Raw genomic sequence first — 57,671 nt, 5'->3', positions numbered from 1 at the left:
TCTGGATGTCTTACATGTTCGGCATGTGGGCGTTTAGCTTCATCCTGCGCTTCTTCGACCTGCAGCGCATTCTGACCGTGCTGGCAGGTCTGGCGACCGTGCTGATGTATCTGTTCATCAACGGTTCTCCGGAGCATATGCCGTGGTTCATTCTGACCCTGGGCTTCTTCTCCAGCGCGATCTACACCTCGATCATCACCCTGGGTTCTCTGCAGACCAAAGTGGCCTCGCCGAAGCTGGTTAACTTCGTCCTGACCTGCGGCACCATCGGCACCATGCTGACCTTCGTGGTCACGGGCCCAATCGTCGCCCACAGCGGTCCGCTGGCGGCGCTGCACACCGCGAACGGTCTGTATGCCGTGGTGTTTATCATGTGCCTCGTTCTGGGCTTCGTGACTCGCCACCGCCAGCACAACGCGGCAGCGGCGTCTCACTAAACCCTACGCCCCTTTGCGCTCGGCAGAGGGGCTGTTTCTGGCAAAGCTCACCTCTTCTCCTCCGATATCCATCTGGATCCAGGTCTGCGCCAGCTGCGTGGTGGCAATCACGCGCCCCTGTCGAATGGACCAGCGCACCGGCACCTGGCAGCGCACCGCTTCAAACCCGCTCTCCGCAGGCAGAATAATCAGATTCGCCGGGTTTCCCGTTTCAATGCCGTAATCGCTCAGGCCGAAGGTCCGGGCGCTGTTATGGGTTATCAGATTCAGGCCGCTGTCGATTTGCGGATACCCCATCATCTGGCAGACGTGCAGCCCCATATGCAGCACCTGCAGCATGTTGCCGGTACCGAGCGGGTACCACGGATCAAACACATCGTCATGCCCGAAGCAGACGTTAATGCCCGCTTCCTGCAGCTCTTTCACCCGGGTGATGCCGCGACGCTTCGGATAGTCGTCAAAGCGCCCCTGCAGGTGGATGTTGACCAGCGGGTTAGCGACGAAGTTTATCCCCGACATCTTCAGCAGGCGGAAAAGCCTCGAGGTGTACGCGCCGTTGTAGGAGTGCATGGCGGTAGTATGGCTGGCCGTCACGCGCGGACCGATGCCTGCTTCATATGCTAGCGTCGCCACCGTCTCGACAAACCGCGACTGTTCGTCGTCAATTTCATCGCAGTGGATATCCAGCGGACGGTCATATTTCTTCGCCAGGTCAAAAGCGATATGCAGCGACTGCACGCCGTACTCGCGGGTGAACTCGAAGTGTGGGATCGCCCCCACCACGTCAGCCCCCAGTTTTAACGCTTCTTCCAGCAGCGCCGCGCCGTTCGGGTAAGAGAGAATGCCCTCCTGCGGGAACGCGACGATTTGCAGCGTCACCCACGGCGCAACCTCCTGCTTCACCTCCAGCATCGCCTTCAGGGCGGTGAGCGTCGGGTCGGAGACATCCACGTGGGTGCGGACAAACTGAATGCCGTTGGCGATCTGCCACTTTAGCGTTTTCCAGGCGCGCGCTTTCACATCGTCATGGCTGAGCAGCGCCTTGCGCTCGGCCCAGCGCTCAATGCCCTCAAACAGCGTTCCGGACTGGTTCCAGTTCGGCTCGCCCGCCGTCTGGGTGGTATCAAGATGGATATGCGGCTCGATGAACGGGGGAATAGCCAGCCCACCGCGCGCATTCAGTACTTCATAACTTTCGGCATGGGTATCGTCCATTGGGGTGATGTCACCAAATCGCCCGTTCTCAATGGCAAGCTGCCACAGCCCTTCCCGACCCGGTAAACGAACATTCTGAACAAGCCATAACGGTGTTGTAGACATACCTTTCCCCTAAAAAACGCAGCTGATATTCAGGCGTATCGATTTTTGCAAAACCGCCCCTGATTTGTACACAAATTCAACGAACACGAAAAGCCTGCGATTTCCGCCACTTATAAAAATCCTGACAAATCAGGTGCATACCACCTAAGGGGTAGGCGAAGACGTATTTGATTTGCATCAATAAGCGCCCCTGCTGAATCGTTAAGGTAGGCAGTAATAGAAAAGAAATCGAGGCAATAATGAGCAAAGTCAGACTCGCTATCATCGGTAACGGCATGGTCGGCCACCGCTTTATTGAGGATCTTCTCGATAAAGCCGATGCTGAGCAGTTCGATATTACCGTGTTCTGTGAAGAACCCCGCAAGGCGTACGACCGTGTGCACTTGTCTTCCTACTTCTCCCATCATACCGCCGAAGAGCTCTCTCTGGTGCGCGAAGGTTTCTACGAGAAGCATGGCGTAAAAGTGCTGGTGGGCGAACGCGCTATCACCATCAACCGTCAGGAAAAAGTGATCCACTCCAGCGCCGGCCGTACGGTTTTTTACGACAAGCTGATTATGGCGACGGGCTCCTATCCGTGGATCCCACCGATTAAAGGCTCAGAAACTCAGGATTGCTTCGTTTATCGTACCATTGAAGATCTCAACGCCATTGAGTCCTGCGCCCGTCGAAGCCGTCGCGGTGCGGTGGTCGGCGGCGGCCTGCTGGGCCTCGAAGCCGCGGGCGCGCTGAAAAACCTCGGCGTTGAAACCCACGTCATCGAATTTGCCCCAATGCTGATGGCCGAACAGCTGGACCACATGGGTGGTGACCAGCTACGCCGTAAAATCGAAAGCATGGGCGTGAAGGTTCACACCAGCAAAAACACCAAAGAGATCGTCCAGGAAGGCACCGAGGCGCGTAAAACCATGCGCTTTGCCGACGGCAGCGAGCTGGAAGTCGACTTCATCGTCTTCTCCACCGGTATTCGCCCGCGCGACAAGCTGGCGACCCAGTGCGGTCTGGCCGTCGCCCAGCGCGGCGGGATCATGATTAACGATACCTGCCAGACCTCAGACCCGGATATCTACGCGATTGGCGAATGCGCCAGCTGGAACAACCGCGTGTATGGTCTGGTAGCGCCAGGTTACAAAATGGCGCAGGTTGCCGTGGACCATATCCTCGGCACCGAAAACGCCTTCGAAGGCGCAGACCTGAGCGCCAAGCTGAAGCTGCTGGGCGTCGACGTCGGCGGTATTGGCGATGCGCATGGCCGCACGCCTGGCGCTCGTAGCTACGTTTATCTCGATGAAAGCAAAGAGGTCTACAAACGCCTGATCGTCAGCAAGGACAACAAAACCCTGCTCGGCGCGGTGCTGGTGGGCGACACCAGCGATTACGGTAACCTGCTGCAGCTGGTGCTGAACGCCATCGAACTGCCGGAGAACCCGGATGCGCTGATCCTGCCGGCGCACGCCTCCAGCGGTAAGCCCTCTATCGGCGTGGATAAACTGCCGGACAGCGCGCAGATCTGCTCCTGCTTCGACGTCACCAAAGGCATGCTGATTTCAGCCATCAACAAAGGCTGCCACACCGTGGCGGCGCTGAAAGCGGAAACCAAAGCCGGTACCGGCTGCGGCGGCTGTATTCCTCTGGTCACTCAGGTGCTGAACGCCGAGTTGACGAAACAGGGTATCGAAGTGAACAACAACCTGTGCGAGCACTTTGCTTACTCTCGCCAGGAGCTGTACCACCTGATCCGCGTGGAAGGCATTAAGTCCTTCGACGAACTGCTGGCGAAACACGGCCAGGGCTACGGCTGCGAAGTGTGTAAACCGACCGTCGGGTCACTGCTGGCCTCCTGCTGGAATGAGTACGTGCTCAAACCGGAACACACGCCGTTACAGGATACCAACGACAACTTCCTGGCAAACATTCAGAAAGACGGCACCTACTCCGTTATTCCACGCTCTGCCGGTGGCGAAATTACGCCGGAAGGGCTGGTCGCGGTGGGCCGCATTGCACGTGAATTTAACCTGTACACCAAAATTACCGGTTCCCAGCGCATCGGCCTGTTTGGCGCGCAGAAAGACGACCTGCCGGAAATCTGGCGTCAGCTGATTGAAGCCGGCTTCGAAACCGGCCACGCGTATGCCAAAGCGCTGCGTATGGCGAAAACCTGCGTGGGCAGCACCTGGTGCCGCTACGGCGTCGGCGACAGCGTGGGCTTCGGCGTGGAGCTGGAAAACCGCTACAAAGGCATCCGTACGCCACACAAAATGAAGTTCGGCGTCTCCGGATGTACCCGTGAATGTGCGGAAGCGCAGGGTAAAGACGTGGGGATCATCGCCACCGAGAAAGGCTGGAACCTTTACGTCTGCGGCAACGGCGGGATGAAGCCACGCCATGCGGACCTGCTGGCCGCGGATCTCGACCACGACACGCTGATTCAGTATCTCGACCGCTTCATGATGTTCTACATTCGTACCGCCGATAAGCTGACACGTACGGCCTCCTGGCTCGATAACCTGGAAGGCGGTATCGACTACCTGAAGTCGGTCATCATCGACGATAAGCTGGGCCTGAACGAACATCTGGAAGCCGAGATGGCTCGCCTGCGCGCGGCGGTTATCTGCGAGTGGACTGAAACCGTCAATAGCCCGGCGGCACAGACCCGCTTCAAACACTTTATCAACAGCACCCAGCGCGACCCGAACGTACAGGTTGTGCCAGAGCGTGAACAACATCGTCCCGCAACGCCGTATGAACGTATTCCGGTCACGCTGGTGGAGGAAAACGCATGAGCCAGTGGATAAACATTTGCGATATTAACGACATTATCCCCGCAACCGGCGTGTGCGCGCTGCTGGGCAGCGAGCAGGTTGCGATTTTCCGCCCTCGCCACGATGAACAGGTCTTTGCCATCAGCAATATCGACCCGTTCTTCGAGGCCAGCGTGCTCTCCCGTGGACTGATTGCGGAACATCAGGGTGAGCTCTGGGTCGCCAGTCCGTTGAAAAAGCAGCGTTTCCGCCTGACCGACGGGCACTGCATGGAAGATGAAAGCTTCTCAGTGAAGCACTACGACGCCCGCGTGAAGGACGGCAAGGTGCAGCTGAAAGGCTAATTCCCTCGCCTTTTCAATATGAAAAGCTTATGACCCCTTATGGGTAACGGCAGGAAAAACCGTATGTTCTGTACGATTCCTGCTGTTATCCTGACGTCAATTCTTACCCCCTCCATGAATGCTGCGAGGTAATGTCGTGGATCACCTGCCGATTTTTTGTCAATTACGCCACCGCGACTGCCTGCTTGTGGGCGGCGGCGACGTGGCCGAGCGCAAAGCACGCCTGCTGTTAGAGGCTGGCGCCCGACTGACCGTCAACGCCATTGCCTTCTCCCCCCAGTTTGACGTCTGGGCGCAGGAAGGGATGCTTACGCTGGAGCAGGGGGAGTTTAATGAATCCCTGCTGGATACCTGCTGGCTGACCATCGCCGCGACGGATGACGATGCAGTGAACCAGCGCGTCAGCGACGCCTGCGAAGCGCGCCGTATCTTCTGCAACGTGGTGGATGCGCCGAAAGAGGCCAGCTTCATCATGCCGTCGATTATCGACCGTTCGCCGCTGATGATCGCGGTGTCGTCCGGTGGTCGCTCACCCGTTCTGGCGCGCCTGCTGCGGGAAAAGCTGGAAGCCGTATTGCCACAGCACCTCGGTCAGATTGCCCACTACGCGGGGCAACTGCGTTCCCGCGTGAAGCAAACCTTCGCGACCGTTGGCGAGCGTCGACGCTTCTGGGAAAAATTCTTCGTGAACGACAGGCTGGCGCAGTCGCTGGCGAATCAGGACAGCAAAGCGGTTGAAGAGACAACGGCGCAGCTATTCTCTGAACCGCTGGACCATCGCGGCGAAGTGGTGCTGGTGGGCGCAGGTCCTGGCGATGCGGGCTTGCTAACGCTGAAAGGGCTACAGCAGATCCAGCAGGCGGATATTGTGGTTTACGATCGTCTGGTCTCTGATGACATCATGAACCTGGTGCGTCGCGACGCCGACCGCGTCTTCGTCGGCAAACGCGCGGGCTACCACTGCGTTCCGCAGGAAGAGATTAACCAGATCCTGCTGCGCGAGGCGCAAAAGGGCAAACGCGTGGTGCGTCTGAAAGGGGGCGATCCGTTTATCTTTGGTCGCGGGGGTGAAGAGCTGGAAACTCTGTGTAACGCGGGTATTCCCTTCTCCGTGGTGCCAGGCATTACTGCGGCATCCGGCTGCTCAGCTTACTCTGGCATTCCGCTGACCCACCGGGATTACGCCCAGAGCGTGCGCCTGGTGACGGGCCACCTGAAGACCGGCAGCGAGCTGGACTGGCATAACCTAGCAGCCGAAAAGCAGACGCTGGTGTTCTACATGGGGCTGAACCAGGCCGCCACGATCCAGGCAAAGCTGCTGGAGCACGGCATGGAGGCAGATATGCCCGTCGCGCTGATAGAAAACGGTACCGCCATTACGCAGCGCGTGGTGGATGGGGTGCTAACGCAGCTAGGCGAACTGGCGCAGCAGGTCGAAAGCCCGGCGCTGATTGTGGTTGGGCGCGTGGTCGAACTGCGCGATAAACTCAACTGGTTCTCGAATCACTAACGCATACTCTTCCTTTCCGGAGTAGTCCTTAAGCGGACTACTCCCCTCTTACCGCTGTCGATAACATACCGCCCCGAAGTGGAAATTTTCCCTTTATTCCCTTGAGTTACATCCAATTTTCGTTTTTAAGACAAGGAATGCGTATGTTCAAACTGGCAAAAGCCGCCGTTCTGGTCGGTCTGTTATCCACTCTGACGGCCTGCACCGGTCACGTTCAAAACACCAAAAATAACTGCAGCTACGATTACCTGCTGCACCCGGCGATCTCTATTTCGAAGATCATCGGTGGCTGCGGCCCGGCGGCGCAGCAGTAAGCGATTTTCAGGCGTAAAAAAACCGGGGATTTCCCGGTTTTTTAGTTTTGGAGAAGTGCGGCCTGATGCCCTCACCCTGGCCCTCTCCCACAGGGAGAGGGTACAAACCCTAAAAACGGTAACGTGGTTACCGTTTTGCTTTTACCTATGGTTTCGCGACAAACCCAATCGCTTCGTACACCGCTTTCAGGGTTTCGGACGCGCGCGCGCTGGCTTTTTCCGCGCCCTCTTTCATCACTTTCTGCAGGAAAGCTTCGTCGTTGCGATAGCGGTTATAGCGCTCCTGAAGCTCGGTCAGCATGCCGGAAACGGCGTCTGCCACTTCACCTTTCAGGTGACCGTACATTTTGCCTTCGAAGTGCTGCTCCAGCTCAGGAATGCTCTGGCCGGTGACACCGGAGAGGATATCCAGCAGGTTGGAGACGCCCGCTTTATTCTGCACGTCGTAGCGCACCACAGGCGGCTCGTCGGAGTCGGTCACCGCGCGCTTGAGCTTTTTGACCACCGATTTCGGGTCTTCCAGCAGGCCGATAACGTTGTTGCGGTTATCGTCAGACTTGGACATCTTCTTGGTTGGCTCCAGCAGCGACATCACGCGCGCGCCGGATTTCGGAATAAACGGCTCTGGCACTTTAAACACATCACCGTAGATCGCGTTGAAGCGCTGGGCAATATCGCGGCTCAGCTCGAGATGCTGCTTCTGGTCTTCGCCAACCGGCACCTGGTTAGTCTGGTACAGCAGGATGTCTGCCGCCATCAGCACCGGATAGTCAAACAGACCGGCGTTGATGTTTTCAGAGTAGCGCGCGGATTTATCCTTGAACTGGGTCATGCGGCTCAGCTCACCGAAATAGGTGTAGCAGTTCAGCGCCCAGCCCAGCTGTGCATGCTCTGGCACATGGGACTGAACAAAAATGGTGCTCTTCTCAGGATCAATCCCACAGGCCAGATACAGTGCGAGGGTGTCCAGCGTGGCTTTACGCAGCTTCTCAGGATCCTGACGGGCGGTAATCGCATGAAGGTCCACGATGCAGTAAATGCAATGGTAGTCGTCCTGCATGCTGACCCACTGACGTAACGCACCCATGTAGTTACCAATGGTCAATTCACCTGAAGGCTGTGCGCCACTAAAAACGATGGGCTTAGTCATTATTCAATTCCTGATGTTCACTGTGCGAAAGCCCGAGTGCGGGCAACAAATCTTTGAAGTGGTCGAACACAACATCCGGCTCACTTAGCGTGATGGCCTCACCGTAGTTATAGCCATAGGTTAATCCGACGGAAGGACACCCAGCCGCTCGGGCAGCCAGAATATCATTGCGCGAATCACCGACAAAGAGCAGCTCAGCAGGTGTTAAGGATAATTTTCCTGCCACCAGCAGCAGCGGTTCCGGATGCGGCTTTTTGTTTTGCACATCGTCGCCGCCCACAATCACGGAGAAGTACTTCGCGATATCCAGCGCTTCAAGCAGCGGTGCCACAAACGGCGTTGGTTTGTTGGTCACCAGCCCCAGCGGAATACCCTTCGCGTGCAGCGCGCTCAGCGTTTCCGTAACGTCCGGGAAGAGGAAACTGCCCTCCTCGACGGTCTCTTCATAGAAACGATCGAACAGTTTGCGCAGAATGCGCAGCTGCTCTTCCTGCGGGATATCGGCACCATCAACGCTCGGTTTACCCTGCGCGGAACGCTGCGACGCGCGCTCCTGCCGCGCCCACGTCAACGCGCGCTCCATCAGCACATCGGCGCCGTTGCCAATCCACGTGACGACACGCTCTTCGCCCGCAACGGGCAGCTCAAGGGCATACAGCGCCTGGTCGACGGCACTCGTTAAGCCCGGCGCGCTGTCAACCAGCGTGCCGTCGAGGTCGAATGCCACACCCCGAATTGCCTGCAACTTATCCATGACTTACCTTCGCCAGCTCGCGGCGCATTTCATCAATGACTTTTTTGTAATCCGGTTGGTCGAAAATCGCTGAACCTGCAACGAACATATCCGCGCCCGCTGCCGCAATTTCACCAATGTTATTCACTTTCACACCGCCGTCTACTTCCAGGCGAATATCGTAACCTGACTCATCAATGCGACGGCGTACTTCACGCAGCTTGTCCAGCGTGTGGGGAATGAACGACTGACCGCCAAAGCCAGGGTTAACGGACATCAGCAAAATGACGTCCAGCTTATCCATCACATAGTCGAGATAGCTCAGCGGCGTGGCCGGGTTAAACACCAGACCCGCCTTGCAGCCGTTCTCTTTGATCAGCTGCAGGGTGCGATCCACATGTTCAGAAGCTTCCGGATGGAAGGTGATGATGCTGGCGCCCGCCGCGGCGAAATCCGGCACGATACGGTCGACAGGTTTCACCATCAGATGGACGTCAATCGGGGCGGTAATGCCGTAGTTGCGCAGCGCCTTAAGCACCATTGGACCAATGGTCAGATTGGGGACGTAGTGGTTATCCATAACGTCGAAATGGACGACATCTGCGCCAGCCGCGAGAGCTTTAGCGGTATCTTCACCCAGGCGGGCAAAATCGGCCGACAGAATTGAGGGAGCAATCAAAAACTGTTTCATCCGCATCTCCTTGAAATGTGTTTACCGGCGGGCAAAACGGCTCAGGGGCGATAAAGAGCCAGGAGTTCGTCCACCTTTTTACGTGTGCCGCCGTTGCTGCTAATGCTACGCCGCACTTTAACCTGAAAATGCTTCGCGGCTTTGTACCATTCGCGCGTATCAGGGGTATCGTGATTTGAAATTAACACCGGAATTCTTTTGCTGACCAGCTTTTCCGCCATCTCCGCCAGACGGGCCTGTTCGGCCGGGCTGAAGCTGTTGGTGTGATAGGCGGTGAAGTTCGCCGTCGCCGACAGCGGCGCGTAAGGGGGATCGCAGTAAACCACCGAGTTTACGCCTGCCAGCTCCATACACTCTTCATACGAGAGGCAGTGAAACTCGGCATGCTGTGCTTTTTCGGCAAAGTGATACAGCTCGTCCTGCGGAAAATAGGGACGCTTATAGCGGCCAAACGGCACGTTAAATTCCCCTCGAAGATTATAACGGCACAGGCCGTTGTAACCATGACGGTTGAGGTAGAGGAACAGCAGCGCCCTGCGGAACGGATCCTGACTCTGGTTAAACTCCGCACGGAACTGGTAGTAAACGTCCGGGTTATTGTTCTCAGGCGTAAACAGTGCACGCGCCTCTGCGACATACTCATCGGTACGATGCTTAACGATGTTATAGAGGCTGATAAGGTCGCTGTTGATATCCGCCAGGATATAACGAGAAAAATCGGTGTTCAGGAACACCGATCCCGCACCCACGAAAGGCTCGATAAGACACTCGCCTTTCGGCAGGTGCTTTTTAATATCATCGAGCAGGGGGTATTTCCCCCCTGCCCATTTCAGAAAAGCGCGATTTTTTTTCATGCTGACTAACTGATTACACCTTCTCCGGCTGTGGAGAAAGCTCCGACAGCATCCTGCGCTTTAAACATTACTTCAGATCGGCCTGAACCTGATGAATCGGCTTCGCCCACGGGTTTTTCGCCTGAACATCAGCAGGCAGCGTCGCCACGGCACGTTTTGCTTCGTCTTTTGAAGCATACACACCGCTGACCAGCACATACCACGGCTGACCGTTACGGGTCGTCTGATAAACAACATAGTTTTTCAGATTGGATTTCTTCGCCCAACCGTTGAGATTGTCATAGTTAGACGAACTGCTCAGCTGCAGCGTGTAGTTGCTGGATGGCGCAGACTTCAGCGAACCGACGTTACCTGCAGTTTTACCTGCCGCGCTGCTGGATGCTGTTGCCGTTGCGGCAGGCGCAGCTGTGGCAGCCGGTGCTGTGGTGGTTGCCGTTGCTTTCGGTGCAGTCTGCGTGACTGGTGCTTTAGCAGGCTCGCTCACCGCAGCCGTTTCAGTGTGTTTCGGCTGGGCCGGTACGGCTTTCACTTCAGGCGCTTTTACCACTGCCTGAGGTTTGGCTTCACGCTTAGGCTCAATCACAGCCTGCTTACGTTCAGGACGTGTTGCAGTCTGCGTCTGGCGCGGTTTGGTTTCCGTCGCGGCCGTTTGCGGCTGAGCGTTACCACCGCGAATCGGGGCAACGGTTGCAGGTTCAGTTGGCAGCGTAGAGTTAACCACGACGTTATCAACCTGCTGCTGATTCTGCGGCTGCGTCAGCGCATTGTTCAGGTCTCCCTGAACTTCTACGCGCTGCTGGCCTTCAGGCGTAGCAGGTGCCTGGCCCTGAGCAGGGGTAGAGGAAACGGGCGGCAGAGAAACATCCTGCGGCGTTGTTGTGTTACCAGCGGTCCGCTCTGCGGAAGTGGCACCCGGTGCAGGCTGCGCACCATTCGCCTGATTGGACGCATCGTTACCGGAAAGGTTAATGCTCTTCTCGGCGGAAGCGGTTTGCTCGGTTGAGTTCGTTGACGGTGCTTTTAGCGCGGAGCCAATGCCGACAATCAGCAGCACAAGCACCAAAACGCCAAGGCCCATCATGATGTACTGGCGGGAAGCCGGTTTTGGCGCAGCGGCTTTTTTACGTTTACGCGGGCGACGCTCTACAGGCTGTTCGTCCATTGAATCTTCTTCGGACTCATAATCCTCTTCTTCTCGCTCCTCGTGCGCGTTGCGGCTGCGCGAAGGGCGACGATCGTCTGCATCCAGATCAACATCGTCAAAGTTGATCTGCGGCTCGTTATCACGTTCTGAAGATTGACGAGAACGACCAGTACGACGATCGCTGGGATCGGGTTTCAGCTCGTCTTCTGGTTTGAATTCATCCATTTAACACCCCACTCAAAGGCTTATGCCAACGACTTTGCATTTCACCTGAAGCTAAACGACCACCTGCAACAGTGGCCTGACCTTTCTAGTTGTTACGCCTGCTGACAATCAGCGATAGCGCCAAGAACGACATCGTGCGGCACTCCGCCGCGCACTTCACTCTTCCCTATTGCAAGCGGGAGTACAAGACGCATCTCACCTGCCAATACTTTTTTATCGCGCATCATGTGGGGTAAATACGCTTGCGCCGACATCTCCTGCGGCCCGGTTACCGGCAAACCTGCACGCTCAAGCAGCGCAATGATGCGTGCCGTCTCTTCCGCCTTGAACTGTCCAAGACGTTCAGAGGTGCGGGCAGCCATTACCATTCCGGCCGCAACGGCTTCACCGTGCAGCCAGTTACCGTAACCCATTTCGGCTTCAATCGCGTGACCAAACGTATGCCCAAGATTCAGTAAAGCACGTAAGCCCGTTTCACGCTCGTCTGCCGCGACAACTTCTGCTTTCAGTTCACAACAACGACGAATGCAGTATGCCAGTTTAGCCTCATCCAGGCGCAACAACGCATCCATATTCTCTTCAAGCCAGTTAAAGAACTCGCCATCCAGAATAATGCCGTATTTGATCACTTCCGCCAGGCCAGAAGCCAGCTCGCGCTTCGGCAGGGTTTTCAGACAGTCGAGATCCACCACCACCGATGCGGGCTGGTAGAACGCGCCAATCATGTTTTTACCGAGCGGATGGTTGACTGCCGTTTTGCCACCCACAGAGGAGTCGACCTGAGACAGTAACGTGGTCGGGATTTGAATAAAGCGGACACCACGTTGATAGCTTGCGGCCGCAAAGCCGGTCAGATCGCCCACAACACCGCCGCCCAAGGCAAGCAGTGTTGTATCGCGACCGTGCGGTTTTTGCAGCAATGCGGTAAAGACGGTATCCAGTACCGTCAGGCTTTTATACTGCTCGCCATCGGGGAGAATCACACTGTCGACTTTAACGCCCGCCTGCTCAAGCAGGTGGCGTACACGGTCGAGATAAAGCGGAGCCAGCGTCTCATTGGTGACCAGCATCGCCTGATCACCCGCTTTCAGTGGTAAAAAGGAAGCTGGATCGTTAAACAAACCAGCCGCGATGGTGATAGGGTAACTACGTTCCCCGAGAGTAACTGTAATCCTCTCCATGACGCGACATCCACCTTTAATGCTTTACCCGCAGGCGAGTGTATATAAAGCCAGAATCAGTTGCTTTCCAGCATATGAATAATCTGGTTTGCAACCACTTTAGCGCTCTGATCGTCAGTACGAATGGTCACATCGGCAATCTCTTCATACAGCGGATTGCGTTCATCGGCCAACGCTTCCAGAACTTCGCGTGGTGGCGTTTCAACCTGCAGCAACGGGCGCTTTTTATCGCGCTGCGTACGTGCCAGCTGTTTCTCAATGGTCGTCTCAAGATAGACCACTACGCCACGGGCGGAGAGACGGTTGCGGGTTTCGCGAGATTTCACAGAGCCGCCGCCTGTTGCCAGAACGATGCCCTGTTTTTCCGTGAGTTCGTTGATCACTTTTTCTTCTCGGTCACGGAAACCTTCTTCGCCTTCTACGTCGAAAACCCAGCCCACATCAGCTCCGGTTCGTTTCTCAATCTCTTGATCAGAATCGTAAAATTCCATATTGAGTTGTTGAGCTAACTGACGCCCAATAGTGCTTTTGCCGGCACCCATAGGCCCAACCAGAAAGATATTGCGTTTCTCTGCCATTTTATCGGTACTACTAAGACTATTCGTTAATGGTAATCCCCGCTTCGCAGACACCCAGCGTAGCAGGACATGAACTGAAACCTCATATGCAATAGAGCGAGAGTCAGACTAAAAATTATCTCAATACTCCGGCTTGTTTGGCAACTGATTAAATCACCGCGCCGGGCGCATAAGGTAATAAGACGTAAGTCCAACTCAAATCGGTACTCCTTGTATGCTAATTCATGCCCCACGTCAAACTTCTGCAACAAACTGAATGCAAAATCATTGCGGAGATCGTCACCCGTCAGTGAATAGCGACCAGACGTGGTGTAATAAACACCACTAACTCACGTCGTTCGTTATCTTTCCCGTCATGGCGAAAAAGCGCCCCAATCCAGGGAATGCTACCCAGCCCCGGTACGCTGTCATTGCCGGTTTTGTTCTTCTGGGAAAAAATTCCCCCCAGCGCCAGCGTTTCTCCACTTTTTACCTCAACCTGCGTTTCTATCTCCTGTTTGTCGATAGCCAGCGTTTCACCGTCAGCCTGCTGTAGCACCTGTCCTGGCATATTTTCGCTGATGTGTAATTTCAGGCGCACGCGTCCCCCCGGCAATACCACCGGTGTCACCTCCATCCCCAATACCGCCTCTTTGAACTCAACGGAGGTCGCGCCGCTTTCACCGCTTGAGACCTGATACGGGATTTCACTGCCCTGCTTGATACTGGCCGGTTGCATATGCGAGGCCAGCAGCCGCGGGTTGGCGATGATATCGACCTGCTGTTTTTGCTCCAGCGCAGACAGCTCCAGATCCAGCAGCCGACCGTTGATTCGCCCGATATTAAAACCCACGTGGCTGGTGGCGCCAGCCACGGAAAGATCGCCGCCAAGCGTCGTGAGCTGTCCGACCTTGCCCGCGTCGGTGGCGTCGGCGAGATTCCACTTCACTCCCAGCTCGCGCAGGCTTTTTTCAGTAATGGTCACAATGTGCGCAGCCAGCTCTACCTGCTCGACGGGAATATCCATCTGAGCGGCCCAGCGCTGGAGCGTATCCACCACCGTCTGGTTATCCCGAATCAGCAGGCGGTTGGTACGTTTGTCGACGGATAAGCTCCCCTTTGGGCTCAGGAGTTTTTCTGCGGCTTTTTGCAGATCTGCAGCATCGGCATAGGAAAAAGAGATGTTCTGTGAGACCAGCGGTGCATCAAGCTGTCGACGCGTCCGCTCCTGCTCAGAACGTTCCTGCTGTTCACGCTGCCACGCCGCGGTATGAACATAAAAAATACCCCCTTCCTCTCGCAAAACGAGCCCGGCGCTAGAGACAACCGTCTGTAGCGCTTGCCGCCAGGGGACGCGCGTCAGGTTGAGCGAAAGCGTGCCGCTGACATCAGGCGATACCACCAGATTGCGGCTCTCCTGTGCGACCAGCGCCTGCAGCACCTGGACCACAGGGACGTCATCCACCACCAGCGTGACCGGCTTTGGCGCGGCGGCCCACAGCGGATGGCTGAACGCCAGCAGCAACAGCATTATCCGTAAGTTCATTCTTATCCGTTCCTTCTCGTTGCCACGTCCATTGGACGGGTTCACAGGTATCACCCACATCAACAACCAGCTCATATTCATTGATGGCTGTTATCTGCCAGCCCGCCGGGAAGCGTTCATGCGTTTTCAGCCGGTACCAGCGCTTTTGTCCATCCTGTAAGATGCCGATAGCCTGACGTCCTCCCACCATGCCGCGATAGTGCCATTGCGCCAGTTCACCAATGGCGCAAGGATCGTCCGGCGGGCGAAACGGATCGCGCATGCCTGTTAAGAGCAACACTGAGCAAACCAGCAAATATCGCGCGCTATTTCGCATGATTCAGCTCCAGCCGCAGGCGTAACACCTTACCTTCTGACGAAACAGCGAAAGCCGCGACCTGCACATCCCGCTGCGCCAGCCGGGAAAAAAGCCCCGGGATCGCCGGCCACTCAACCTCCAGCGCCAGTTCTCCTCCGGTCTGCAGCGGCTTCCAGTGAACCAGCTTCGTGCCATCGTCCTGAAAATCGAGCGGTGAAAACGGCGTCAACTCCCGTACTTCCGTCGTTTCCGGGTGAGGCGGTATCGTTCTGACCGCAGGCCATAACGCCGCGTTAGCCCTTACGTCCTGGATCAGCTGGCGTTGTCGTTCAGCACACTGTCTGTCTACCGGTCTGAGCAAGGTGCTCCACGCAGCCAGTCCTGCCAGGAGACTCCCCAGACACCAGCAGAGCACCCGAATCCAGGAACGACTCTCGCACCAGCGTTCCAACAGGGTATTCACGCGTTATCCCTCGCTTTTAAGATGAAAAGTAAACATCCAGCGCCCCTGATTATCTTGCCGAAGCTCACCCTCCGTCCCGGGGGTAAAACCGGCAATGTGTCCAAGCGCATCACGCAGGGCAGACAGGGCTGGCAGAGTTGTGGCATATCCGGTCAACATCAGCGTAGGTGGCTGATAGCGCAGTTCCGTCAGCCAGACCTGTGCAGGTATGGCGCGGGAAAGTGACTCCATCACTGGTTGCCACTGGCGTTGCTGACGCGCAGGCATCTGCGTTTGTGCAGCAAGCCTCTGGCGAGAGGCCAGCACGTGCTGCACGGATTGTGTTCCCGCCAGATCCGTTTGCAGGGCATGCAGCCGCATGAGATGGGTCATCCGCAGACAAAAAATGACCATGAGCATCACCAGCGCTGTGCCGAAAAACATCGCGCCCCAGAAACGCAGGCATCGCGCGCGCCGCTGCTGTCGCCACGGCAGAAAGTTCGTGATGCTCATTCGGGCACCTGACTCATGGCCAGCGCCAGCGCAACGGTATAATCAGCACCGCATTCCGGTAACGGGGCATGGCAGCCTTTCAGGGTTTCCCACGGGTCACGTCGGCTATCAAACAGCGCGATGTCATCCGGACCAAGGGCCAGCAGCGCCGACAGCTCAGCCACGTTTTCGGCTTCTGCGGCAACGCGGCGGCCCCACTGGTGGCGCATTGCCCAGAGCCACTGCCGCTCGTCCCGCCAGGCGACGCACTGCGCCGGCGCCACGGCAGGAAGAAGATTCTTCAGCGCGCTGGCGTCCGGGGTAATGGTCACCAGCCGCAAACGCAGCGTTTTCGCCAGCGTCAGAAGCGTTTCGACCTCGTTATTTTGTGCCGCAGTGACGTGAAAGGTATTGCTGAAGGTGTCCTGCGCGTAATCGAAACGGAGCGTCTCTGCAGAGACCTCTAACTCGCGCGAGAGTGCCGCGCCAAGCCATGAGAGCTGCTCGCTGTCGCGCAGCGCAATGGCCGGGCGGGGAAGCGACCTTTGCAGGGTGCGCGCGGCCGGGAAAGAGAGAAACACCCTGTGAGAGTGCGGCAACGTTTTCCGCCAGTCGCGCAACGCATCAACCAGCTGTTCTGGCTGACAAATCTTGCCGTCACGAATGATGCCTTCGGCCAGAGGGATTGCCCACCAGCGGCGCAAACACCAGCCCGACTTCTCCCGGACCAACGCGACGATCAGCACCCTATCCTGTTGAATATGAACGCCCGTTTGCCATGTTTTGAAAGCCATGCTTCACGATCTCCTTATCGCCCGTCACCTTGACGGCTATATCAATGCATCAGGCTTGCCTTTATACTACCGCGCGATTGTTTAGAAACTGCCCAAGTGAAACCAAATGGGAAATCTCCGGTGAAGTTCGTAAAGTATTTATTCATCCTTGCAGTCTGTTGCATTCTGCTGGGAGCAGGCTCGATTTACGGTTTATACAAATATATTGAGCCACAGCTGCCTGATGTCGCCACGCTTCGCGATGTGCGTCTCCAGATCCCGATGCAGGTCTATAGCGCCGATGGCGAGTTAATGGCGCAGTACGGCGAGAAGCGTCGTATCCCGCTGACCTTAAACCAAATTCCACCTGTCATGGTGAAGGCCTTTATCGCCACGGAGGATAGCCGTTTTTACGAGCATCACGGTGTCGATCCGGTGGGGATTTTCCGTGCCGCGAGCATTGCGCTGTTTTCTGGTCATGCCTCTCAGGGGGCGAGTACCATTACGCAGCAGCTGGCGCGTAACTTCTTCCTCAGCCCTGAAAAGACGCTGACCCGTAAGATCAAAGAGGTGTTCCTTGCGATCCGTATTGAGCAGCTGCTGAGCAAAGACGAGATCCTTGAGCTGTACCTCAATAAAATCTACCTTGGCTACCGTGCCTATGGCGTGGGGGCTGCGGCGCAGGTGTACTTCGGTAAGCCTGTTGAGCAACTCACCTTAAGTGAAATGGCAACCATTGCCGGTCTGCCAAAAGCACCGTCCACGTTTAACCCGCTCTACTCGCTCGATCGCGCCACCGCGCGTCGCAACGTCGTCCTGTCACGTATGCTGAGCGAAGGCTATATCAGCCAGAGCGAGTACGACCAGGCGCGCAGCGATGTCATTGACGCCAACTACCATGCCCCTGAGATTGCCTTCTCAGCCCCTTATCTAACCGAAATGGTTCGCCAGGAGATGGTGAACCGCTATGGCGATAAGGCCTATGAAGATGGCTACCGCGTTTACACCACCGTCACCCGCAAGGTACAGCAGGCGGCTCAGGAAGCGGTGCGCAATAACGTGATGGACTACGATATGCGTCACGGCTATCGCGGTCCGTCAAACGTGCTCTGGAAAGTGGGCGAAAGCGCGTGGGACAGCAAAAAAATCACCAGTACGCTGAAAGCGCTGCCAACCTATGGTCCGCTTCTTCCTGCCGTGGTGACTCAGGCCGATCCTCAGGAAGCCGTGGCGACGCTCGCGGACGGTACGTCCGTCTCCCTGCGTATGGACGGTATCCGCTGGGCGCGTCCGTACCGTTCGGATACCCTGCAGGGCCCAACCCCGCGTAAAGTGACCGATGCAGTACAAACCGGGCAACAAATCTGGGTGCGCAAGGTCGGTGATGCCTGGTGGCTGGCACAGGTGCCGGACGTCAACTCGGCCCTGGTCTCTATCAATCCACAGAACGGCGCAGTAATGGCCCTGGTCGGTGGCTTCGATTTCAACCAGAGCAAATTTAACCGCGCGACCCAGGCGCTGCGTCAGGTCGGTTCCAATATCAAACCGTTCCTCTACACGGCGGCGATGGATAAGGGCCTGACCCTTGCCAGCATCCTTAACGACGTGCCTATCTCTCGCTGGGATGCCGGTGCGGGTTCCGACTGGCAGCCGAAGAACTCCCCTGCGGAATATGCCGGCCCCATTCGTCTCCGTCAGGGCCTGGGACAGTCGAAAAACGTGGTGATGGTGCGTGCCATGCGCGCGATGGGCGTCGACTATGCCGCAGAGTATCTGCAGCGCTTCGGCTTCCCGGCGCAGAACATCGTTCGTACCGAATCGCTGGCGTTAGGCTCCGCCTCCTTTACGCCGCTTCAGGTCGCGCGTGGATACTCGGTAATGGCCAACGGCGGCTTCCTGATTGACCCGTACTTCATCAGTAAGATTGAGAACGATCAGGGCGGCGTGCTGTTCGAGGCGAAGCCGAAAATTGCCTGTCCTGACTGCGATATCCCGGTCATTTATGGCAACACGCCGAAATCTGACGTGCTTGAGAATAAGGACATGGAAGACCCTGCCGTATCGCAGGAGCAGCCGAACGGCGTTGTACCGCAGCCGCAGCTGGAACAGGCGAACCAGGCGCTGGTCGCGCAGACCGGCGTGCCGGAGTATGCCCCGCACGTGATCAACACGCCGCTGTCGTTCCTGATTAAGAGCGCGCTGAACACCAACATCTTCGGTGAACCGGGCTGGCAGGGCACCGGCTGGCGCGCAGGGCGTGATTTGCAGCGCCATGATATCGGCGGTAAAACGGGGACAACCAACAGCTCGAAAGACGCGTGGTTCTCCGGTTACGGTCCGGGTGTGGTAACGTCAGTGTGGATCGGTTTCGACGATCATCGCCGTGATTTAGGCCGTACAACGGCGTCTGGCGCGATTAAAGATCAGATTTCCGGCTACGAAGGCGGCGCGAAAAGCGCGCAACCGGCCTGGGATGCCTACATGAAATCCGTTCTTGAAGGCGTACCGGAGCAGCCGCTGACGCCGCCGCCAGGCGTGGTGACGGTCAATATCGACCGCAGCACGGGCCAGCTCGCCAACGGCGGCAATAGCCGTGAAGAGTATTTCATCGAGGGCACGCAGCCGACCACACAGGCGGTGCATGAGGTGGGTACAGAGATTATTGATAACGGCGAAACGCACGAGCTGTTTTAAGCATAAAAATGCCCGGTAAAGCCGGGCAAAGAATTGTAGGCCGGGTAAGGCGAAGCCGCCACCCGGCTTTTTTTATGGCCTACAGCCGCCCTTGACCCTTCAGCCACTCCCGGACCAGGAACAGCGCGCTCACGTTGCGCGCTTCATTAAAGTCTGGGTCTTCAAGCAGATCCATCAGATGCGCTAACGGCCAGCGAACCTGCGGCAGCGGCTCCGGCTCGTCCCCTTCCAGCGATTCAGGGTAGAGATCTTCAGCCACCACGATATTCATTTTGCTGGAAAAATAGGACGGTGCCATGCTCAGTTTTTTCAGGAACGAAAGCTCGTTCGCCCCGAAGCCCACCTCTTCTTTCAGCTCGCGGTTTGCCGCTTCAAAGACGGTTTCGCCCGGGTCGATAAGCCCTTTCGAGAACCCAAGCTCGTAAGATTCCGTTCCCACAGCGTATTCGCGGATCAAAATCAGATGATCGTCGACAATCGGAACAATCATCACCGCTTCGCGCGAAGAGGGGCGCATACGTTCATAAACGCGACGCACACCGTTGCTGAACTCCAGGTCCACGCTTTCGACATTAAACAGGCGCGATTTGGCGACAGTTTCAACATTCAGAATGGTGGGTTTTTGTAGTGGTTTGCTCATCGTGATGGGTCTTAGCAGTGAGAACTGGCGTTATTGTGCGATATGCCGCACGGTTTCGGCAATGTCAATCGTTCTTTATTTACATTTATGCAACGTAGCAGGGATCAATCCTCAATTCAAAACAAATGTCAAGAGGTTGAAATGTTTCCAGGAATTTGCTGATATCGCGCCATAACAGGCTTTGCTATCATCACGGGTCACTGGGATGCGCTTCAGAATGCTCAAGTTCGACTCCATACTTGCCGATAGCCAACCACAGATTCTCGTTCAATGGAAAGGTGCTACTGACTACACCTGTAAGAAGATAAGTAAGATGGGGAAAGCATGAGCACCATTTTGATTGTTCTCGCTGCTATGCTGGCCGGCGCGTTGGTTGCAGGGTGGATGTACAGGCGTCGCGTACAGCGCCGTTATCGTCTGCCCTTTTTAAATGCATTTGCGGGAGCGACCACGCGCAAACTCACGCAAGACGAGCGTGATGCGGTTGAAAACTATCTCGAAATTCTGAACCGTTCTCAGTTAACCCCTGGGCCGACGGGAGCCACCGCTGCGCCTGTCGCGCTAAAGCTTAATACGCAAAGCGATACCGTGCTCTGCGTGACGCGCTCCATCACGCGCTACGGCATCACCACCGACGACCCCAACAAATGGCGCTATTACCTCGATTCCGTTGAAGTGCATCTGCCCCCGTCCTGGGAGCAATACATTAATGACGAAAACAGCGTTGAGCTGATTCACACCGATTCGCTGCCCCTCGTGATCTCGCTTAACGGACACACGCTGAATGAGTACCTTCAGGAAGCCCCGCGTTTTGCGCTTGAGCGCGCGAGTTCGACGCAGGCCTCCATTCGTGGCGAAGAGACAGAGCAGATCGAACTGCTGAACATTCGCCAGGAGACGTATGAAGAGTACGCCCTGAGCCGCCCGGACGGCATTCGTGAAGCCGTTCTGATCGTCGCCGCGTTCCTGCTCTTTTTTATCTGCCTGCTGACGCCGGACGTGTTTGTCCCCTGGCTGGCCGGTGGTGCGGTGCTGCTGCTGGCAGGCGGGCTTTGGGGACTCTTTGCCCCGCCGGCCAAGACCTCGCTGCGTGAGATCCACTGCCTGCGCGGGACGCCAAAGCGCTGGGGCCTGTTCGGCGAAAACGATCAGGAGCATCTCAACAATATCTCGCTCGGTATTATCGACCTTATCTACCCGCGCCACTGGCAGCCGTGGATTGCGCAGGACTTAGGCCAGAAAACCGATATTGATATCTATCTTGACCGCCACGTTGTGCGTCAGGGACGATTCTTATCCCTGCATGATGAAGTGAAAAATTTCCCGCTTCAGCACTGGCTCCGCAGTACGGTCATTGCCGGAGGCGCCGCGCTGGTCTTTGTCATGCTGCTGCTTTTCGTACCGCTGGATATGCCCATCAAATTCACGCTGTCGTGGATCAAAGGGGCGCAAACCATCGAAGCGACCAGCGTCAACAAGCTGGATGAAGCCGGTGTGCGCGTGGGGGACACGCTGCGCCTGAAGGGAACCGGCATGTGTAATATTCACGCCCCAGGGGCGTGGAACACGCGCCAGAACTCACCGTTCATGCCGTTCGATTGCTCGCAAATTATCTGGAACGACGCACCGCCGCTGCCGCTGCCGGAATCCGAAGTGGTGAACAAAGCCACGGCTCTTACCCAGACGGTGAACCGCCAGCTGCACCCGAAACCGGACGATGATTCGCGCGTTAGCCCTGCGCTGCGCTCGGCCATTCAGAAATCAGGCATGGTTCTGCTGGATGATTTTGGTGACATCGTTCTGAAAACTGAAGATCTCTGCTCCTCGCAGGATGAGTGCATACGCCTCAAGAATGCGCTGGTCAACCTGGGGAACAGCAAAGACTGGGACTCGTTGGTAAAGCGCGCCGAAGCGGGACGCCTGGATGGCGTTAACGTGCTGCTGCGCCCGGTTAGCGCTGAATCGCTGGATAACCTGGTCGCCACCTCGACATCGCCGTTCATGATGCGCGAAACCACCCGTGCGGCTCAGGCGCTGAACAGCCCGGCACCGGGCGGGTTTGTGATTGTCAGCGATGAAGGCAGCGACCTGGTCGATCAGCCCTATCCGCAGGTAGCGCTTTATGACTACCCGGCGCAGGAACAGTGGAATCAATTCCAGCGTCTGGCGCAGATGCTGATGCAAACGCCGTTCAGCGCCGAAGGGATTGTCACGAGTATTTATACCGACGCCAACGGCACCCGCCATATCGGCCTGCACCGGATGCCGGATAGCGCAGGTTTGTGGCGTTACATCGGCACCTCACTGCTGATGATCGCGATGCTTGTCGCCATTTTCTGGAATGGTTTCATGGCCCTGCGCCGCTACCAGCGCTCCCGCACCCGGCTTGCCGAAATCCAGCAGTATTACGAAAACTGCCTCAATCCGAAGCTGATCCCCTCCTCTGAGAGCCTGATCTGATAACGTCGTTGCGCGACAAGATGTGCTACCCTGTCGCGCACGTTTCTTCTGGCTGGAGTTCCCCTTATGCATCTTGATATCGCCTGGCAGGAGGTTGATACCGTTCTGCTGGATATGGACGGCACGCTGCTCGATCTCGCCTTTGATAACTACTTCTGGCAAAAGCTGGTTCCTGAAACCTATGGCGAACAACAGGGTATCTCCCCGGCAGAAGCACAGGCATTCATTCGTTCGCAATATAGCGCCGTGCAACATACGCTAAACTGGTACTGTCTTGACTACTGGAGCGAACGCCTCGGTCTGGACATTTGCGCCATGACCACCGCCCAGGGCCCACGCGCCGTTTTGCGCGAGGATACGGTTCCGTTCCTGGATGCGCTGAAAGCGAGCGGCAAGCGCCGCATTTTGCTGACCAACGCGCATCCACATAACCTGGCGGTGAAGCTGGAGCATACGGGGCTTGCATCGCACCTTGATTTATTACTTTCCACCCACACATTTGGTTATCCGAAAGAGGATCAGCGTTTGTGGCATGCGGTGAAGGAAGAGACGGGTTTGCAGCCAGAACGCACGCTGTTCATTGATGACAGTGAACCCATTCTGGATTCCGCGGCTAAGTTTGGCATTCGCTACTGTCTGGGCGTTACCAATCCTGACTCGGGCCTGGCTGAAAAAAGCTATCTGCGCCATCCGGGACTGAACGACTATCGCCAGATGATCCCCTCACTAACCGTGAAGGAGACGCCATGAAAGAAAAACCCTCTGACGGGGTAAGACTGGATAAATGGCTGTGGGCAGCGCGTTTTTATAAAACTCGCGCCCTTGCCCGCGAGATGGTTGACGGCGGTAAAGTGCATTACAACGGGCAGCGCAGCAAACCGAGCAAGCTGGTTGAGCTGAATGCCACCTTAACGCTGCGTCAGGGCAACGATGAGCGTACGGTAGTGATCAAAGCCATTACCGAACAACGACGCCCCGCAGCAGAAGCCGTACTGCTGTATGAAGAGACGGCGGAAAGCATTGAAAAGCGCGAGAAAACCGCGCTGGCGCGCAAAATGAACGCGCTGACCATGCCCCACCCGGACCGGCGACCGGATAAAAAAGAGCGCCGCGATCTGATGAAATTTAAACACGGTGAGACCGAGTAAGCCTCACCTGCACGAGAGACTATTATGGCCCAACACGACCAATTACACCGCTATCTGTTTGAACAATTCGCCGTGCGCGGCGAGCTGGTCACCGTATCCGAAACCTGGAAACAGATTCTGGAAAACCACAACTACCCGCTGCCGGTGAAGACCCTGTTGGGCGAACTGCTGGTTGCCACCAGCCTGCTGACGGCGACGCTGAAATTTGCCGGTGATATCACCGTGCAGCTGCAGGGTGACGGGCCGATGACGCTGGCGGTAATCAACGGCAATAACCAGCAGCAGATGCGCGGCGTGGCGCGCGTTCAGGGCGACGTGCCTGAAAATGCAGACCTCAAAACGCTGGTGGGTAATGGCTACCTGGTGATCACTATCTCCCCGGAAGAAGGTGAACGCTATCAGGGCGTGGTGGGTCTGGAAGGCGATACCCTCGCGGCCTGCCTGGAAGATTACTTCATGCGTTCTGAACAGCTGCCAACGCGTCTGTTTATCCGCACCGGTGAAGTGGACGGCCAGCCTGCTGCGGGCGGCATGCTGCTCCAGGTGCTGCCTGCGCAGGATGCACAGACCAATGATTTTGAGCACCTGGCAACGCTGACCGAAACCATCAAAGCGGAAGAGTTGTTCAACCTGTCGGCAACCGACGTCCTGTGGCGTCTGTACCACGAAGAAGAAGTGACAGTCTACGACCCGCAGTCCGTGGAATTTAAGTGCACCTGCTCACGCGAGCGCTGCGCTGGCGCGCTGAAAACCCTGCCGGACGAAGAGATCGACAGCATCATGGCGGAAGATGGCGAAATTGATATGCACTGTGACTACTGCGGTACGCACTACGTATTCAATTCGATGGATATCGCTGAGATCCGCAACAACGCCTCCCCGGCGGATCCGCAGGTTCACTGATCCCCGCTGTCCGTTACCCTTATCCAGTTCCCTCTCCCTCCGGGAGAGGGTTAGGGTGAGGGGTAAAAAACCCCCCAAAAGCTGAATCGTTTTCATAATGTAACTCTTACGTAACTTTCTTACGTGTATGCGATTACATTCACATTCTCTCCGATAAAATCACCAGCCTTTAACCTTTTCGGAACATTTTCCCCAACCAAAAAGCGATTCCTGCGATAATCCGCCTGCACTGTGACTGGAGTCGCAGCGTTTTCCGTTAGTAAGGGTTTTGTCCAGATGCGTAAATCTATGAGCCCCGTCGCGGTTAACAACCTCAGAAAAACCCTACAATTTCAGGCAGTACATATTGGCTAAGGAGCAGTGATATGCGTGTTACTGGTTTAACCCCGCAAGATCTCAAGGCTTATGGTATTCACGACGTCCAGGAAATCGTCTACAACCCCGACTACGATACGCTGTATCAGGAAGAGCTCAATCCAGCACTGGAAGGATACGAGCGCGGTGTGTTGACGAATCTTGGTGCTATCGCCGTCGATACCGGTATTTTTACCGGTCGTTCGCCGAAAGATAAGTATATCGTCCGAGACGAAACCACCCGCGATACGCTGTGGTGGGCTGACAAGGGCAAAGGGAAGAACGACAACAAACCGCTCTCTCCGGAAACCTGGCAGCACCTGAAAGGGCTCGTCACCCATCAACTTTCCGGCAAGCGTCTGTTCATTGTCGACGCTTTCTGCGGCGCTAACGCCGACACCCGTCTTTCCGTACGCTTTATTACCGAAGTGGCCTGGCAGGCGCATTTCGTGAAAAACATGTTCATTCGTCCAACCGACGAAGAACTGCAGGATTTCACCCCTGATTTCATCGTGATGAATGGCGCGAAATGCACGAACCCACAGTGGAAAGAGCAGGGTCTGAACTCCGAAAACTTTGTTGCCTTCAACCTGACCGAGCGTATCCAGCTGATCGGCGGTACCTGGTACGGTGGCGAAATGAAGAAAGGGATGTTCTCCGTCATGAACTACCTGCTGCCGCTGCGGGGCATCGCCTCCATGCACTGCTCGGCGAACGTCGGGGAAAAAGGCGACGTGGCGGTGTTCTTTGGCCTTTCCGGCACCGGGAAAACTACGCTGTCCACCGATCCAAAACGTCGTCTGATTGGCGATGACGAACACGGTTGGGATGACGACGGCGTATTCAACTTTGAAGGCGGCTGCTACGCGAAGACTATTCGTTTGTCCGAAGAGGCCGAGCCGGATATCTTCCATGCCATCCGTCGCGATGCGCTGCTGGAAAACGTCACCGTGCGTGCCGACGGCTCCATCGACTTCGACGATGCGTCGAAAACGGAAAACACCCGCGTCTCTTACCCGATCTACCACATCGACAATATCGTTAAGCCGGTGTCAAAAGCGGGCCATGCCACGAAGGTCATTTTCCTGACGGCAGATGCGTTCGGCGTGCTGCCTCCGGTGTCTCGCCTGACCGCCAGCCAGACGCAGTACCACTTCCTCTCCGGCTTCACCGCGAAGCTGGCCGGTACCGAGCGCGGTGTGACGGAGCCAACTCCGACCTTCTCCGCCTGCTTCGGCGCGGCCTTCCTGTCGCTGCACCCGACGCAGTACGCTGAAGTGCTGGTGAAACGCATGCAGGCATCCGGCGCGCAGGCGTACCTGGTGAACACCGGCTGGAACGGCACCGGCAAACGTATCTCTATCAAAGATACCCGCGCCATTATCGACGCCATTCTGGATGGTTCTCTGGACGACGCCGAAACCTTCACGCTGCCGATGTTTGACCTGGCCATCCCAACGTCGCTGCCGGGCGTGGATACGCATATCCTCGACCCGCGCAATACGTACGGCTCGCCGGAGCAGTGGCGTGAGAAAGCGGAATCGCTGGCGAAGCTGTTTATTGAAAACTTCGAGAAGTACACCGATACCCCGGCAGGTGAAGCGCTGGTGAGTGCGGGACCGAAGCTGTAGGTAAAAGCAAAAAGGCAACGAAAGTTGCCTTTTTTAATGTTTTCACCCTCTCCCCGTGGGAGAGGGCCGGGGTGAGGGCATCAGGCCGCACCCCGATTAACCCTCTTTCACCTGCCCCCGCGTGACCGGCACCGGCAACCAGGCGCGAATGCTCAAACCGCCCCGCTCGCTGGTACCAATCTCCAGCAACCCGTTATGGTTATCCACAATGCGCTGCACAATCGCCAGGCCTAAGCCTGTTCCGCTGGTGCTGCGCGCGCTGTCGCCGCGCACAAACGGCTGGAACAGATGCTTACGCTGCTCGGGCTTAATGCCGGGACCATCGTCTTCCACCTGGAACCAGGCGCGGTTGAGTTCAGACCCGCTGCTGACCTTAATCCAGCCATTACCGTAGCGCGCCGCGTTGACCACCATATTCGCCACCGCGCGCTTAATGGAGAGCGGGTGCATGCGCACCTGAATTTCGCCCGCCTGAAGGTCAGTATCAATTTCACGCTCATAGCCACTTTCCGCAGCCACCACTTCGCCCAGCACCGCGTTCAGATCGGCCATCTCCATTGGCATCTCCTGCCCGGTGCGCAGGTAGTCAATAAACTGCTCGATGATGGCGTTACACTCTTCGATGTCCTTGTTAATGGACTCGGCAAGGTAACCGTCCTCTTCCCCCATCATCTCCGTCGCCAGGCGAATACGCGTGAGCGGCGTGCGCAGGTCATGGCTAACCCCCGCCATCAGCAGCGTACGGTCATCCGCCAGCTGCTTCACACCTGCCGCCATATGGTTAAACGCACGCGTTACCGAACGGACCTCCGAGGCGCCATACTCGCGCAGCGGAGGAGGAATAATCCCTTTACCGACCTGCAGCGCAGCGTGCTCCAGGTCGACCAACGGTCGGTTCTGTATACGAATAAACAGCCAGGCACCGCCTATCGCCAATAGCATAATCGCCAGGGTATAGCGGAACAGCGGCGAGAAATCGCCCTGATGGATCTCGGTCAGCGGGACGCGCACCCAGATGTTGGGTGACAGCCAGGTTTTCAGCCAGACGACGGGCGAGCTTTTGTTTACCTCAACGCGCACTTCCGTTGGGCCGCCCAGCTGCTGCGCCATCTGCTGGCTGAGAAATTCGTAGTGCTGCGCCCAGCGCAGGCCCGCGTCTTCTGCCGCTTCATTGGAGTAGAGCGAAATGCCGAGCTCACGGTAGATTTCACGACGAAACGCCGGGGGTACAACCAGCTGCGTGCCGTCTTCCAGCTGCAGCTTATCGGTCATCAGCATACGGACTTCATATGCCAGGACCTTATTAAACTGCTGGAGGCTCGGCAGAATCGCAAAGTTCAACACGACCAGGTAGGTCGTCACCAGGCTGACGAACAGCAAGGTGACGATCAGTAACAGGGTGCGGGCAAACGAGCTTCGCGGCGAGAAGCGCATTCGCCTCATGCTTTAGAGCCGTCCGGGACGAATACGTAGCCCAGACCCCAAACGGTCTGAATATAACGAGGATGCGCCGGATCTTCTTCCACCATGCGGCGCAGACGGGAGATCTGCACGTCGATGGAGCGTTCCATTGCGGAGTATTCGCGGCCACGCGCGAGGTTCATCAGCTTGTCACGGGAAAGTGGTTCACGCGGGTGGCTAACCAGCGCCTTCAGTACCGCAAACTCGCCGCTGGTGAGCGGCATGGGCTCGTCTTCACGGAACATCTCACGCGTGCCGAGGTTCAGCTTGAACTTACCGAATGCGATAACGGCCTCTTCCTGCGACGGTGCGCCAGGCAGTTCGTTCGCCTGACGACGCAGCACGGCGCGAATACGCGCCAGCAGCTCACGCGGATTAAACGGTTTTGGAATGTAGTCATCCGCGCCGATTTCGAGGCCCACGATACGGTCAACCTCCTCGCCCTTCGCCGTCACCATGATGATCGGCATCGGGTTGCTCTGGCTGCGCAGACGGCGACAGATAGAGAGCCCGTCTTCCCCAGGCAGCATCAGGTCGAGAACCATCAGGTGGAAAGATTCACGGGTCAGCAGACGGTCCATCTGCTCAGCGTTCGCGACGCTACGAACCTGGAAGCCCTGCTCGGTCAGATAACGCTCCAGCAGCGCACGGAGGCGCATGTCGTCATCCACGACCAGAATTTTGTAGTTCTCTTGCATTGTGTGTACTCCCAAAGGTTCGGATAGTCTAATAACAGCGTATTCTAAAAAAGTGCACGTGTTCGACCAGCTAATTCTGGTATAAATTCTAGTCGAAATTGTTACAAAGCATATTTAACAGCAGCTTATCTGCACATTTCATCACATAAATCATTATTAACGCTGTCTGTTACGCTATGTGATACGTAATGTGCGCAAGGTTTGCAATGATGTCGAGTCTGAAGGTCACCTAATGAAAACGCCCCTGATCACCCGCGAAGGGTACGAAAAACTCAAAAAAGAGATGGATTACCTGTGGCGCGAAGAGCGTCCTGAAGTGACCAAAAAGGTTACATGGGCGGCAAGCCTGGGCGATCGCAGCGAAAATGCTGACTACCAGTACAACAAAAAGCGGCTGCGCGAAATTGACCGCCGGGTTCGCTATCTGACGAAGTGCCTCGAGAACCTCAAAATCGTCGATTACTCCCCGCAGCAGGAGGGTAAAGTGTTCTTCGGCGCATGGGTTGAGATAGAAAACGACAACGGCGACACCCTGCGTTTTCGCATTGTCGGCTACGATGAAATTTTTGGCCGTAAGGATTACATCTCTATCGACTCTCCGATGGCCCGCGCGCTGCTGAAAAAGGAAGTGGGCGACCTGGCCGTCGTTCAGACCCCCGCCGGTGAAGCCAGCTGGTACGTCAATGAGATCGTCTACGTAAAATAGTCCGAGAGCGCCCTCCCCGGCTGGCATTTTGCCGTGTCAGCCCGTATAACTATCCCCTGATTTTTCGACTCAACAGATGATAAAGCCATGATGAAAGATTCGCTCTGCCGCATTATTGCGGGTGATATTCAGGCCAGAGCCGAACAGGTAGAAGCTGCCGTTCGCCTGCTTGATGAAGGGAACACCGTGCCGTTTATTGCGCGCTATCGTAAGGAAGTCACCGGCGGTCTGGATGACACGCAGCTGCGTAACCTGGAGACCCGTCTGGGTTATCTGCGCGAACTGGAAGAACGTCGTCAGGCGATCCTCAAATCCATCGGCGAACAGGGCAAGCTGACCGGCGAGCTGGAAAGCGCCATTAACGGCACCCTGAGCAAAACCGAACTCGAAGACCTCTATCTGCCGTACAAGCCAAAGCGCCGCACGCGCGGGCAGATTGCCATTGAAGCAGGTCTTGAGCCGCTGGCCGACCTGCTGTGGAACGCGCCGTCACACGATCCGGAAACCGAAGCGGCGAAATTTATCGACGCCGACAAAGGCGTCGCGGACACCAAGGCCGCGCTCGATGGCGCACGCTACATTCTGATGGAGCGCTTCGCCGAAGACGCTGCCCTGCTCGCCAAAGTGCGTGATTACCTGTGGAAGAACGCACACATCGTCTCTACCGTCGTCGCGGGCAAAGAGGAAGAGGGCGCGAAATTCCGCGACTACTTCGATCACCACGAACCGATTTCTACCACTCCTTCTCACCGCGCGCTGGCGATGTTCCGCGGCCGCAACGAAGGCGTGCTGCAGCTCTCCCTGAACGCCGACCCACAGTTTGACGAGCCGCCGAAAGAGAGCCACTGCGAGCAGATCATCATCGACCATCTTGGCCTGCGCCTGAACAACGCCCCGGCAGACAGCTGGCGCAAAGGCGTGGTGAGCTGGACCTGGCGCATCAAGGTGCTGATGCACCTGGAAACCGAGCTGATGGGCACCGTGCGCGAGCGCGCCGAAGATGAAGCCATCAACGTCTTCGCCCGTAACCTGCACGACCTGCTGATGGCCGCCCCTGCCGGCCTGCGCGCCACCATGGGTCTCGATCCGGGCCTGCGTACCGGCGTGAAGGTTGCCGTGGTTGACGGCACCGGCAAGCTTGTCGCTACCGACACTATTTACCCGCACACCGGTCAGGCAGCGAAAGCGGCCGTCGTGGTGGCCGCGCTGTGCGAGAAGTACAACGTGGAGCTGGTCGCCATCGGCAACGGTACGGCGTCCCGCGAAACCGAACGTTTCTACCTCGACGTGCAGAAGCAGTTCCCGAAAGTGACGGCGCAGAAAGTGATCGTCAGCGAAGCGGGGGCGTCCGTCTATTCCGCGTCAGAGCTGGCGGCGCAGGAGTTCCCGGACCTGGACGTTTCCCTGCGCGGTGCGGTCTCTATCGCTCGCCGCCTGCAGGATCCGCTGGCGGAACTGGTGAAGATCGACCCGAAATCCATCGGCGTGGGCCAGTATCAGCACGACGTGAGCCAGACTCAGCTGGCGCGCAAGCTGGATGCGGTTGTGGAAGACTGCGTAAACGCCGTCGGCGTTGACCTGAACACCGCTTCCGTTCCTCTGCTGACCCGCGTGGCGGGCTTAACGCGCATGATGGCGCAGAATATCGTCGCCTGGCGCGATGAGAACGGCCAGTTCCAGAACCGCCAGCAGCTGCTGAAGGTGAGCCGTCTCGGACCAAAAGCGTTTGAGCAGTGCGCGGGCTTCCTGCGCATCAACCACGGTGATAACCCGCTGGATGCCTCCACCGTTCACCCGGAAGCGTACCCGGTGGTAGAACGCATTCTGGCCGCCACCCAGCAGGCGCTGAAAGACCTGATGGGCGACAACAGCGCCCTGCGCAACCTGAAAGCCGTGGATTTCACCGACGATAAATTTGGTGTGCCAACCGTCACCGACATCATCAAAGAGCTGGAAAAACCGGGCCGCGATCCGCGTCCTGAGTTCAAAACGGCGACCTTTGCCGACGGCATCGAGACCATGAACGATCTGCTGCCGGGCATGGTTCTGGAAGGCGCGGTAACGAACGTTACCAACTTTGGCGCGTTTGTGGATATCGGCGTGCATCAGGATGGTCTGGTGCATATCTCATCCCTTGCCGACAAGTTCGTGGAAGACCCACACACCGTGGTCAAAGCGGGCGACATCGTGAAGGTAAAAGTGCTGGAAGTGGATCTGCAGCGCAAGCGTATCGCCCTGACCATGCGTCTGGACGAGCAGCCGGGGGAAACCAACGCGCGCCGTGGCGGCAATGGCGGTGGCCGCGAGCAGCAGCGCCCAGCCGCTAAAGCCGCGAAACCGCGCGGACGCGATGCCCAGCCAGCAGGTAACAGCGCGATGATGGATGCGCTGGCGGCCGCGATGGGTAAGAAACGCTAAACCCTCACCCTAACCCTCTCCCTACAGGGGAGAGGGAATAATATTGTGCCGTAATATATGAAACCGATTGCACAGCCATATTTAAACCACTAATTATCACCCCGTTAACAAATAATCCCCTTTTCGTTTTCCCTTCATTTCAGCAAATATTGAGCAAGGTCAAACAGGCCGTAAATTAATACCGCAAACAACATTCCGTCACAGTTTTAATATTGCTGATAAAAACTATTCTCATTATCATCCCATAGTAGATAATTTAACCTTTCGTGGAATCAGGCATTATGCAATTCACTCCAGACAGTGCATGGAAGATTACCGGTTTTACCCGCGAAATTAGCCCTGCCTATCGGCAGAAGCTGCTGTCACTGGGCATGCTGCCCGGCTCGTCATTCCAGGTGGTACGCGTGGCGCCGCTCGGCGATCCGGTTCATATCGAAACCCGCCGCGTGAATCTGGTACTGCGTAAGAAAGACCTCGCATTAATTGAAGTCGAAGCCTTATCCCGATAACAAGCCAGCGGTTTCAGTGAGTCTAAAAAATGAAAAAGTTAACTATTGGCTTAATTGGCAATCCTAATTCCGGCAAGACCACGCTTTTTAACCAGCTGACGGGAGCCCGTCAGCGCGTAGGTAACTGGGCCGGCGTAACGGTCGAGCGTAAAGAGGGCCAGTTCACGACGACCGACAACCAGGTCACGCTGGTTGACCTCCCCGGCACCTATTCCTTAACCACCATTTCGTCGCAAACCTCGCTCGATGAGCAAATTGCCTGCCACTATATTCTTGGCGGCGACGCGGACCTGCTGATCAACGTGGTCGATGCCTCCAACCTCGAGCGTAACCTTTATCTGACGCTACAGCTGCTGGAGCTGGGGATCCCCTGCATCGTGGCGCTCAACATGCTCGACATTGCGGAGAAACAAAAGCTGCGCATCGACGTCGATGCCCTCTCCGCGCGCCTCGGGTGCCCGGTCGTTCCGCTGGTCTCGACGCGCGCTCGCGGGATTGATGCGCTGAAGCTGGCCATCGATCGCCACGCGGGCAACCGCGACGTTGAGCTGGTGCATTATGCGAAGCCCCTCCTGCGCGAAGCCAATATGCTGGCGCAGGAGATGGACAACAGCATGCCTGCGAAACAGCGTTTGTGGCTCGGTCTGCAGATGCTGGAAGGCGATATCTACAGCCGGGCTTACGCCGGACATGCGGCTGATAAACTGGACGTAACGATAGCCCGCCTTCGCGACGAGCTGGACGACCCGGCGCTGCACATCGCCGATGCGCGTTACCAGGCCATCGCCTCGATCTGCGACGTGGTCAGCAACGCCCTCACGGCGGAACCCAGCCGCTTTACGGCTGCGGTGGATAAGGTCGTGCTTAACCGCTTCCTCGGCCTGCCCGTCTTCCTGCTGGTGATGTACGTGATGTTCCTGCTCGCCATTAACATCGGTGGCGCACTGCAGCCCATTTTCGATGCCGGTTCCGTGGCGATCTTCGTGCACGGTATTCAGTGGGTGGGTTACACCCTGCACTTCCCGGAATGGCTAACCATCTTCCTCGCACAGGGACTCGGCGGCGGTATCAACACCGTTCTGCCGCTGGTGCCGCAGATCGGCATGATGTATCTGTTCCTCTCGTTCCTGGAAGACTCCGGCTACATGGCGCGCGCCGCGTTCGTGATGGACCGTCTGATGCAGGCGCTGGGCCTGCCGGGTAAATCCTTCGTCCCGCTGATTGTCGGCTTCGGCTGTAACGTCCCGTCGGTGATGGGTGCACGTACGCTTGATGCGCCGCGCGAGAGGCTGATGACCATCATGATGGCGCCATTTATGTCCTGCGGCGCGCGTCTGGCCATCTTTGCCGTCTTTGCCGCCGCTTTCTTTGGTCAGCAGGGCGCGCTGGCGGTCTTCTCGCTGTATGTGCTGGGTATCGTGATGGCGATCCTGACCGGCTTAATGCTGAAACACACGATCATGCGCGGCGAAGCCTCGCCGTTTGTGATGGAGCTGCCGGTGTATCACGTACCGCATCTGAAAAGCCTGGTGATCCAGACCTGGCAGCGCCTGAAAGGCTTTGTGCTGCGCGCCGGTAAGGTGATTGTCATCGTCAGTATTTTCCTGAGCGCGCTGAACAGCTTCACCCTCAGCGGTCAGGCGGCAGATAACATCAACGACTCGGCCCTTGCCTCCGTCAGCCGCGTCATCACCCCGGTCTTCAAACCGATTGGCGTGCATGAGGATAACTGGCAGGCAACCGTCGGGCTGTTCACCGGCGCGATGGCGAAAGAGGTGGTTGTCGGCACCCTGAACACGCTCTATACCGCAGAGAACATTCAGGAGCAGGAGTTTAATCCGGCAGAGTTCCATCTGGGGCATGAACTGCTGGGTGCCGTAGAGGAAACCTGGCAGAGCCTGAAAGACACCTTCAGCCTGAGCGTGCTGGCCAACCCGATTGAAGCCAGCAAAGGCGACGGCGAAATGGCGACGGGTGCCATGGGCGTGATGAGCGAGAAATTTGGCAGCGCGTCCGCGGCCTATAGCTACCTCATCTTCGTGCTGCTCTACATTCCGTGCATCTCCGTGATGGGGGCGATTGCCCGCGAGTCCAGCCGCGGCTGGATGGGCTTCTCCATCCTGTGGGGGTTAAACATTGCGTACTCGCTGGCGACGCTCTTCTATCAGACCGTTAACTTCAGCCAGCACCCGCGCTACAGCCTGGTCTGCATCCTCGCGGTGGTTCTGTTTAACGCGATCGTTCTCGGCCTGCTGCGGCGCGCGCGCAGCCGCGTCGATATCGACCTGCTGGCTAATCGTAAAACCGCCGCGACCTGCTGCAGCAGCCCGGCGGGCGACTGTCACTAAGGAGCACGCAATGGCATCGTTGATTCAGGTTCGTGACCTGCTGGCGCTACAGGGGCGGATGGAGGCCAGACAATTAAGCCTCACCCTGCATACGCCGCAGCCGATGATCGATGCCATGCTGGAAAGGCTTGAAGCGATGGGGAAAGCCGTGCGGATTCAGGAAGACGCGGACGGCTGCCTCTCCGGCAGTTGTAAAAGCTGTCCGGAAGGCAAAGCCTGCCTCAGGGAGTGGTGGTCACTGCGCTAATAAAGCCGGGCACTGATGCCCGGCTTTATCGTATTACTTATACACGTCCGCCGTTGCGCGCACGTTTTTGGTCTGCTTTTCAGCACTGGTAACAACGTAGTACGTCCCACCCAGCTCATCCGCTTTCTTCGACAGTTCTGCTCTTGCATCCATCGGCGCGGTGGTGTCAGACGTAGAAATCTCACCAACTTTGGTCAGATTCATTCCTGCAACTTTATCTTTTTCCAGCTCTTTTGCCGCAAAGGCGCCAAATGAAAGTGACCCAATAACCAGAGAAGTGACAATACCTGTAACAAGTTTCATAGCCTGACTCTCCATAGGATTGTTGTTTTGATTATCGTAGGCAGAACAACCGCAACGACAACTGGAGTATGGTTGCGGTGTGTTACTTTTTCCAGGTTGGATGGAAAATAATCAGTCGAAACGTTGACTTAACGCAATGAGCGCTGAACAAAACTCCGCCGGATGAGAGATAAACGGGGCGTGCGCGGCTTTGGCAATGACCTGCGATTCGCTGTCCGGCCAGAGCGCATCCAGGAGCGGCACCACTTTGCGCGGCACAAGGCCGTCGAGGTAGCCATAGATGCGCAGGTGCGGCACTGCCAGCGAGGCCAGCGGCTCGCGCAGGTCAACGGTTTTCAAGATCTCCAGCCCGCCGTTAAGCACCTCTACGTCCGGCATCGGCAGGGAAAGCACGGTCTGCTTCAGCGTTCTCGCATCCTGACGCGCGGTTTCCGTGCCCATCGTCTGCAGGGCGAGGAAGCGCTCTACGGTCCGCTGGAAATCCTCGCTCAGCTGCTGCTGGAAACTCGCCAGCACGTCAGGCTTTATGCCCGGCCACGCCTCTTGCGCGCTAAAGCATGGCGATGAAGCCACGGTCACCAGCGCCTTCACGCGTTCGGGCTGCGACAGCGCAATCTGGCTCGCCACCAGCCCGCCCAGGCTCCAGCCGAGCCAGATGGCGTTTTGCGGCGCTGCGTCCAGAACCTGTTGCGCCATCTCATCAAGCGACATCGCCCCAAAACCGCGGCTGCGGCCAAAACCGGGTAAGTCCACCAGATGCAGCGTGAAATGCGAGGCAAGTTCCTCACTTATGCAATGCCATACTTCTGCATTCAGGCCCCATCCGTGCAGCAGCACAAGATGGCAATTTCCTGTCCCTGCACTCTGCCACCACAGCGTCTTCATCAGTTACTGTTCTCTTTTTTCACATGGAGGTTGCACATGCTAACAGTGCCCGGCGCGTGCTGGCTATGCCAAATGCCGCTTGCACTCAGCGGATGGGGCATCTGCTCCGTCTGCACGCGATCGCTGGAAGGGCGAATCGCGACCTGCCCACAGTGTGGTTTACCGGCCACAAACCCCGTTCTGCCCTGCGGCCGTTGCCTGAAAAAATCCCCGCCGTGGAGCGCGCTGGTAGCCGTGGATGATTATGTTCCACCGCTGAGCAGGCTTATTCACGCGCTGAAGTTTTCCGGCCAGAGTTCCCTGGCACCGCCCCTTGCCCGCCTGCTATTGCTGGCGGTTTTGCAGGCACGTCGTCAGCGGGGACTGCCGAAAATCGACAGGCTGGTGAATGTGCCCTTATACCGACGCCGGCACTGGCGACGCGGCTATAACCAGAGCGATCTCATCTGCCGCCCCCTCGCCCGATGGCTCGGCTGTCGGTATGACGCCAGCGCGCTCACGCGCGTTCATGCCACCGCCATCCAGCACCAGCTCAGCGCCCGGCTTCGCAAAAGAAACCTCAAAAATGCCTTTCGCCTTGAATTGCCGGTCGACGGTCTCAATATCGCGATTGTGGATGATGTCGTCACCACGGGCAGTACCGTTGCTGAACTTTCCCGACTGCTTTTGCGAAGCGGCGCCGCGTCGGTTCAGGTATGGTGTCTGTGCCGTACCTTGTAGCCCTTCTTCAATGGGCGTATGATTATACCCAGGTAATTTAGTCAACTATTAGGCCAAAGCTATGATCCGTATTTCCGATTCTGCACAAGCGCACTTTGCCAAACTGCTGGCAAATCAGGAAGAAGGGACGCAGATCCGCGTGTTTGTGATTAATCCAGGCACTCCGAATGCAGAATGTGGTGTTTCTTATTGTCCTCCGGACGCTGTGGAAGCCACTGACACTGCCCTTAAATTTGAACAGCTCACCGCCTACGTTGATGAGCTGAGCGCACCGTATCTTGAAGATGCGGAGATCGACTTCGTCACCGATCAGTTGGGTTCTCAGCTGACCCTGAAAGCGCCGAACGCGAAAATGCGTAAAGTGTCTGACGATGCCCCACTGATGGAGCGCGTTGAGTATCTGCTGCAATCCCAGATCAACCCGCAGCTGGCTGGCCACGGCGGTCGTGTTTCCCTGATGGAAATCACGGAAGACGGTCTGGCGATCCTGCAGTTCGGCGGCGGCTGTAACGGCTGTTCCATGGTGGATGTGACCCTGAAAGAAGGGATCGAGAAGCAGCTGCTGAACGAATTCCCGGAACTGAAAGGCGTGCGCGACCTGACCGAACACCAGCGCGGCGAGCACTCCTACTACTAATTCAGTGCCCGTCTGTATTGCCCGGTGGCGCTGCGCTTACCGGGCCTACAAAAAAAGTGCGGTCTGATGCCCTCACCCCGTCCCTCTCCCACGGGAGAGGGTGAAAACATTAAAAACGGTAACCTCATGGTTACCGTTTTGCGTTTACCTCCATATGTTGACCTGCGTCTCATAATTCAAATTTAGCCTCCCAGGGTGATTCTCAATCGCGTCATGTTACCCGTATCATTCTCGTGGGCACTCAGCATCCTTATAACAGCCGACTAAACTTAATGGTTTCGACGGCATCAGTATGAGTGCCGTTAACACTCTGTTCCCAGTTGGGACAATCGGAATTTGTCGTTGAAACAATGACGTTACCCATAACAATTCAAAGGCCAGGTAAATCATGCCATTAGTCATCGTTGCTATCGGTGTTGTGTTATTACTGCTCTTGATGATCCGTTTCAAAATGAACGGATTTATCGCTCTGGTTCTGGTGGCACTTGCAGTCGGTCTGATGCAAGGGATGCCGCTGGTGAAAGTTATCAGCTCGATTAAAGCCGGCGTCGGCGGCACGCTCGGCAGCCTGGCGTTGATCATGGGCTTCGGCGCTATGCTCGGCAAAATGCTGGCGGACTGCGGTGGCGCGCAGCGTATTGCCACCACGCTTATCGAAAAATTTGGCAAAAAGAACATTCAGTGGGCAGTGGTGTTAACCGGTTTTACCGTCGGTTTCGCGCTGTTCTATGAAGTGGGCTTCGTGCTGATGCTGCCGCTGGTGTTCACCATCGCCGCCGCGGCCAACATCCCGCTGCTGTTCGTCGGTGTGCCAATGGCTGCGGCGCTGTCCGTTACCCACGGCTTCCTGCCGCCACACCCGGGCCCAACCGCTATCGCGACCATCTTCCACGCGGATATGGGTAAAACCCTGCTGTTCGGTACGATTCTGGCGATCCCAACGGTAATCCTGGCTGGCCCTGTTTATGCCCGCTTCCTGAAAGGCATTGATAAGCCTATCCCGGAAGGTCTGTACAGCGCCAAAACCTTCACCGAAGAAGAGATGCCAGGCTTTGGCGTCAGCGTCTGGACTTCTCTGGTACCGGTTATCCTGATGGCGATGCGCGCCGTGGCGGAGATGATCCTGCCGAAAGGTCATCCGTTCCTGTCCGTTGCCGAGTTCCTGGGTGACCCGGTGATGGCGACCCTGATTGCGGTCCTGATCGCGATGTTCACCTTCGGTCTGAACCGCGGCCGCTCAATGGATCAGATTAACGACACGCTGACCTCGTCCATCAAAATCATTGCCATGATGCTCCTGATCATCGGCGGTGGCGGTGCGTTCAAGCAGGTTCTGGTCGACAGCGGCGTGGACAAATACATCGCGGCCATGATGCACGAAACCAACGTGTCGCCGCTCCTGATGGCCTGGTCCATCGCCGCAGTGCTGCGTATTGCGCTGGGCTCTGCGACCGTTGCGGCGATCACCGCAGGCGGTATCGTTGCGCCGCTGATTGCTACAACAGGCGTAAGCCCTGAGCTGATGGTTATCGCGGTGGGTTCCGGTAGCGTGATTTTCTCTCACGTAAACGATCCGGGCTTCTGGCTGTTCAAGGAGTACTTCAACCTGACGATCGGTGAAACCATCAAGTCCTGGTCCGCGCTGGAAACCATTATTTCGGTGTGCGGTCTGGTCGGGGTGCTGCTGTTGAATATGGTGGTTTGATGTCATAAGTCGGGTGGCGGCTTCGCCTTACCCGACCTACTCGCTCCATGTAGGCCCGGTAAGCGTAGCGCCACCGGGCAATAAAAAACCCGCCACTGGCGGGTTTTTTTATCACTTCTTCGCGGCTGCTTTTCGCCGCTTGTCCAAATCCTTAATCAGCCTGTTCACCCCGTCATCGGCAAACATCGTCTCAAGCGTGATGGACAGCTTGCGACGCCAGTTCTTGTACTGATAGCTGGTGCCCGGAATGTTCACCGGCTCCGCCATATCAATCCAGTCTTCCGGCTGCAGGCCCAGCAGGGCACTGTTGCTGTCGGCAATGTAACGCTGCAAACCACGGTTGAGCGTGGGGGTCATGGACATCAGCGACGCCTTATGCCCGGCACGTTTCGGCAGGCAGCCCTGCTTGTGCAGCGCGTCCAGCAGCCCCTGTTTGGAGAGCTCGCGATCCTGGTACAGACCGCGCAGGACCTCTTCATCAGGATACAGGCCCAGCGTTTTGCCGAGCGTCAGATCGCCGCTTTCCCAATAGCCACGAAGCGTAGGAAGGTCATGCGTCGTCGCGACTGCCATTGACTGTTCAGGGTACGCTTTCGGCGCGCGGAAGGTTTTCTCATGGTCGTTTTCAAAATAGAGCACTTTATAGGAGTAAACGCCGCTGTCGCGGAGCTTGCTGACAATTTCCACCGGCACGGTACCGAGATCTTCACCGATCACCATGCACTGATGGCGCTTGCTTTCCAGCGCCAGGATCGACAGCAGATCGTCAACCGGATACTGCACGTACGCCCCGTGATCCGCCGTTTCACCGTATGGGATCCACCACAGGCGCAACACGGACATCACGTGGTCGATACGCAGCGCGCCGCAGTTCTGCATGTTGGCGCGCAGCAGGTCGATAAACGGCTCGTACGCGCGCGCCGCCATTACGTGCGGATCCATCGGCGGCAGGCCCCAGTTCTGGCCGAGCGGGCCCAGGATATCCGGTGGCGCACCGACGGAGGCCTTCAGGCAGTAGAGTTCACGGTCGCACCAGGTTTCCGCGCCACCCTCGGCCACGCCGACGGCCAGGTCGCGATACAGGCCAATCGGCATCTTGTAGCCCTGGCTCACCTGCCAGCAGGCTGCAAACTGGCTGTACGCCAGCCACTGCAGCCACAGGTAGAAGTCCACTTCATCCGCGTATTTTTTACAGAACGCTTTTACTTCAGGCGTGTCGACGGACTGATACGCTTCCGGCCAGACCGGCCAGCCCCAGCGCATTTCGTCCTCTTTCACCTGATACGCATGCAGCGCATCAAATGCCGCCTGCCAGTACAGGCTCTCGCCCTCCTGCGTCACAAACTGGCGGAACGCGGCCATCTGCTCGTCATCGCGCTGCGAAAAGCCTTTCCACGCCAGACGCAGTGCGGCCATTTTCAGCGCCGTAACGGTAGAATAGTCCACCCAGTCCGCGTCGCGCGCCTGCTTCAGCGCCTGCTGCGTGGTGCTGAGTTTCCACCACGCCTGCGCCTCTTTGCTGTTTTTGAAGTCATCTAACGCGTTAACGTCGATATAAATCACGTTCAGCCAGCGGCGGGACGACGGGCTATACGGGCTGGCGCTCTCCGGGTTGGCCGGATAAAGCGCGTGGATCGGGTTGAGGCCGATAAACGCGCCGCCGCGCTCCCCCACAGAGGCCAGCATCTTTTTCAGGTCGCCAAAATCACCGATACCCCAGTTGCTTTCGGAACGCAGGGTGTAGAGCTGCACGCAGGCGCCCCACAGCTTTTTGCCCTCAAGCAACGCCTGCGGCTCATAGCAGCGTTTTGGCGCGACGATCACCCGGCAATGGAAACGCTGGTCATCCTGGGTGAGCGTTAAGGTGTGGTAGCCCTCCGGCAGCTTCGCCGGAAGGTTAAGGGTTTTACCGCCGGTGGCGTGGCCTTTGTGCTGCTGGCCGTCTTCGGTGGTGAGCAGCCAGTTAAACTCGCCGCGCCCCTCCACCGCCAGCGGCATCTTTTTACCCGAGGTGAAAACCTTCACGTTCGGGACCGGCGCAACCGACGCTTTCGCGTCGGTTTTGTGCATGGCATCCAGCAAACGTCTTTTGGTGTCGGCGCCAATAGACTGCGGTTTGCCGTGAGCATTAATGTAACTGAGGCTGATCCCCGCCGCCTGCGCGGCGCTGTCCAGACGTTTACTCTCCATCGCGCTTCCTTAGCGTTTTGCCTGCCAGATACGGGCCTGATAATCACGGATTGAACGGTCAGAGCTGAACATGCCGCAGCGGGCGGTGTTCAGGATGCACGCCCGGGTCCACGCTTCCTGGTCGCGATACAGCACGTCGACCTGTTTTTGCGCTTCCACATAGGCCGTGAAATCTGCCATCACCAGATACGGGTCACCGCCGTGTTTGTCCATGCTGTGCAGCATCTGGTCAAACGCGTGCTTGTCGCCGTCGCTGTATTTACCGCTTTCCAGCTCTTTCAGTACCGCATCGAGCACTTTGTCTTTCTTACGCCATTTCACCGGATCGTAGCCTTTGGCCTTAATGGCTTTTACCTCTTCTACGGTGTGGCCGAAGATAAAGATATTCTCTTCCCCCACCTTCTCGGCGATTTCGACGTTGGCCCCGTCGAGCGTGCCGACGGTCAGGGCACCGTTCAGCGCCAGCTTCATGTTGCCGGTACCGGACGCTTCTTTCCCTGCGGTCGAGATCTGCTCGGAAATATCCGCCGCCGGGATCAGCATTTCAGCCGCAGAGACGCAATAATCCGGCAGGAACACCACCTTCAGCTTGTCGCCCACTTTCGGATCGTTGTTGATCGCCGCCGCCACTTTATTAATGGCGAGGATGATGTTTTTCGCCAGGTAGTAACCCGGAGCCGCTTTCGCGCCAAACAAGAACACGCGCGGCACGCGGTCGGCCTGCGGGTTCTCACGGATCTCTTTGTACAGCGCCAGAATGTGCAGCAGGTTCAGGTGCTGGCGTTTGTATTCGTGCAGGCGCTTGATCTGAATATCGAAAATAGCATTCGGGTTGATCTCAATCCCGGTACGCGCCTTCACAAACGCCGCCAGGTGAACTTTGTTTTCCCGTTTGATGGCGCGGTACTGCTCGCGGAACTTCGCGTCATCGGCGTATTTTTCCAGGTTGATCAGCTGGTCCAGATCGTTGGCCCACTCTTTCTTCAGGGTTTTGTCCAGCAGACCGGCCAGCAGCGGGTTGCACTGCTTGATCCAGCGACGCGGCGTAATGCCGTTGGTCACGTTGTGGAATTTAGTCGGCCACAGCTGGTGGTATTCCGGGAACAGGTCTTTCACCACCAGATCCGAGTGCAGCGCCGCCACGCCGTTCACCGCAAAGCCGCTCACCACGCACATGTTCGCCATGCGTACCTGCTTGTCATGCACCACCGCCAGCTTCGCCCAGACCGCTTTGTCGCCCGGCCAGGTTTTATCCACCAGTTTTTTAAACTGGTCGTTAATCTTGTTGACGATCTGCATGTGGCGCGGCAGCAGCGCTTTCACCAGCTTCTCATCCCAGCACTCCAGCGCTTCTGGCATCAGGGTGTGGTTGGTGTAGGCGAAGGTGCGGCTGGTAATCGCCCAGGCGTCATCCCAGCTCAGCTGGTGCTCGTCGATCAGCACGCGCAGCAGTTCAGGGATGGCAATGGTCGGGTGCGTGTCGTTGAGCTGAATCACTTCGAAGTCCGGCAGCTGCGCCAGCTTGCGGCCCGCCAGGTGATGGCGACGCAGAATGTCCGCCACGGAGCAGGCGCACTGGAAGTACTGCTGCATCAGACGCAGCTTTTTACCCGCCAGGTGGTTGTCGTTCGGGTAGAGCACTTTGGTCAGCTTCTCGGCGTCGATACCCTGCTGCTCGGCGCGCAGGAAATCGCCGTCGTTGAATTTGGTCAGGTTAAAGGGATGCGCATGCTTCGCCTGCCACAGGCGCAGCGGCTGCGCCACGCCGTTACGGTAGCCGAGCACCGGCAGGTCCCAGGCTTCACCAGTAATGGTGAACGCCGGTTCCCAGAGGCCCTGCTTCGTGACTTTCCCGCCAATCCCCACCTGCACATCCAGCTGCGCGTTATGGCGGAACCACGGGTAGGTGTTGCGATGCCAGTCGTCCGGCGCTTCCATCTGATGGCCATCGGCAAATGACTGACGGAACAGGCCGTACTGATAGTTCAGGCCGTAGCCGATCGCCGACTGGCCGACGGTCGCCATGGAATCAAGGAAACAGGCCGCCAGACGCCCCAGACCACCGTTGCCCAGCGCGGGGTCAATCTCTTCTTCCAGCAGGTCGGTCAGATTAATGTCGTGCTCTTTCAGCACGTCCCCCACTTCCTGATACCAGCCGAGGTTCAACAGGTTATTGCCCGTCAGACGGCCAATCAGGAACTCCATTGAAATGTAGTTTACATGGCGCTGGCCTTTTACCGGTTTTGCCAGAGGTTGAGCATCCAGCTGCTCTGCGAGCGCACCGCTCACTGCCTGCCACCACTGGTGAGGCGTCATTTCGTTTGCAGCATGAAGGCCAAAACGCTGCCACTGACGCGTCAGGGCAGCCTGGAATTGAGCTTTGTTGAAGGTAGGCTGTGACATAGGGGATCGGCATCCTTTAGAAAGAAAACACAAGTTGGCGCTAGTGTGCCTGGCTCATTTCACCTCTTCCTCCTCCCGCAGGGGATTAGACAGGGAGGAGTAGCGGGGATGAGCGTAAAAGTGTGATCGAGGCCACTCTCAGAGCATAGTTCGAGTGTGCCCTGAAGATAAAAAAGTAACCGCGGAGAATGTCAAAGAAATGAAATGCAGTTTCGGGTGAAATTAAAACGCGCTGAAATGATTACTTACGTAGAATAATATTTCTGCAATCGGGTAATAACTAAGGAGATTATTAATCTCCCTTAACTTTACCCGGAGTATATTAAATTTGACGTCACTATCCCTTCCTGAAACCAGTTTCAGCGCAGCCGCAGCACAGCCATACAAGCCAGCATTGACGGGGCGTCAAAGACCTTTCCAGAAAGTTCCATCATCTGTCTGAATGTTTTGTGACAGAGTGCAAATTCAGAGCCACCAAATCCAGACATAACTTGCAATAGTTAACTTATTGGCCGACCTTATATCGTATTAATTACGAAGCGCAAAAAAAATAAAATCTCTCGTTCCCCACAGTGAAGTGAAACCTATGTTGATTCCGTCTAAATTAAGTCGCCCGGTTCGCCTTGACCATACCGTGGTCCGCGAGCGTCTGTTGGCTAAACTTTCCGGCGCGCATAATTTCCGACTGGCGCTGGTTACGAGCCCTGCAGGTTATGGAAAAACAACGCTCATTTCGCAATGGGCCGCAGGTAAAAGCGATCTTGGCTGGTACTCCCTTGACGAGGGCGATAACCAGCAGGAGCGCTTTGCCAGCTATCTGATTGCCGCTATTCAGCAGGCAACCAATGGACACTGCGTCGCCAGTGAGGTGATGGTGCAAAAGCGCCAGTACGCCAGCCTGTCCTCCCTTTTCTCTCAGCTGTTTATCGAACTGGCCGAATGGCATCGCCCGCTGTACGTGGTGATTGATGATTACCATCTCATCACTAACCCGGTTATTCATGAATCGATGCGCTTCTTCCTGCGCCATCAGCCGGAAAACCTGACCTTAGTGGTGCTGTCCCGCAACCTGCCGCAGCTGGGCATTGCCAACCTGCGCGTGCGCGATCAGCTTCTTGAGGTGGGCAGCCAGCAGCTGGCCTTTACCCACCAGGAAGCGAAGCAGTTCTTTGACTGCCGCCTGACATCACCGATTGAGGCCGCCGAAAGCAGCCGCCTGTGCGATGACGTCGCTGGCTGGGCCACGGCGCTGCAGCTCATCGCCCTTTCAGCCCGCCAAAACAACAGCCCGGCGCATCAGTCTGCGCGTCGCCTGGCCGGCATCAACGCCAGCCACCTGTCGGATTACCTGGTGGATGAGGTGCTGGACAGCGTCGATCCGTCGACCCGCAATTTCCTGCTGAAAAGCTCGCTGCTGCGCTCCATGAACGATGCGCTGATCGTGCGCGTGACGGGGTGTGAAAACGGTCAGCTGCAGCTCGAAGAGATTGAACGTCAGGGCCTCTTCCTGACGCGCATGGACGACCCCGGCGAGTGGTTTAGCTATCACCCGCTGTTTGGCAGCTTCCTGCGCCAGCGCTGTCAGTGGGAGCTGGCGGTTGAACTGCCGGAAATCCACCGCGCCGCCGCCGAAAGCTGGATGGCACAGGGCTTCCCGAGCGAGGCTATTCACCACGCGCTGGCCGCCGGCGACGCCAGCATGCTGCGCGATATCCTTCTCAACCACGCGTGGGGCCTGTTTAACCACAGCGAGCTGACGCTGCTTGAAGAGTCCCTGAAAGCGCTGCCGTGGGAAAGTCTGCTGGAGAACCCGCGCCTGGTCCTGCTTCAGGCCTGGCTCATGCAGAGCCAGCACCGCTACAGCGAAGTGAATACTCTGCTGGCCCGCGCGGAGCAGGAGATGGAAAGCAACATGGATACGCCCCTGCACGGTGAATTTAACGCCCTGCGGGCCCAGGTGGCGATTAACGACGGCGACCCGGACGAGGCTGAACGCCTGGCGATGGTCGCGCTGGATGAACTGCCGCTCGCCAACTTCTACAGCCGGATTGTTGCCACGTCGGTACACGGCGAAGTGCTGCACTGCAAAGGCGAGCTGACGCGCTCCCTGTCGCTGATGCAGCAAACCGAACAGATGGCGCGTCGCCATGATGTCTGGCACTACGCGCTGTGGAGCCTGATCCAGCAAAGCGAAATTTTGTTCGCTCAGGGGTTCCTGCAGGCCGCCTGGGAAAACCAGGAAAAGGCGTTCCAGCTGATTCGTGAACAGCACCTTGAACAGCTGCCGATGCACGAGTTCCTCCTGCGTATTCGCGCTCAGTTACTGTGGGCCTGGTCGCGTCTGGATGAAGCCGAAAGCTGCGCCCGTCAGGGTGTGAACGTCCTCTCCGGCTTCCAGCCGCAGCAGCAGCTACAGTGCCTGGCGCTGCTGGTGCAGTGCTCGCTGGCGCGCGGCGATCTCGATAACGCCCGCAACCATCTTAACCGCCTGGAAAACCTGCTCGGCAACGGTCAGTATCATAGCGACTGGGTCTCGAACGCCGATAAGGTCCGGGTGATTTACTGGCAGATGACCGGAGACAAAAAATCCGCTGCCAACTGGCTGCGTCAGACGCCAAAACCGGAGTTTGCCAACAACCACTTCCTGCAGAGCCAGTGGCGCAACATCGCCCGCGCGCAGATCCTGCTCGGTGATTTAGAGCCCGCAGAGATTGTGCTGGAAGAGCTGAACGAGAACGCGCGCAGCCTGCGCCTGATGAGCGACCTGAACCGCAACCTGCTGCTGCTTAACCAGCTTTACTGGCAGGCGGGCCGTAAAAACGACGCGCAGCGCGTGCTGCTGGAAGCGCTCCAGCTGGCTAACCGCACCGGGTTTATCAGCCACTTTGTGATTGAAGGTGAAGTGATGGCGCAGCAGCTGCGTCAGCTTATTCAGCTCAATACGCTGCCGGAACTGGATCAGCATCGCGCCCAGCGCATTCTGCGCGAAATTAACCAGCACCATCGCCACAAGTTCGCGCACTTTGATGAGAACTTCGTTGAACGTCTGCTGAACCACCCGGAAGTGCCGGAGCTTATCCGCACCAGCCCGCTCACCCAGCGCGAATGGCAGGTTCTGGGGCTGATCTATTCAGGCTACAGCAATGAGCAGATTGCCGGCGAGCTGGCGGTGGCGGCCACCACCATCAAAACGCATATCCGCAACCTGTATCAGAAGCTGGGCGTGGCGCATCGTCAGGATGCGGTGCAGCATGCACAGCAATTGTTGAAGATGATGGGGTATGGAGTGTAGGTTTGTGCGGGCTGATGCCCTCACCCCGGCCCTCTCCCACAGGGAGAGGGAGAAAGGCGTCTCAACACAACTCTAACTGCAAATTATTATCTTTAATCACCTGCATAACGCCCGCCGGCGGCATCACGTCGGTATAGACCGCATCCACCATGCTGATGCTGCCCATGTTGACCATCGCGTTACGGCCAAACTTCGAGTGATCCACCACCAGCATGACGTGGCGCGAGTTTTCAATAATCGCGCGCTTGGTGCGCACCTCGTGGTAATCAAACTCCAGCAGCGAGCCATCGCTGTCGATGCCGCTGATCCCCAGAATGCCAAAGTCGAGGCGGAACTGAGAGATAAAGTCGAGGGTCGCTTCGCCAATAATTCCGCCATCGCGGCTGCGCAGTTCGCCGCCCGCGAGAATGATGCGGAAATCGTCTTTCTGCATCAGGGTGTTGGCCACGTTCAGGTTGTTGGTCACCACGCGCAGGTTCTCGTGATCCAGCAGCGCATGGGCGACCGCTTCCGGCGTGGTGCCGATATCAATAAACAGCGTTGCCCCGTTGGGGATCTGGCTGGCGACCTTGCGGGCAATACGCTCTTTCTCTGCCGTCTGCGTGGCTTTACGGTCGTGCCAGGAGGTATTGACCGAGCTGGACGGCAGCGCCGCGCCGCCGTGGTGGCGCAGAATGCGGTTTTGATCGGCCAGGTCGTTCAGGTCACGACGGATGGTTTGCGGGCTGACGGCAAACTGCTCAACCAGCTCTTCGGTGCTGACGTATCCCTGTTTTTTTACCAGTTCGATAATGGCGTCATGGCGTTGTGTTTGTTTCATCAATTATCCCTGAGAATTATGTTCGTTTTCGCGCATGGAGCGTGTCGGCAAAGGCCATCGCCAGCCCGATGGCCAGCCCGGTGACGTGCGCACCATTGGCGATAGACATACCAAACAGATCAAACCATCCGGCAATCAGCCATATTAACGCAAAGGTTATTAATCCGCGCTGCAGATAGACGCCGCTTTCCGGGTCGCGTTCCCCGCGAAGCCAGACATAGCCCATCAGGGCATACACGACGCCGGACAGCCCGCCAAACCACGGGCCGCTGAATTTGTGCTGCACGTAGCCGCTCAGCAGGGCGCTAATAATGGTGATAACGATCAGCTTGCCGCTCCCCAGGCGCTTCTCAACGGCGCCGCCGAGATACCACCACCAGAGCAGGTTAAAGAGGATATGCATCACCGAGAAGTGCATCAGCGCGTGGGTAAAGTAGCGCCAGACGTCAAACTCAAGAGACGGGTCATACGGCCACGCCAGGGCAATCATCACGCTCTGGTCGCCCACCGCGTTCATAATAATGAAGACGATGATGCAGGCGGCCATCAGCAGCAGCGTAAACGGGCCCGCGCGCTCGCGAATGGTGGCAAGGAAAGGAAAACGGCTATAGTGCAGGCCGGTGTCCGTCTGGCCGGACTGCCAGCTTGCCGCCAGATAGCGCGGGTCGCCGGGGTTCTCAAGAAAACGCGCCAGCTCCTCGTTTACCCGCCCGGCCTGGCTCTCGTCGGCCAGCCAGACGTCGGTCTGATGATGTTGCTGGATGGTCAGAATAACGCCCTGCGTCGCCATATAGTCGACAAACGCCTGGGCGACGCGCGGGTTGGTAAAAGAGGTGATCATCAACATGGGCAGCGGTCGCTTATTTCCACACAAAAGGGGACAGTATAGCGGGATCAGCGCTCAAAAGCGTATTCCACTTCTGCCGGGAAATGACGATGCCAGGCATCGAAACCGCCGTCGACGCTGTACACCGCGTCATAACCCTGCTGAAGCAGATACTGCGCCGCGCCTTTGCTGCTGTTGCCGTGGTAGCACATGACCATCACCGGCGTCTCGAAGTCGTTATCGCGCATAAACGCGCCCAGCGTGTCGTTGGTGAGATGGAACGCGCCTGGCGTGTGGCCCATCGCAAAGCTTTGCGGATCGCGGATGTCCACCAGCACCGCTTTTCCCTGGTGCATCTTCTGATGGGCTTCTTCTACGTTAATACATTCAAACTGATCCATGGTGTTCTCTTTCTGTTGTTCAGGTTGGGTGCGCTCTGATGCCCTCACCCCAGCCCTCTCCCACGGGGAGAGGGAGAAAAGTTAGTCGCACTATTTTACCCCGTAGTGTACGTCCTGGCGGCGGGTAAACGCCATTATGTTATCCATATCACTCTAAATTGTTTTTTTGATGTTACCAAAAGCGCGTTCCTTTGCTATTATGAGCGATATCGAACATTTCTGAGCTTTAACGAAAGTGCGTGAGGGTGTTATGGAAACCAAAGATCTGATTGTGATAGGCGGTGGCATCAACGGTGCCGGTATTGCGGTCGACGCCGCAGGACGCGGTTTATCCGTACTGATGCTGGAAGCTAACGATCTCGCCTGCGCGACGTCGTCCGCCAGCTCCAAACTGATTCACGGTGGCCTGCGCTACCTGGAACACTATGAATTCCGCCTGGTCAGTGAAGCACTGGCCGAACGTGAAGTGCTGTTGAAAATGGCGCCGCATCTGGCTATTCCGATGCGCTTCCGCCTGCCCCATCGCCCGCATCTGCGTCCGGCGTGGATGATCCGAATCGGTCTGTTTATGTACGATCATCTGGGTAAACGCACCAGCCTGCCGGGTTCGACCGGTTTGCGTTTTGGCTCAGAATCGGTCCTTAAGCCTGAAATCGTGCGCGGTTTCGAATATTCCGACTGCTGGGTGGACGATGCCCGCCTGGTGCTGGCCAATGCGCAGATGGTCGAGAAGAAAGGCGGCGAGGTGAAAACCCGCACCCGCGCGACCGCTGCCCGTCGTGAAAACGGCCTGTGGGTTGTCGAAGCGGAAGACATCGATACCGGCGAGAAATTTAGCTGGAAAGCGCGCGGCCTGGTGAACGCCACCGGTCCGTGGGTGAAGCAGTTCTTTGACGACGGCATGCATCTGCCTTCGCCGTACGGCATTCGCCTGATCAAAGGCAGCCATATTGTGGTGCCGCGCGTGCATACGCAGAAACAGGCCTACATTTTGCAGAACGAAGACAAGCGCATCGTGTTTGTGATCCCGTGGATGGACGAGTTCTCGATCATCGGCACCACCGACGTGGAGTACAAAGGCGATCCGAAAAACGTCGAAATCGACGAGAGCGAAGTGAATTACCTGCTCAAAGTCTATAACGCGCACTTTAAGAAACAGCTGTCGCGCGATGACGTGGTATGGACCTACTCCGGCGTGCGTCCGCTGTGCGACGACGAATCGGATTCCCCGCAGGCCATCACCCGCGACTATACGCTCGATATTCACGACGTAGACGGTCAGGCGCCGCTGCTGTCGGTGTTTGGCGGCAAGCTCACCACCTACCGCAAGCTGGCCGAGCACGCGCTTGAGAAACTGGCGCCGTACTATAAAGGCATTGGCCCTGCATGGACCAAAGGCGCGGTACTGCCCGGCGGTGATATCGGCGATAACCGCGATGATTACGCCGCGAAGCTGCGTCGTCGCTTCCCGTTCATCACCGAAGGAATGGCGCGCCACTATGCCCGCACCTACGGCAGCAATACCGAGCTGTTGCTGGGCGACGCGAAAGAGATTGCGGATCTGGGCGAACATTTCGGCCACGAGCTGTACGAAGCCGAGCTGCGCTATCTGGTCGAACACGAATGGGTTCGCCGCCTGGACGATGCTATCTGGCGTCGTACCAAAGAAGGGATGTGGCTCAACGCCGAGCAGCAGTCCCGCGTGGCGCAGTGGTTACTGCAGAATGCGGGAAAGCGTGAGCTGTCGTTGGCGTCTTGATGCGATCGGTGCGGGCTGATGCCCTCACCCTGACCCTCTCCCACAGGGAGAGGGAACAAACACTAAAAACGGCAACCAGGGTTGCCGTTTTGCTTTTACAACCTCACCGGATCAATATGCCAGATCGTATCGGCATATTCCTTGATGGTCCTGTCGGACGAGAAATAGCCCATATTGGCGATGTTATACATCGCGGCGCTGGTCCACTTCTCCTGCTGACGGTATAGATCGTCCACCTTATCCTGACAGTCCACGTAGCTGCGATAATCCGCCAGCACCTGGTAGTGATCGCCAAAGTTAATCAGCGAGTCCACCAGATCGCGATAGCGGCTCGGCTCGTCAGGGCTAAACACGCCGGTTGCGATCTGCGTCAGCACCTGGCGTAACTCTTCATCCTCTTCGTAATATTGACGCGGCGAGTAGCCTTTCCTGCGCAGCGCCTCCACCTCTTCCGTCGTATTACCGAAGATGAAGATATTTTCTTCCCCCACATGCTCCAGCATCTCGACGTTCGCCCCGTCCAGCGTGCCGATGGTCAGGGCGCCGTTAAGGGCAAACTTCATGTTACTGGTGCCGGACGCTTCCGTCCCCGCCGTGGAAATCTGCTCGGAGAGATCCGCCGCCGGGATGATCAGCTGCGCCAGGCTGACGCTGTAGTTCGGGATAAACACCACCTTCAGCTTGTCACCAATCTCCGGATCCTGGTTGACCACCTTCGCCACGTCGTTGATGAGATGGATAATATGCTTCGCCATGTAGTAGGCGGAGGCCGCCTTACCGGCAAAGATCTTCACGCGCGGCACCCATTCCGCCGTGGGATCGGCCTTGATGCGGTTGTAGTGGGTGATCACGTGCAGCACGTTCATCAGCTGACGCTTGTACTCGTGGATGCGTTTGATCTGCACGTCGAACAGCGCTTTCGGGTTTGCCACCACGTTGAGGTGCATCGCCAGCCAGACTGCCAGACGCTTTTTGTTCAGCAGCTTGGCTTCGCGCACGGCTTTATTCACCGTCGGGAAATCGATGTGCTGTTCAAGCTCGCTCAGCTGGCTTAAATCGGTACGCCAGGTGCGGCCGATATTCTCGTCCAGCACCTCAGACAGCGGCTGGTTGGCCAGCGCCAGCCAGCGGCGCGGCGTAACGCCGTTGGTCACGTTGCAGAACCGCGTCGGGAAGATCTTCGCGAAATCCGCAAACAGCGACTGCACCATCAGGTTCGAGTGGAGCTCAGACACCCCGTTCACCTTGTGGCTGATCACCACCGCCAGCCAGGCCATGCGCACGCGGCGACCGTTCGATTCATCAATGATGGACGCCCGGCTCAGCAGGCCGGTATCGTTCGGGTACTGCTCCTGCAGGGTCTTGAGGAAGTAGTCGTTGATCTCAAAGATAATCTGCAGATGGCGCGGCAGGATTTTGCCGAGCATATCCACCGGCCACGTTTCCAGCGCTTCGCTCATCAGCGTGTGGTTAGTGTAGGAGAACACCTGACAGGTCACTTCAAACGCGTCATCCCAGCTGAACTTATGCTCGTCGATCAGCAGGCGCATCAGCTCCGGAATGGAGAGCACCGGGTGGGTGTCGTTAAGGTGAATCGCGGTTTTCTCCGCCAGGTTGGCGTAGGTTTTGTGCAGCTGATGGTGGCGGCTGAGGATATCCTGAATCGTCGAGGAGACGAGGAAATACTCCTGACGCAGGCGCAGCTCGCGGCCGGAATAGGTCGAGTCGTCCGGGTACAGCACGCGGGACACGTTCTCGGAGTGGTTTTTGTCTTCCACCGCCGCAAAGTAGTCACCCTGGTTGAATTTACCGAGGTTGATTTCGCTACTGGCCTGAGCGCTCCACAGGCGCAGCGTGTTGGTGGCATCGGTGTCGTAACCGGGGATAATCTGGTCGTAGGCCACGGCCAGGATCTCTTCGGTTTCCACCCAGCGGGATTTTTTCCCTTCCTGCTGAATACGCCCGCCAAAGCGCACCTTATAACGCGTGTTGTGACGTTTAAACTCCCACGGATTACCGTACTCCAGCCAGTAGTCCGGGGACTCTTTCTGACGCCCGTCGACGATGTTCTGTTTGAACATGCCGTAGTCGTAGCGAATACCGTAGCCGCGGCCCGGCAGCGCCAGCGTCGCCAGCGAATCGAGGAAGCAGGCGGCAAGACGCCCCAGACCGCCGTTACCGAGGCCCGGGTCGTTCTCTTCGTCGATCAGTTCTTCTAAATCTAACCCCATCTCTTCCAGTGCGGTTTTGACGTCGTCATAAATACCGAGCGACAACAGCGCATTGGACAGCGTGCGGCCAATCAAAAATTCCATCGACAGGTAGTAAACCTGACGCGTTTCCTGCGAGAGCTGGGCGCGGTTTGAGCGCAGCCAGCGTTCAACTAAACGGTCGCGCACCGCAAACAGCGTGGCGTTCAGCCACTCGTGCTTGTTGGCAATAACCGGATCTTTCCCGATGGTGAACATCAGCTTGTAGGCGATGGAGTGCTTTAACGCCTCAACGCTGAGCGTGGGTGAAGAGTAGCTAAATGGAGCGTTCATATCAGTAACTTCGCCTCGTTACATCAAGCGTTGATAGAGATCGCGGTACGACTGCGCCGCGACGTGCCAGCTAAAGTCCATGGACATCGCCTGACGTTGTACGTAACGCCACAGCGATGGACGGGACCACAAGACGAAAGCACGCCGAATCGCCCGAAGCAGCGACCAGGCATTACTGTCCTCGAAGACAAACCCGCTGGCGATACCGTCCGCCAGGTTTTCCAGAGAGCTATCGGAGACGGTATCCGCCAGCCCGCCCGTGCGGCGTACCAGCGGCAGGGTGCCGTATTTCAGGCCATAAAGCTGTGTCAGGCCGCAGGGTTCGAAACGGCTTGGCACCAGGATGACGTCTGCGCCGCCCATGATGCGGTGCGAAAACGCCTCGTGATAGCCAATCTGCACGCCCACCTGCCCTGGATGCTCCGCCGCGGCGGCAAGGAAACCTTCCTGCAACACCGGGTCGCCAGCGCCGAGCAGGGCCAGCTGTCCGCCCTGTTCCAGTAAACCGGGCAGCGCCTCCAGCACCAGATCCAGCCCTTTCTGGCTGGTCAGGCGGCTCACTACCGCAAACAGCGGCACTTTGTCGTTAACCTTCAGGCCCATCGCAATCTGCAGCTGGCGTTTGTTTTCCGCTTTGTCCTCCACGGAATCACGGCCATAGCGCGCCGCCAGCAGGAAATCGGTTTCCGGGCTCCAGATCTGTTCATCCACACCGTTCAAAATACCCGACAGGCGCCCTTCACGATGGCGCTGTTGTAGCAGGCCTTCCATGCCGTAGCCAAACTCCGGCTGGGTAATTTCGCGGGCGTAGGTTGGGCTCACCGCCGTGATGTGATCGGCGTAGTACAGGCCCGCCTTCAGGAACGAAATTTGCCCGTTAAACTCCAGTCCGTGCATGTTAAAGAACGACCATGGCAGATCGATTTCACTTATGTGATGGGCGTAGTACATGCCCTGATACGCCAGGTTATGCACGGTGAAGACGGATTTGGCCGGGTGGCCGCGCGCGGCGAGATACGCCGGCGCAAGCCCGGCGTGCCAGTCGTGCGCGTGCACCACGTCCGGGCGCCAGAACGGATCGAGCCCCGTCGCCATTTCTGCCCCTACCCAGCCAAGCAGCGCGAAGCGCAGCACGTTGTCGGTATAGGCGAACAGGTTCGTATCGTGATACGGGCTGCCCGGTCGGTCGTATAAATGCGGCGCGTCGATCAGGTAAATCCCTACGCCATTGTAATGTCCAAACAGCAGGGTGATGCGTCCGGCGAAGGTCTCACGACGCGACACGACTTTTGCATCGGGAATACCGCGCCGGATATCCGGGAAGGCGGGCAGCAGGACTCGGGTATCCACTCCTCCGGCGATTTGCGCCGCCGGTAATGCACCAAGGACATCTGCCAGACCGCCCGTTTTTAACAACGGGAACATCTCAGAACATACGTGTAAAACCTGCATCATCGCTCCTGTTTGATCTGCAGCTTCCGCAACATTTCCCGTGTGACTAACACGATCCCCTCTTCCGAACGGTAGAAACGACGCGCGTCTTCTTCCGCGTTCTCGCCAATGACCATCCCTTCAGGGATGACGCAGGCACGGTCGATAACGCAACGACGCAGACGACACGAGCGCCCTACCCAGACATCCGGCAATAAGACTGCCGAATCGATATTACAGAATGAATTTATCCGCACGCGGGGGAACAGTACCGACTGCACCACCACCGAGCCTGAAATGATGCACCCGCCGGACACCAGCGAGTTCAGCGTCATACCGTGGCTGCCGGAGCGGTCCTGAACGAATTTGGCCGGCGGCAGCGATTCCATGTGGGTACGAATCGGCCAGTTCTGGTCGTACATATCCAGCTCAGGCGTAACCGACGCCAGATCGAGGTTCGCTTTCCAGTACGCTTCCAGCGTTCCCACATCGCGCCAGTAAGGTTCTGCATTCGGGTCTGACTGCACGCAGGACAGCGGGAAAGGATGTGCATACGCCATGCCAGCTTTGGTGATTTTCGGAATGATGTCTTTACCGAAGTCGTGGCTGGAGTTCTCGTCTTTGTCGTCGTCTTCCAGCAGCTCATAAAGATAGTCTGCATCAAAGACATAGATCCCCATGCTGGCGAGCGATTTGGTGTCGTCTCCCGGCATGGTTGGCGGGTTAGCCGGTTTTTCGACGAAGTCGATAATTTTGTCATCCGCATCCACGTGCATGACGCCAAACGCCGTCGCCTCGGCAACGGGCACCGGCAGACACGCCACGGTGCAGCGCGCCCCTTTTTCGACGTGGTCGATCAGCATGTGGGAGTAATCTTGCTTGTAGATGTGATCCCCGGCGAGGATCACAATGTATTCCGCGCTATAGCGACGAATGATATCGAGGTTCTGCGTGACCGCATCCGCCGTCCCGCGATACCAGTTTTCGCCGTGAACGCGCTGCTGCGCAGGAAGGAGATCGACAAACTCGTTCATCTCTTCGCTGAAGAATGACCAGCCGCGCTGAATATGCTGAACCAGCGTGTGCGACTGATACTGCGTAATGACGCCGATGCGGCGAATACCTGAGTTCAGGCAGTTGGAGAGCGCAAAGTCGATAATGCGGAACTTACCACCAAAGTGAACAGCCGGCTTGGCGCGCTTGATGGTCAAATCTTTCAGTCGGGTACCACGCCCGCCCGCAAGTATCAGGGCAACCGTTTTTAATGGTAGCTGGCGAGCCAACATTAAGGGATCGTTCTTCTCTAATCTAACCATGACTAACTCCTTTTTTATCATCTTTGGAATACGCACACTCCGTGCGCAGGCCCGTGCCAGACAGCCATTACTACCGGATTATCCGCTCCGGCAAAGGGGGGAACGGCGCGCCATTCCCCGTCAGGTAAAACAATCTCTGCGACGTCATCCGTCGCGTTCAGCGTGACCAGCCATTTATCCGACAGCAGGATTTGCAGGCGCGGTACGCCGTGTTGCCACTCTTGCGCGCTTAGCGGTTGCGCGTCTTGATTCAGCCAGCGAACGTTCCCGTCACCCTCTTCCCACCAGCGGTCGGCGGTCAGCGCGGGGATGTGCTGGCGAAGATGGATCAGCGCCGCGGTGAAGTGGATCAACCCGCTGTTCGCTTCTCCCCAGTCGAGCCAGGTTAAGGTGTTGTCCTGGCAATACGCATTGTTGTTACCGTGCTGGCTGTGGCCGTGCTCGTCGCCCGCCAGCAGCATCGGCGTGCCCTGCGACAGTAAAAGCGTTGTCAGCAGCGCATGGACGCTGGCGCGCCGCCGCTCGATAACGTCCAGACTTCCGCCTAACCCTTCTATACCATGATTAAAGCTATGGTTATTGTTAGTGCCATCGCGATTCTCCTCGCCGTTTGCCTCATTGTGTTTCTGATTGAAACAAACGCAGTCACGAAGCGTAAAACCGTCGTGCGCCGTTAACAGATTGACGGTGGCCGACGGGCGTTTACCGTCACGCTTAAAGAGATCGCTGGATGCGGCAAAGCGTCCGGCAAATTCCCCCAGCGACAGATTCCGCTCCAGCCAGAAGCGGCGCACGGCATCGCGATAGTGATCGTTCCACTCGGCAAACAGCGGCGGGAAATTCCCGACCTGATAACCGCCGTCGCCGATGTCCCACGGCTCCGCGATGAGCTTCACCTGCGAGAGCACAGGACAGTTTTTTATCGCCTCAAACAGCGGCGCCTGCTGGCTAAACGCCGGCGTGCGCCCCATCACGGGCGCCAGGTCGAAACGAAAACCGTCGACGTGGAACGTTTCCACCCAATATTTCAGGCATTCATAAGCAAAATGCGTGACCGCCGGATGGCTGAGATTGAGCGTGTTACCACAGCCGGTCCAGTTCTCGTAATCGCCATCCTGCCTGATCCAATAATAGCTACGGTTATCAATTCCGCGCATGGAGAGCGTCGGACCGTCGAGATCGCTTTCGGCGCTGTGGTTCAGCACCACGTCCAGAATGACCTCAATACCCGCCGCGTGGAGCGCCTTCACCGCATCGCGAAACTCGTCCCGCGCCTTCTCCGGATGGACGGCATAACGGGGTTCGAGCGCGAACATGGCCAGCGGGTTGTAGCCCCAGTAGTTGCTCAGCCCCAGCCGCTGCAGACGAGGCTCGCTGGCGAAATGCGCCACGGGCAGCAGCTCCAGGGCGGTGATGCCGAGGTGTTTCAGGTAGGCGACCATCGTCGGAT

Annotated in this window: 48 protein-coding genes (2 of these 48 cut by a window edge); 21 read left to right on the top strand and 27 right to left on the bottom strand. The window is 57.2% G+C overall.

The window, feature by feature from the left end; translation table 11 throughout:
- Positions 1 to 437 carry the 3' end of an MFS transporter TsgA gene (tsgA, locus tag ABR39_RS03285; protein WP_047345758.1) on the top strand. 748 nt of this gene lie to the left of the window's left edge, so 437 of the gene's 1,185 nt are visible here — the last part of the coding sequence; the start codon falls outside the window, past its left edge; its stop codon occupies positions 435 to 437.
- Between the two features lie 3 nt (positions 438 to 440).
- On the opposite strand, the gene ABR39_RS03280 is transcribed toward tsgA, so the two are convergent.
- Positions 441 to 1,757, bottom strand: a complete 1,317-nt coding sequence (locus ABR39_RS03280; RefSeq protein WP_047345757.1) for a cytosine deaminase — start codon at positions 1,755 to 1,757, stop codon at positions 441 to 443.
- A 239-nt stretch (positions 1,758 to 1,996) separates the two neighbouring features.
- Between ABR39_RS03280 and nirB the strand changes: the two genes are divergently transcribed.
- The 4 genes from nirB (at position 1,997) to ABR39_RS03260 (ending at position 6,687) form a co-directional block, all read left to right on the top strand.
- Positions 1,997 to 4,540 carry a nitrite reductase large subunit NirB gene (gene nirB, locus ABR39_RS03275; protein ID WP_047345756.1) on the top strand — a complete coding sequence of 848 codons (2,544 nt, stop codon included), beginning with the start codon at positions 1,997 to 1,999 and terminating at the stop codon, positions 4,538 to 4,540.
- Complete coding sequence (nirD, locus tag ABR39_RS03270) at positions 4,537 to 4,863, top strand: nitrite reductase small subunit NirD (RefSeq protein ID WP_047345755.1); 327 nt, start codon at positions 4,537 to 4,539, stop codon at positions 4,861 to 4,863. Before nirB ends, nirD begins: the two co-directional genes overlap by 4 nt.
- 136 nt (positions 4,864 to 4,999) lie before the next feature.
- A complete protein-coding gene (cysG, locus tag ABR39_RS03265; protein ID WP_047345754.1) occupies positions 5,000 to 6,373 on the top strand; it encodes a siroheme synthase CysG in 1,374 nt (457 codons plus the stop codon).
- A gap of 143 nt (positions 6,374 to 6,516) precedes the next feature.
- Positions 6,517 to 6,687: a YhfL family protein gene (locus tag ABR39_RS03260; RefSeq protein WP_008503029.1), complete on the top strand. Its 171-nt coding sequence runs from the start codon at positions 6,517 to 6,519 to the stop codon at positions 6,685 to 6,687.
- A gap of 145 nt (positions 6,688 to 6,832) precedes the next feature.
- Here ABR39_RS03260 and trpS read toward each other — a convergent pair whose 3' ends face one another.
- The 12 genes from trpS to ABR39_RS03205 form a co-directional block, all read right to left on the bottom strand.
- Positions 6,833 to 7,837 carry a tryptophan--tRNA ligase gene (trpS, locus tag ABR39_RS03255; RefSeq protein WP_047345753.1) on the bottom strand — a complete coding sequence of 335 codons (1,005 nt, stop codon included), beginning with the start codon at positions 7,835 to 7,837 and terminating at the stop codon, positions 6,833 to 6,835.
- On the bottom strand, positions 7,830 to 8,591 hold the full coding sequence (gph, locus tag ABR39_RS03250) for a phosphoglycolate phosphatase (protein ID WP_047345752.1): 762 nt from the start codon (positions 8,589 to 8,591) through the stop codon (positions 7,830 to 7,832). The genes trpS and gph overlap by 8 nt, the downstream gene beginning before the upstream one ends.
- Complete coding sequence (gene rpe / locus ABR39_RS03245; RefSeq protein ID WP_024907923.1) at positions 8,584 to 9,261, bottom strand: ribulose-phosphate 3-epimerase; 678 nt, start codon at positions 9,259 to 9,261, stop codon at positions 8,584 to 8,586. Before rpe ends, gph begins: the two co-directional genes overlap by 8 nt.
- A gap of 41 nt (positions 9,262 to 9,302) precedes the next feature.
- The gene (gene dam, locus ABR39_RS03240) at positions 9,303 to 10,115 is read right to left on the bottom strand and encodes an adenine-specific DNA-methyltransferase (RefSeq protein WP_047345751.1); all 813 of its coding nucleotides are present in this window, start codon (positions 10,113 to 10,115) and stop codon (positions 9,303 to 9,305) included.
- 67 nt (positions 10,116 to 10,182) lie between these two features.
- On the bottom strand, positions 10,183 to 11,484 hold the full coding sequence (gene damX, locus ABR39_RS03235; RefSeq protein WP_047345750.1) for a cell division protein DamX: 1,302 nt from the start codon (positions 11,482 to 11,484) through the stop codon (positions 10,183 to 10,185).
- 92 nt (positions 11,485 to 11,576) lie between these two features.
- Positions 11,577 to 12,665 carry a 3-dehydroquinate synthase gene (gene aroB, locus ABR39_RS03230; protein WP_047345749.1) on the bottom strand — a complete coding sequence of 363 codons (1,089 nt, stop codon included), beginning with the start codon at positions 12,663 to 12,665 and terminating at the stop codon, positions 11,577 to 11,579.
- A gap of 56 nt (positions 12,666 to 12,721) precedes the next feature.
- Entirely contained in the window at positions 12,722 to 13,243 is a 522-nt protein-coding gene (gene aroK, locus ABR39_RS03225) for a shikimate kinase AroK (protein WP_003861630.1), read from the bottom strand.
- A gap of 286 nt (positions 13,244 to 13,529) precedes the next feature.
- Positions 13,530 to 14,753 (bottom strand): DNA uptake porin HofQ, encoded by a 1,224-nt coding sequence (gene hofQ / locus ABR39_RS03220; RefSeq protein ID WP_430748964.1) that lies wholly within the window; start codon positions 14,751 to 14,753, stop codon positions 13,530 to 13,532.
- Positions 14,680 to 15,084, bottom strand: coding sequence for a HofP DNA utilization family protein (locus tag ABR39_RS24070; protein WP_048339016.1), 405 nt, complete (start codon positions 15,082 to 15,084; stop codon positions 14,680 to 14,682). Before ABR39_RS24070 ends, hofQ begins: the two co-directional genes overlap by 74 nt.
- On the bottom strand, positions 15,074 to 15,529 hold the full coding sequence (locus tag ABR39_RS03215; protein ID WP_047345747.1) for a hypothetical protein: 456 nt from the start codon (positions 15,527 to 15,529) through the stop codon (positions 15,074 to 15,076). Before ABR39_RS03215 ends, ABR39_RS24070 begins: the two co-directional genes overlap by 11 nt.
- A 3-nt stretch (positions 15,530 to 15,532) precedes the next feature.
- On the bottom strand, positions 15,533 to 16,021 hold the full coding sequence (locus ABR39_RS03210; protein ID WP_047345746.1) for a PilN domain-containing protein: 489 nt from the start codon (positions 16,019 to 16,021) through the stop codon (positions 15,533 to 15,535).
- Positions 16,018 to 16,794: a hypothetical protein gene (locus ABR39_RS03205; protein ID WP_047345745.1), complete on the bottom strand. Its 777-nt coding sequence runs from the start codon at positions 16,792 to 16,794 to the stop codon at positions 16,018 to 16,020. The genes ABR39_RS03210 and ABR39_RS03205 overlap by 4 nt, the downstream gene beginning before the upstream one ends.
- A 120-nt stretch (positions 16,795 to 16,914) precedes the next feature.
- Between ABR39_RS03205 and mrcA the strand changes: the two genes are divergently transcribed.
- On the top strand, positions 16,915 to 19,467 hold the full coding sequence (gene mrcA / locus ABR39_RS03200; RefSeq protein WP_047345744.1) for a peptidoglycan glycosyltransferase/peptidoglycan DD-transpeptidase MrcA: 2,553 nt from the start codon (positions 16,915 to 16,917) through the stop codon (positions 19,465 to 19,467).
- Between the two features lie 79 nt (positions 19,468 to 19,546).
- Here mrcA and nudE read toward each other — a convergent pair whose 3' ends face one another.
- Positions 19,547 to 20,107, bottom strand: coding sequence for an ADP compounds hydrolase NudE (gene nudE / locus ABR39_RS03195; RefSeq protein ID WP_008503041.1), 561 nt, complete (start codon positions 20,105 to 20,107; stop codon positions 19,547 to 19,549).
- Between the two features lie 324 nt (positions 20,108 to 20,431).
- Here nudE and ABR39_RS03185 point away from each other — a divergent pair, with 324 nt between their 5' ends.
- The 5 genes from ABR39_RS03185 to pckA all read left to right on the top strand — a co-directional run bounded on the left by ABR39_RS03185 (position 20,432) and on the right by pckA (position 26,603).
- On the top strand, positions 20,432 to 22,567 hold the full coding sequence (locus tag ABR39_RS03185; RefSeq protein ID WP_047345743.1) for an intracellular growth attenuator family protein: 2,136 nt from the start codon (positions 20,432 to 20,434) through the stop codon (positions 22,565 to 22,567).
- A gap of 66 nt (positions 22,568 to 22,633) precedes the next feature.
- Complete coding sequence (gene yrfG / locus ABR39_RS03180) at positions 22,634 to 23,317, top strand: GMP/IMP nucleotidase (protein ID WP_047345742.1); 684 nt, start codon at positions 22,634 to 22,636, stop codon at positions 23,315 to 23,317.
- On the top strand, positions 23,314 to 23,715 hold the full coding sequence (gene hslR, locus ABR39_RS03175) for a ribosome-associated heat shock protein Hsp15 (RefSeq protein ID WP_047345741.1): 402 nt from the start codon (positions 23,314 to 23,316) through the stop codon (positions 23,713 to 23,715). The genes yrfG and hslR overlap by 4 nt, the downstream gene beginning before the upstream one ends.
- A gap of 24 nt (positions 23,716 to 23,739) precedes the next feature.
- A complete protein-coding gene (gene hslO / locus ABR39_RS03170; RefSeq protein WP_023309492.1) occupies positions 23,740 to 24,618 on the top strand; it encodes an Hsp33 family molecular chaperone HslO in 879 nt (292 codons plus the stop codon).
- A gap of 365 nt (positions 24,619 to 24,983) precedes the next feature.
- A complete protein-coding gene (pckA, locus tag ABR39_RS03165) occupies positions 24,984 to 26,603 on the top strand; it encodes a phosphoenolpyruvate carboxykinase (ATP) (protein ID WP_047345740.1) in 1,620 nt (539 codons plus the stop codon).
- 96 nt (positions 26,604 to 26,699) lie between these two features.
- Here pckA and envZ read toward each other — a convergent pair whose 3' ends face one another.
- Together envZ and ompR are read right to left on the bottom strand one after the other, a co-directional pair.
- The gene (envZ, locus tag ABR39_RS03160) at positions 26,700 to 28,046 is read right to left on the bottom strand and encodes a two-component system sensor histidine kinase EnvZ (RefSeq protein WP_029882169.1); all 1,347 of its coding nucleotides are present in this window, start codon (positions 28,044 to 28,046) and stop codon (positions 26,700 to 26,702) included.
- Positions 28,043 to 28,762 carry an osmolarity response regulator transcription factor OmpR gene (ompR, locus tag ABR39_RS03155; RefSeq protein ID WP_001157751.1) on the bottom strand — a complete coding sequence of 240 codons (720 nt, stop codon included), beginning with the start codon at positions 28,760 to 28,762 and terminating at the stop codon, positions 28,043 to 28,045. Before ompR ends, envZ begins: the two co-directional genes overlap by 4 nt.
- Before the next feature lie 232 nt (positions 28,763 to 28,994).
- On the opposite strand from ompR, the gene greB reads away from it, so the two are divergent.
- The 5 genes from greB (at position 28,995) to feoC (ending at position 34,990) form a co-directional block, all read left to right on the top strand.
- A complete protein-coding gene (gene greB, locus ABR39_RS03150) occupies positions 28,995 to 29,468 on the top strand; it encodes a transcription elongation factor GreB (RefSeq protein WP_003861614.1) in 474 nt (157 codons plus the stop codon).
- Between the two features lie 87 nt (positions 29,469 to 29,555).
- Complete coding sequence (locus ABR39_RS03145; protein ID WP_047345739.1) at positions 29,556 to 31,886, top strand: Tex family protein; 2,331 nt, start codon at positions 29,556 to 29,558, stop codon at positions 31,884 to 31,886.
- A gap of 281 nt (positions 31,887 to 32,167) precedes the next feature.
- Positions 32,168 to 32,395, top strand: a complete 228-nt coding sequence (feoA, locus tag ABR39_RS03140; RefSeq protein ID WP_008503050.1) for a ferrous iron transporter A — start codon at positions 32,168 to 32,170, stop codon at positions 32,393 to 32,395.
- A 29-nt stretch (positions 32,396 to 32,424) separates the two neighbouring features.
- Positions 32,425 to 34,743: a Fe(2+) transporter permease subunit FeoB gene (gene feoB, locus ABR39_RS03135; RefSeq protein ID WP_047345738.1), complete on the top strand. Its 2,319-nt coding sequence runs from the start codon at positions 32,425 to 32,427 to the stop codon at positions 34,741 to 34,743.
- Positions 34,744 to 34,753: 10 nt separating this feature from the next.
- The gene (feoC, locus tag ABR39_RS03130; RefSeq protein WP_047345737.1) at positions 34,754 to 34,990 is read left to right on the top strand and encodes a [Fe-S]-dependent transcriptional repressor FeoC; all 237 of its coding nucleotides are present in this window, start codon (positions 34,754 to 34,756) and stop codon (positions 34,988 to 34,990) included.
- A gap of 33 nt (positions 34,991 to 35,023) precedes the next feature.
- Here feoC and ABR39_RS03125 read toward each other — a convergent pair whose 3' ends face one another.
- The gene (locus ABR39_RS03125; RefSeq protein WP_047345736.1) at positions 35,024 to 35,293 is read right to left on the bottom strand and encodes a YdgH/BhsA/McbA-like domain containing protein; all 270 of its coding nucleotides are present in this window, start codon (positions 35,291 to 35,293) and stop codon (positions 35,024 to 35,026) included.
- Between the two features lie 111 nt (positions 35,294 to 35,404).
- On the bottom strand, positions 35,405 to 36,178 hold the full coding sequence (gene bioH / locus ABR39_RS03120) for a pimeloyl-ACP methyl ester esterase BioH (protein ID WP_047345735.1): 774 nt from the start codon (positions 36,176 to 36,178) through the stop codon (positions 35,405 to 35,407).
- A 36-nt stretch (positions 36,179 to 36,214) separates the two neighbouring features.
- On the opposite strand from bioH, the gene gntX reads away from it, so the two are divergent.
- The 3 genes from gntX to gntT all read left to right on the top strand — a co-directional run bounded on the left by gntX (position 36,215) and on the right by gntT (position 39,240).
- A complete protein-coding gene (gene gntX / locus ABR39_RS24065) occupies positions 36,215 to 36,898 on the top strand; it encodes a DNA utilization protein GntX (RefSeq protein ID WP_048339015.1) in 684 nt (227 codons plus the stop codon).
- Positions 36,899 to 36,959: 61 nt separating this feature from the next.
- Positions 36,960 to 37,535, top strand: a complete 576-nt coding sequence (gene nfuA / locus ABR39_RS03110; protein WP_003861601.1) for a Fe-S biogenesis protein NfuA — start codon at positions 36,960 to 36,962, stop codon at positions 37,533 to 37,535.
- A 388-nt stretch (positions 37,536 to 37,923) separates the two neighbouring features.
- Positions 37,924 to 39,240, top strand: coding sequence for a gluconate transporter (gene gntT / locus ABR39_RS03105; protein ID WP_047345733.1), 1,317 nt, complete (start codon positions 37,924 to 37,926; stop codon positions 39,238 to 39,240).
- Between the two features lie 111 nt (positions 39,241 to 39,351).
- On the opposite strand, the gene malQ is transcribed toward gntT, so the two are convergent.
- Both malQ and malP read right to left on the bottom strand, forming a co-directional pair.
- Positions 39,352 to 41,430: a 4-alpha-glucanotransferase gene (gene malQ, locus ABR39_RS03100; RefSeq protein ID WP_047345732.1), complete on the bottom strand. Its 2,079-nt coding sequence runs from the start codon at positions 41,428 to 41,430 to the stop codon at positions 39,352 to 39,354.
- 9 nt (positions 41,431 to 41,439) lie between these two features.
- Positions 41,440 to 43,833 (bottom strand): maltodextrin phosphorylase, encoded by a 2,394-nt coding sequence (gene malP, locus ABR39_RS03095; protein WP_047345731.1) that lies wholly within the window; start codon positions 43,831 to 43,833, stop codon positions 41,440 to 41,442.
- 586 nt (positions 43,834 to 44,419) lie between these two features.
- Between malP and malT the strand changes: the two genes are divergently transcribed.
- Positions 44,420 to 47,125: an HTH-type transcriptional regulator MalT gene (malT, locus tag ABR39_RS03090; RefSeq protein ID WP_047345730.1), complete on the top strand. Its 2,706-nt coding sequence runs from the start codon at positions 44,420 to 44,422 to the stop codon at positions 47,123 to 47,125.
- A 61-nt stretch (positions 47,126 to 47,186) separates the two neighbouring features.
- Here the strand turns inward: malT and ABR39_RS03085 are convergent, their stop codons facing one another.
- Genes ABR39_RS03085 through glpE form a run of 3 tightly spaced genes read right to left on the bottom strand, consistent with a single transcriptional unit; the run spans position 47,187 to position 49,172 of the window.
- Positions 47,187 to 47,945, bottom strand: coding sequence for a DeoR/GlpR family transcriptional regulator (locus ABR39_RS03085; protein WP_008503060.1), 759 nt, complete (start codon positions 47,943 to 47,945; stop codon positions 47,187 to 47,189).
- A 16-nt stretch (positions 47,946 to 47,961) separates the two neighbouring features.
- On the bottom strand, positions 47,962 to 48,792 hold the full coding sequence (gene glpG / locus ABR39_RS03080; protein ID WP_047345729.1) for a rhomboid family intramembrane serine protease GlpG: 831 nt from the start codon (positions 48,790 to 48,792) through the stop codon (positions 47,962 to 47,964).
- A 47-nt stretch (positions 48,793 to 48,839) separates the two neighbouring features.
- Positions 48,840 to 49,172, bottom strand: coding sequence for a thiosulfate sulfurtransferase GlpE (gene glpE / locus ABR39_RS03075; protein WP_006177908.1), 333 nt, complete (start codon positions 49,170 to 49,172; stop codon positions 48,840 to 48,842).
- A 250-nt stretch (positions 49,173 to 49,422) separates the two neighbouring features.
- Between glpE and glpD the strand changes: the two genes are divergently transcribed.
- Positions 49,423 to 50,931, top strand: a complete 1,509-nt coding sequence (gene glpD, locus ABR39_RS03070; RefSeq protein WP_047345728.1) for a glycerol-3-phosphate dehydrogenase — start codon at positions 49,423 to 49,425, stop codon at positions 50,929 to 50,931.
- Between the two features lie 95 nt (positions 50,932 to 51,026).
- Here glpD and glgP read toward each other — a convergent pair whose 3' ends face one another.
- The 4 genes in view from glgP to glgX are tightly spaced (at most 18 nt apart) and all read right to left on the bottom strand, a layout consistent with a single transcriptional unit that may run on beyond the window.
- The gene (glgP, locus tag ABR39_RS03065; protein ID WP_047345727.1) at positions 51,027 to 53,474 is read right to left on the bottom strand and encodes a glycogen phosphorylase; all 2,448 of its coding nucleotides are present in this window, start codon (positions 53,472 to 53,474) and stop codon (positions 51,027 to 51,029) included.
- Positions 53,475 to 53,492: 18 nt separating this feature from the next.
- Positions 53,493 to 54,926 carry a glycogen synthase GlgA gene (gene glgA / locus ABR39_RS03060; protein ID WP_047345726.1) on the bottom strand — a complete coding sequence of 478 codons (1,434 nt, stop codon included), beginning with the start codon at positions 54,924 to 54,926 and terminating at the stop codon, positions 53,493 to 53,495.
- Positions 54,926 to 56,221 carry a glucose-1-phosphate adenylyltransferase gene (glgC, locus tag ABR39_RS03055; RefSeq protein ID WP_023309510.1) on the bottom strand — a complete coding sequence of 432 codons (1,296 nt, stop codon included), beginning with the start codon at positions 56,219 to 56,221 and terminating at the stop codon, positions 54,926 to 54,928. The genes glgA and glgC overlap by 1 nt, the downstream gene beginning before the upstream one ends.
- 17 nt (positions 56,222 to 56,238) lie before the next feature.
- Positions 56,239 to 57,671, bottom strand: partial view of a glycogen debranching protein GlgX gene (glgX, locus tag ABR39_RS03050; protein ID WP_047345725.1) — the 3' portion only. The gene runs 541 nt beyond the window's last position; the window shows 1,433 of its 1,974 coding nt (coding positions 542-1,974); its start codon lies off the right edge, out of view — the gene reads right to left on this strand; it ends in the stop codon at positions 56,239 to 56,241.

Origin of the sequence: Enterobacter genomosp. O (assembly GCF_001022965.1) — a bacterium.
Classification (GTDB): domain Bacteria; phylum Pseudomonadota; class Gammaproteobacteria; order Enterobacterales; family Enterobacteriaceae; genus Enterobacter; species Enterobacter cloacae_L.
The sequence above is the reverse complement of the archived record's forward strand: the minus strand, read 5'-3'. Positions and strand labels throughout refer to the sequence as shown.

Excerpts from the sequence above, each read along its gene's own strand:
- nfuA (WP_003861601.1), top strand. The coding sequence starts at position 36,960 with ATGATCCGTATTTCCGATTCTGCACAAGCGCACTTTGCCAAACTGCTG.
- malQ (WP_047345732.1), bottom strand. The coding sequence starts at position 41,430 with ATGGAGAGTAAACGTCTGGACAGCGCCGCGCAGGCGGCGGGGATCAGC.
- damX (WP_047345750.1), bottom strand. The coding sequence starts at position 11,484 with ATGGATGAATTCAAACCAGAAGACGAGCTGAAACCCGATCCCAGCGAT.
- ABR39_RS03125 (WP_047345736.1), bottom strand. The coding sequence starts at position 35,293 with ATGAAACTTGTTACAGGTATTGTCACTTCTCTGGTTATTGGGTCACTT.
- feoB (WP_047345738.1), top strand. The coding sequence starts at position 32,425 with ATGAAAAAGTTAACTATTGGCTTAATTGGCAATCCTAATTCCGGCAAG.
- ABR39_RS03260 (WP_008503029.1), top strand. The coding sequence starts at position 6,517 with ATGTTCAAACTGGCAAAAGCCGCCGTTCTGGTCGGTCTGTTATCCACT.
- hslO (WP_023309492.1), top strand. The coding sequence starts at position 23,740 with ATGGCCCAACACGACCAATTACACCGCTATCTGTTTGAACAATTCGCC.
- yrfG (WP_047345742.1), top strand. The coding sequence starts at position 22,634 with ATGCATCTTGATATCGCCTGGCAGGAGGTTGATACCGTTCTGCTGGAT.
- ompR (WP_001157751.1), bottom strand. The coding sequence starts at position 28,762 with ATGCAAGAGAACTACAAAATTCTGGTCGTGGATGACGACATGCGCCTC.
- feoC (WP_047345737.1), top strand. The coding sequence starts at position 34,754 with ATGGCATCGTTGATTCAGGTTCGTGACCTGCTGGCGCTACAGGGGCGG.
- pckA (WP_047345740.1), top strand. The coding sequence starts at position 24,984 with ATGCGTGTTACTGGTTTAACCCCGCAAGATCTCAAGGCTTATGGTATT.
- glpE (WP_006177908.1), bottom strand. The coding sequence starts at position 49,172 with ATGGATCAGTTTGAATGTATTAACGTAGAAGAAGCCCATCAGAAGATG.
- glgC (WP_023309510.1), bottom strand. The coding sequence starts at position 56,221 with ATGGTTAGATTAGAGAAGAACGATCCCTTAATGTTGGCTCGCCAGCTA.
- ABR39_RS03145 (WP_047345739.1), top strand. The coding sequence starts at position 29,556 with ATGATGAAAGATTCGCTCTGCCGCATTATTGCGGGTGATATTCAGGCC.
- hslR (WP_047345741.1), top strand. The coding sequence starts at position 23,314 with ATGAAAGAAAAACCCTCTGACGGGGTAAGACTGGATAAATGGCTGTGG.
- ABR39_RS03210 (WP_047345746.1), bottom strand. The coding sequence starts at position 16,021 with ATGAGCATCACGAACTTTCTGCCGTGGCGACAGCAGCGGCGCGCGCGA.
- aroB (WP_047345749.1), bottom strand. The coding sequence starts at position 12,665 with ATGGAGAGGATTACAGTTACTCTCGGGGAACGTAGTTACCCTATCACC.
- trpS (WP_047345753.1), bottom strand. The coding sequence starts at position 7,837 with ATGACTAAGCCCATCGTTTTTAGTGGCGCACAGCCTTCAGGTGAATTG.
- malP (WP_047345731.1), bottom strand. The coding sequence starts at position 43,833 with ATGTCACAGCCTACCTTCAACAAAGCTCAATTCCAGGCTGCCCTGACG.
- glpD (WP_047345728.1), top strand. The coding sequence starts at position 49,423 with ATGGAAACCAAAGATCTGATTGTGATAGGCGGTGGCATCAACGGTGCC.
- gph (WP_047345752.1), bottom strand. The coding sequence starts at position 8,591 with ATGGATAAGTTGCAGGCAATTCGGGGTGTGGCATTCGACCTCGACGGC.
- glgP (WP_047345727.1), bottom strand. The coding sequence starts at position 53,474 with ATGAACGCTCCATTTAGCTACTCTTCACCCACGCTCAGCGTTGAGGCG.
- rpe (WP_024907923.1), bottom strand. The coding sequence starts at position 9,261 with ATGAAACAGTTTTTGATTGCTCCCTCAATTCTGTCGGCCGATTTTGCC.
- gntX (WP_048339015.1), top strand. The coding sequence starts at position 36,215 with ATGCTAACAGTGCCCGGCGCGTGCTGGCTATGCCAAATGCCGCTTGCA.
- bioH (WP_047345735.1), bottom strand. The coding sequence starts at position 36,178 with ATGAAGACGCTGTGGTGGCAGAGTGCAGGGACAGGAAATTGCCATCTT.
- aroK (WP_003861630.1), bottom strand. The coding sequence starts at position 13,243 with ATGGCAGAGAAACGCAATATCTTTCTGGTTGGGCCTATGGGTGCCGGC.
- ABR39_RS03205 (WP_047345745.1), bottom strand. The coding sequence starts at position 16,794 with ATGGCTTTCAAAACATGGCAAACGGGCGTTCATATTCAACAGGATAGG.
- feoA (WP_008503050.1), top strand. The coding sequence starts at position 32,168 with ATGCAATTCACTCCAGACAGTGCATGGAAGATTACCGGTTTTACCCGC.
- ABR39_RS03185 (WP_047345743.1), top strand. The coding sequence starts at position 20,432 with ATGAGCACCATTTTGATTGTTCTCGCTGCTATGCTGGCCGGCGCGTTG.
- nirD (WP_047345755.1), top strand. The coding sequence starts at position 4,537 with ATGAGCCAGTGGATAAACATTTGCGATATTAACGACATTATCCCCGCA.
- envZ (WP_029882169.1), bottom strand. The coding sequence starts at position 28,046 with ATGAGGCGAATGCGCTTCTCGCCGCGAAGCTCGTTTGCCCGCACCCTG.
- gntT (WP_047345733.1), top strand. The coding sequence starts at position 37,924 with ATGCCATTAGTCATCGTTGCTATCGGTGTTGTGTTATTACTGCTCTTG.
- greB (WP_003861614.1), top strand. The coding sequence starts at position 28,995 with ATGAAAACGCCCCTGATCACCCGCGAAGGGTACGAAAAACTCAAAAAA.
- nirB (WP_047345756.1), top strand. The coding sequence starts at position 1,997 with ATGAGCAAAGTCAGACTCGCTATCATCGGTAACGGCATGGTCGGCCAC.
- dam (WP_047345751.1), bottom strand. The coding sequence starts at position 10,115 with ATGAAAAAAAATCGCGCTTTTCTGAAATGGGCAGGGGGGAAATACCCC.
- ABR39_RS24070 (WP_048339016.1), bottom strand. The coding sequence starts at position 15,084 with ATGCGAAATAGCGCGCGATATTTGCTGGTTTGCTCAGTGTTGCTCTTA.
- glpG (WP_047345729.1), bottom strand. The coding sequence starts at position 48,792 with ATGTTGATGATCACCTCTTTTACCAACCCGCGCGTCGCCCAGGCGTTT.
- hofQ (WP_430748964.1), bottom strand. The coding sequence starts at position 14,753 with ATGCTGTTGCTGCTGGCGTTCAGCCATCCGCTGTGGGCCGCCGCGCCA.
- malT (WP_047345730.1), top strand. The coding sequence starts at position 44,420 with ATGTTGATTCCGTCTAAATTAAGTCGCCCGGTTCGCCTTGACCATACC.
- ABR39_RS03085 (WP_008503060.1), bottom strand. The coding sequence starts at position 47,945 with ATGAAACAAACACAACGCCATGACGCCATTATCGAACTGGTAAAAAAA.
- glgA (WP_047345726.1), bottom strand. The coding sequence starts at position 54,926 with ATGCAGGTTTTACACGTATGTTCTGAGATGTTCCCGTTGTTAAAAACG.
- nudE (WP_008503041.1), bottom strand. The coding sequence starts at position 20,107 with ATGAGCAAACCACTACAAAAACCCACCATTCTGAATGTTGAAACTGTC.
- ABR39_RS03280 (WP_047345757.1), bottom strand. The coding sequence starts at position 1,757 with ATGTCTACAACACCGTTATGGCTTGTTCAGAATGTTCGTTTACCGGGT.